Origin of the sequence: Mesorhizobium sp. M1050 (genome assembly GCF_040318715.1) — a bacterium.
Taxonomy (GTDB): domain Bacteria; phylum Pseudomonadota; class Alphaproteobacteria; order Rhizobiales; family Rhizobiaceae; genus Mesorhizobium.
In genome coordinates, this window is sequence record NZ_JAMYMV010000003.1 from 167765 (window position 1) to 211080 (window position 43316).

Sequence of the window (43316 nt, forward strand, 5' to 3'; positions counted from 1 at the left end):
TCGTCGCTTGTCGATTTTGACCAGAAGGTTAACAGCACGGTGCCACTCATGATTGGACGATCGGGAGCCACGAACCTGGCGCGCCCGGCGCAGCGTCTCGGGTACCTGACGGCGATGCTGGTCCTGGTTGCCAGGCCGCTCGTCTTTGGGATCGCCCTCTTGTTGGCTGGCCAGGCACAGGCGCAGGCGCCGGCGACCGTCCCGCCTGAAAGGGTCAAACAGCTGTTCGAGCTTCTCGACGATCCAACAGTGAAGGCCTGGGTGGCTGAACAACGAAATCAGGACGCCGGATCGACGGGCACGCCTGCCGAGGCAGGGGCTTCGCCGACCGACGCATCGTCCGGCGCCGTGGCCGCACCGGGCCAGATGAATACGATGGCATCCTCGACGCTCGATCGGGTCAGGCACCATATCGAACGAATCGTGCGAACCTTGCCCCTGCTGCCAGGCCAGTTCGCGCGCGTACGCGCAGAGACGATGCAGGACATGTCCAGCAAGGGGTCCGCAAGCGTATTTATGCTGATTGCGATGTTCATTGCTGCCGGCCTGGCGCTCACTTGGGCAACGTATAAAGTCACACGTCCATTTCGTCTTTGGATTATCGTGCAACCGAAGGATACGCCAATCGGGCGAGCCAAGAAGATTGGTGGTCGCGCGCTTTATTCCAGCATGCTGATTGTCTCTTTCGCACTGGGCAGCGCCGGCGCGTTTATGTTGTTCGACTGGCCGATGCTTATCCGCGAGATTGTATTGACATTCCTGATGGCGGCGGTCCTCACATGGGGTGTGCGCATGTACGTCATGGCCATGCTCGTCCCTTCCTTCATGAACGTCGAGAACGCCGTCGAGGTTCGGGGTTTGCCGATCACCAACGTAGTGGCGGACCATTGGTCCTATTGGCTGCCCCGGATCGTCGGCGTCTTCGCCTTTTTCGGCGCCGCGTTTATCCTGTTGCCGGGTCTCGGCATCGATCAGGACGGAATGATGGTCCTGTCACTGGGCGCCGATTTCGTGCTGCTGCTGCTGTTGCTGCTTGCCATCTGGCGTCGGCCAAGAACGCAGCGAGACGGTGTGCGCCACAGCGGTCACACGGAAGTGACATGGTTGTTGACTGCTTATTTCGTCGTCCTGTTCCTGCAGCGCGTAGCCGGGCTCTATGTATACTTCTGGTTTACCTTCGCCGCATTCTTCCTGCCTTTCGCAATCGTGCTGACACAGCGCGGGGTTAATTTCGTCCTGCGGCCGGGTTCGGAAGATGTCGGCCGGCCTACGATCCCGGCGGTGACGATCGCTGTCATCGATCGCGGAATCCGGATGATTTTGATCCTGGCGGCGGCTTACTTTCTCGCAGGTGTCTGGGGTCTGAACATGCAATCGATGCGCGACAGCGATACGACGACGATGTTCATTTTGCGAGGCTTGATCAATGTCGTGGTCATTGCCCTCGCAGCCGATTTCGGCTGGTCGATCATCAAGGCTTTGATCGAACGGAAGCTGGGCCTCGAAATACCGCACCCTGTGATCAGCGACGAGGACGTCCCGATCCTCGATCCACAGCAGGCGCGGCTGAACACGCTCTTGCCGATCCTCCAGAACATGCTGCTCGCATTGATCGTTGTGATGGCGGTGCTGATGATGCTCGCCTCTATGGGTATCCAGATCGGCCCGCTGATCGCTGGCGCTGGCGTCGTCGGCGTCGCGGTGGGCTTTGGTGCACAAACCGTCGTCAAGGACGTCATTTCAGGCGTGTTTTTTCTGCTCGATGATGCGTTTCGTGTCGGCGAATATATTTCCTCGGGCAATTACAAGGGTACTGTGGAAAGTTTTTCGCTGCGCTCGGTGAAGCTGCGCCACCATCGTGGTCCGCTGTTCACGATACCTTTCGGTGAACTCGGGGCGGTCCAGAACCAGAGCCGTGACTGGGTTATCGACAAGTTCAACATCACCGTTGGCTATGACACCGATATCGACTTCGCCCGCAAGCTGATCAAGCGCATCGGCCTCGAACTGGCGGAAGATCCCGAGTTCAAAAACTGGGTGCTCGACCCAATCAAGATGCAGGGCGTGCAGGAGTTCGGCGAATACGGCATCGTGTTGAGGGTCAAGGCCATGACCAGGCCGGGAGGCGCCTTCGGTATGAAACGCAAATTCTATGTGCGCCTGCGCCAAGTCTTCAAGGAACAGGGCATCGAGCTCCCATTCCCGACCGTCCACATCCAAGGGCTACAGACCCCACATGAGGCAGAGAATGCGCCATCGGAGGTCACACCCGAGTTGCAATTGGCCGTCGCGCAGTCGCACACCAATCGGCGCAGGAAAAAAGCCAGCACAACGGAGTAGGAAAACCGTGACACCTGCCGGCGGCTTTGCGCGCATCGCCCATGGCGGGGATCGTCTTCCATCTTCTACTTAAGCCGAAAAAGTAGCATAACGAGCCTCGACGAGCCCTGACTATACTCTGAAGGCTCGGCCGGCAGTATGTCGGAGGTCTGTTTGTGATCACGCGTCGCCTCATCTCCACGCTAGCAGGTGGCAAGAAACAATGGCCACGGCGCCGTCCGGACCGGCAGCGCTCTGCCCCAGGACCGCACCGATCGCTCGATGCCCATTTTGCACTGCCGCTTGCTGGTCGACGGCTATCGGTTCATCCTTGTGAATACCCTGGCCGTGAAGTGCGTAGCTAGATCACACCGTCACGGCCCCTAGCGAGGTCTTGTTCTATGGACTGCTCAGGCTGCGGTTTCGAGGTTGAGAGCGGTTACGCTTTTTGTCCGCGGTGTGGCAGGCGCCAGCCCGTGCTTTGCGCCAGTTGCGGCTATCCCTGCGCACCTGATTTCGAGTTCTGTCCGAAATGTGGAGCAAGCGTCGGTGCGTCCGCAAAAGCCGTCGAACGGCCTGCTCCGGCACCAAGCCAGAAAATTGTGCCGCCTTCTCGGACTCCGTCGCCGCTTGCGAACATCGAACGCGAAGAGGGGCTGCATCCCGTCTCTGACGCCGATCGCCGGACGGTAACGGTCCTGTTCGCCGACCTTTGCGGCTTCACGACACTCAGCGAGCAACTCGACCCCGAGGTCATGCAAGCGCTGCAGAACGAACTGTTCAAGGAATTGACCGCGGCCGTCCGAAACTTTGGTGGCTTCGTCGACAAATTCATCGGCGATGCACTGCTCGCTTTGTTCGGTGCGCCGGTCGCGCACGAGGACGATCCGGAGCGTGCGCTTCGCGCCGCTCTCGACATGATCGCCCGGACGGCGCGGTTGGGCGAAGGCACCTCCCACTCCGGCTCGCCTCTGTTGCTCCACATCGGCATTAACACGGGTCCTGTTGTTACTGGCGGATTGGGCATCGGCACCGCCAAATCCTATTCGGTTACCGGCGACACGGTGAATACGGCGCAACGCCTGCAATCGCTCGCTGCGCCGGGTGAGGTGCTGGTAGGCGAGCTCACTCACAGGCTGACCCGGCATGCCTTCTCTTACGAGCCGCTGGGTGATGTCGTGCTTCGCGGCAAGGCTGGCAGTGTGCTCGTCCATCGACTCGATGCGCCGCTAGCGGCGCCGCGTGCAGCGCGTGGGCTCGAGGCGCTCGGCCTCAGCGCGCCGATAATAGGTCGTGGTGCGGAGCTCAATAGAATGCTGGCGAGCCTTGACCAGGCGTGTGGCGGCTCGGCCCAACTTGTCCGCCTTGTCGGAGAAGCCGGTATCGGGAAATCGCGGCTGGTGAAGGAGTTCGTCGCCCGCGTCGGCGATGAGGATCGTTTTCGCAACGTCACTGTGCGGCAGGCCACCTGCTCACCGCTGGGCGAACAATCATTTGGCGCCTTGGGCGCGGTGGTGCGCAGCGCTGCCGGGATGATGCAAAACGACAATGGGGACGAAATGCGGGAGAAGCTCGCAGCCTTGCTTACAGATCTCGGCCTGCAGGGCGAGGAGGCAAAGCGGTTGATGCCTCTGCTCTACCATGTGCTTGGCCTTGGCGACCCCGATGCCACGTTGCAGCATGTCGAGCCCGAGCAGTTGCGACGGCAAATTCTCTACGCAGTCCGCACGATCATCGAACGGCGACTTGCGCTGTCACCGCTCTTGATTGTCGTCGAAGACCTGCACTGGGCCGACGCCGTGTCGCTTGAGGCGCTACGTTTCGTGATGGACAGGTTGGAACGCACGCGGTTGATGTTGCTGGTCACCCATCGTCCGGCGCCGGACACCGGCCAGCTCGACTCAAGTCGGGTCAGTCACACAGCGCTGAGACTTTCGCCACTTAACAGTAATGACGGCCGCAGCCTGTTGGCGGCGCTTTTCGGCGAGAGCTGGGTAAACTCTGCAGGCGGGCTTCTCGAGCAAATCCTCGAGCGCGCGGGCGGCAACCCCCTTTTTCTGGAGGAGATCGTTCGCGGCCTTATCGATCGCGGTGTACTGATGCGCGAGGGCCAGCGATGGCGGACCGTGGCAGGCGAAGTCGCAACCGGCATTCCCGCCACTATCCAGGCAATGTTGCTTGCTCGCGTCGACCGGCTGCCCCAAGAGGTGCGCCGATTGGCCCAAGAAGCCGCGGTAATCGGCCCGCGCTTCGATGCCACACTTCTGAAAACCGTGACAGCCGACCCCGGCCGGCTAGAAGCCGCCTGCGAAATGCTATGCGATGCGGAAATCATCGAGGAAGTTGCCGGATCAGGCTCGGTCTCGTCGCAAAGCTACCGCTTTACGCAAACGTTGCTGCAAGACGTGATCTACCAGAATCTGCTCCTGCAACGCCGCACCGACATTCACGGGCGGGTCGGTGCTGCCTTGGAGCAAATGTGCGGCGACAAGCCGGAACGACTCGAGGATTTGACAGTGCTCGGTCATCATTTCGCACAGAGCGCCGAACGGGAGAAGGGCGCGCATTACCTGCAAGCAGCGGGCGATCGCGCTCGAATGATATACGCCAACGATGACGCCCTTCGTCTCTACGAGCGAGCACTGACTGCGTTGGGCGCGGTCGGGCAAACACCGCTCAAACTGGCAATTCAAGAGCGCATTGCCGATTTGAGCGGCCCGGCAGGCCACCGCGAGATCGCGCACAGCCACTACGACACGGTGTTGCAGGCATACCGCGAGTCAGGCGATCGTGTCGCTTCGGCGCGAGTTTTGCGCAAGATCGGCCGGCTGCTCTGGGACGTCGGCAAGCGGGACCACGCAGAATCCCGCTATGCTGAAGCGGCAGCGCTCCTCGATGGCGCGGATGCCCCGGTTGAGCAGGCGCATCTCTGGCAAGAACGTGGCCGACAGGCATTCCGTAGCGGAGATCATGCTCTCGCGGCAAAATGGGCAGACGCAGCGCTGGATTGCGTAGGCACTCTGACGACGGAACATGTCTCCGAGGTGGGGCGTGGTGCCACTCTTGTGACCGCCGAGGCACTCAATACCAAGGCTGTGGCGTTGGCTCGTCTTGGGCGAAACCGTGAAGCCGTGCGCCAGGTTGAGCGTAGCATTGAATTGGCCGAAGCCGCCGGTCTGCTGGGCGCGGCCTGCCGCGGCTACACCAATCTCGGCGTGCTTTACACGACCATTGATCCGGCACGGGCGATGGAGGTCTGTCGGCGCGGTCTTGAAGTGGCGCGCCACATTGGTGATTTGGGCTTCCAGGCGCGCCTCCTCGCCAATTTGGCGGTCGCTTGTTGTACCTTCACGGATCGCTGTCCAACGGAGGGCGTGCCTGCTGCCGAGAAGGCCATCGAGATCGACCGGGCACTCGACCAGCGCGAGCACCTGCCGGTGCCGTTGATCGTGCTTGGGCAGATCCACCAGTGCAACGGCCGTCCGGAGCTGGCGGTTGGCTTGTTCAACGAAGCACTGGAGGTAGCCCGCGAAACGGCCGAACCCCAACTGCTGTTTCCGTGCTATGATGGTCTTGCAACGCTTAATCTCGACCTCGACAATCTGGCCGAGGCCGAACGCTACTTTTCCTTGGCGCAGGGTGTATGCGCCCAGCACGGGCTCGACCCGGAGACGCTTGTGGTGCTGCCTTTTCTCGATTAGCCGGGGTTGGAGGTTGAAATGTCCGCGCGCAGTGACTTGGTACCGCTTCAACCGGGCGACCGGGCGCCAAACGTGGTACTCGACGCCATTTCCCAGGAAGGCAAGATCGCGCTTGACGACTTTCGCGGACATAAACCGGTCCTGGTTGGCCTGTTTCGAGGTCTGCATTGTGCGTTTTGCCGGCGCCATATCGCCGCCCAGGCGCGGCTTGATCCGGAGCTGCGTGAAAAGGGCGTGCAGAGCCTGACGGTGGTCAACACGCCGATCGAACGGGCGCGTCTCTATTTCCGCTACCACCCGATGCCAAATCTGCTTGCGGCGTCCGACCCTGAACGCGCTTCACATCGTGCTTTTGGACTGCCCAATCTCGAATTCACCGAAAACGAGACGAACTGGCCGTACAAGGTCTCGATGGCAATGGCGAAGGATATGCGGGTCGACTTACCAGGCGAGTTGCCCGGTCCCATGGATCCTTTTGCGGCCAGCGAATTCCTCGGCAAGAAGGACAATTACGAAGTGACCGAAGCCGACGAGCAGATGATGGCAACGGGACACGGACAATTGATAGGTCAATTCCTGCTGGACCGGCAGGGGATCGTCCGGTGGAGCTTCACGGAGGTTCCAGAGGGTGGGCGATACATGTTTGGAGCTCCAAACCCGCAGGAGTTGATGTCAGCAGTGTCCCAAGTCGCCCAATAGAGACCCTTGCAGGAGTAACGATAGCCGCACTCCTTAGCCTGCCAAGCCGTCGGTCGGTGACAGAGAAGGGTGCCGCGAACGTCGTGGTTGGGTCCACTTTTCAATAACTACAAGAGAGCGCAGGAGTTCGGCGGCAAGCTCAGAGCTCGACAGACCGTCGATCGCGCGATGCGTGCCGAACTGCAGCACAGCTCTGTCAAGATCGGGGCGAATTAGAGCCAGGCGAAAAAGCCTTGAAGACGGGCCTTAAGGCAAGCGCTCATAGAATTTCAATGAAGCTATAGGTTAGTCGCAATTCATATCGACCTCATTTCATATAACGTATCACTACTCATTTCGGCGTAGATTGGCGTGTGGTCAATTGGATTTGCCGGCTATTTCCGTTGTCAAAAATAGGTACCAAGAGCGAACTCAATCGTAGGTTGTGCACTGCCCAAAAGACGAACAAGGGACGCACGAATCGGATTGCGCCAAGGGATTCCGGCTTGCAGACCTGGTATTTGTCTGACATGATTTCGCGTTTTCAAGTTTTGTTCTGGTCAATGGGGCGTCTGGATGGCTAAGGAATCTTCGAATGCCGCTTCTTCGGCAAATAAAGTGGACGGAAACCTGATCGGTAATGCAGAGGGAAACGGGCTGAACTTCGTGGTGGGCCAGGCTCGCGAGGGCGGGGCCTCGGGCGACGCTGTAGGTGTCGACAAGATACGCGATCTGCTGTTCGGCAACCAGATGCAGGACTATGACCGCCGCTTTTCCAAGCTTGAAGAACGGGTCTTGCAGCGCTTCAAGGATGTCGAATCGGAAGCCAAGCGCAATCTCGAAATGTACGAGTCAAATGCAAAGAAGCAGGTCGATTCGCTTGCGGGGCAATTGCGGAACGAAAAAGATTCACGAGCCGATGCCGACAAGGAGATTGACCGGAATCTTCGCGAGCAAAACCAGGCACTTGAAAAGCAGGTGCGCGCGTTGTCGGACCAATTGAGCGAGCTTGAGCGCGACGTTGCGGACCGGATAAATCGAAACGATCATTTGCTGCGTGAGGAAATCAAGCAGAAGAATGAAGGCGTTCAGTTGCTGATAGAGAAAATGTTTGCTGACCTCAGCAACGTCAAGACCGACCGAAATCTTCTGGCTGGCCTGTTTGTCGAGGTTGCAAAATGTCTGAATCAGGACCCGGTCGGCAGCAAGAGCAACTCGGACCGTAGCTGGAAAGTGAGTTGATGGGACCTTGACGTCAACCGTCGACCCGATCACCCTTCCGCAAAGAACAGCCTCGAACGATACAGAGATTGATCGCGAGGCTCTGGCTCGCCTTTTGATCGAAATTGCCCGGAATGTTGATCCGGACTACCGCGCGCGTTTCGACGGAGTTCCAACCGCCGATCCTCGCATGGAAACGCTGCGCCAATTGCTGGTCAGCCGCGAAATTTCAGAGCTTTCACGAGTTACCCATCTGCTAGACGAACCGGAGCAGCTCGCGGCAGCCGTGGGCGACGTTCTTTCAAATGCGGCCGCACGAGCGCCTCATGCGCAACTCGGCGAGGCCCTTGCGCCAGCTGTTGAAAGGGCTGTGCAACGGTCAATCCAGAAGAGCCCGCGCACGCTGACGGATATATTATACCCAGTGTTTCTGCCGGCAATTCGCAAGTCGATCGGGGAAAAGATCGACCAGACCTTTCAGTCGCTGAATGAAACTTTGAGACATATCTTTACCTGGCATGGGCTCAAGTGGAGATTTGAATCGTGGAGAACTGGAGCTAGCTTCTCAGAAGTTGTTCTGAAACATTCTCTTATCTATCGTGTGGAGCATGTCTTTCTTATTAACCGGAATTCCGGTCTTTTGATAGCGCATGTAACTGCCGATAATGCAACTAGCGAAGATCCTCAACTCATTTCTTCGATGCTCAGTGCAATTCAAGATTTTGTGAAAGATTCGTTTAACGAGAAAGAGCAGAGCGGCCTGGACACAATTCGTTTTGGCGACCTTCGTCTCTGGTCGGAAGTTGGACCGTTTGCGACCCTGGTTTCGGTGATCCGAGGAAATCCGCCAGAGGAATTGCATGAAATCGTTCGCGATGTATTGCTTCGCATCCATGATGAATGCTCGCAGGCTTTAGAGCAGTTTGACGGCGACAGTTCGCAGTTGGCCGGCATAGAAGCGCAGTTGCAGACCTGCGTTGAACTGAAGCAGGAGGAATCAAACCAGGGATTTCCGTGGCTGGTGGTGGCTGCAGCCCTACTGATTTTGATTCCGGCAGGCGGTTGGTTCTTTCTTTCCTGGCAATCCGGGCAGCGCTGGCAGGCCTATGTGTCGCGACTGGAGACCCAGCCTGGCATCATCGTTGCAGAACAAAAGATACGCGGCGGCCAATTCTATATTGCCGGCCTGAGAGACCCGCTTGGCGCCGACCCGCAGTCGCTGTTGTCTGGAACGCAGGTCGATCCCGCCCGCGTTCATTCACAGTGGCAATTGTATCAGAGCCTTGAGCCGGAGTTCGTGTTGAAGCGGCTGACGGCGTCGCTGACCCCGCCCGATACAGTACGACTTTCGATCGTCAATGATCGCATCGTTGCCGAGGGTGAGGCTCCCGACACCTGGATAGATCGGGCGCGCGCAGCCGCCCGCCAGCTTTCGGCAGGCGGACCGGAATTCGACATCTCCAAGGTTCGTGATGTGAGCCCCGAAGCACGCGCCGCGGAGCACTGGCAGGCCTATGTGTCGCGACTGGGGACCCAGCCGGGCATCATCGTTGCAGAACAAAAGATACGCGACGGCCAATTCTATATCGCCGGCCTGAGAGACCCGCTTGGCGCCGACCCGCAGTCGCTGTTGTCTGGAACGCAGGTCGATCCCGCCCGCGTTCATTCACAGTGGCAATTGTATCAGAGCCTTGAGCCGGAGTTCGTGTTGAAGCGGCTGACAGCGTCGCTGTATCCGCCGGATACAGTACGACTTTCGATCGTCAACGATCGCATCGTTGCCGAGGGTGAGGCTCCCGACACGTGGATAGATCGGGCGCGCGCAGCCGCCCGCCAGCTTTCGGCAGGCGGACCGGAATTCGACATCTCCAAGGTTCGTGATGTGAGCCCCGAAGCACGCGCGGCGGAGCACTGGCAATATTATGTGTCGCGACTTGAGGCCCAACCGGGGATCATCGTCGCCCAACAAACGGCGAGGGGCGGACATTTCTACATTTCCGGCCTGAGAGACCCGCTTGCCGCCGACCCGCAAGCTCTGCTGTCCGGAACGGAGGTTGATCCTGACCGCGTTCATTCACACTGGCAATTCTATCAGAGCCTCGATCCGAAGTTCGTGGTGAAGCGGCTGACGGCGTCGCTGACCCCGCCGAAATCGGTCCAGCTTTCGATCATCCAGGGTCGCATCGTTGTCGTGGGTGAGGCTCCTGCCGCCTGGATCAACCGGGCGCAGGCCGCCGCCGAACAACTTTCGGCGGACGGAGTGGTTCTGGATGTCTCGCAGCTGCATGAGCTGGACCTTGCAGAACTCAATCATTTGAGAGAGGCGATCCAGACGACCGATATATTCTTCTCTTCCGGCAAAGTTGTGCCGGGACCAGAGCAGATTCCGGTTCTCGACAGATTGGCGGGTCAAATAAAGGAATTCGCCCAAGATGCCCGCAAGTCAGGCGTAACAGCGCGGTTCATGTTGACCGGCCATTCGGACGCCACGGGCCGTGAGACGGCCAACGCGTCGATCAGCGCCGCCCGCGCCGAGACAGTTCGTGCGCTTCTCAACAAGCGCGGCGTCGCTCCGGAACTACTGCTGGTTCGGGGCGCGGGCACCTTTGAACCGGCGGTGCCTGAAAATAGTCAAACCGGTAGCTCCACCAATCGCCGGGTTTCGGTTACGGTAAACCTGGATTAGGGCGGAGCCCAAGATGTTGCAAAAAAAGATCTGTATGTTGGGCGGGTTCTCTGTCGGAAAGACCAGCCTGGTTCGCAGGTTTGTGCAAAGCATCTTTTCAGAAACCTACTTGACCACGGTAGGAGTGAAAATCGACAAGAAGAGTGTCGCACTCCCGGACAAAACAGTGGATCTGATCTTGTGGGACTTGGCCGGCGAAGACGATATCGGCTCATTCCGCGTCAGCCATGTGCGGGGTGCGACAGGGCTCGTGCTTGTCGTCGACGGAACCCGCGCCGCTACTCTTGCCGCCGCGCTCACGCTGCGCGAGCGGGTCGAGGCCGAATTCGGTGCTATGCCGTTTGTATTGCTGTTCAACAAATCCGATCTGGCCGATCAGTGGGTAATACCGGATAGTGAGATAAATGGACTGAGGCAACGTGGATGGCAAATCTATCTAACAAGTGCGCTTTCGGGTGAGCACGTCGATGATGCGTTCCTTCAACTTGCTTCGATGGTCACCAAATAGACCATGCGTAGATTGCCACGAGAAGTCGGAGATTGGATTTACAATTTCTTCTATAACGAGCACTCTATCGCATATGTCAAAATTGACGCTCAGCTTTGCATAGCCGCGAAGGGCGGTAACGTTGAACATTACGGGCTCTTATCCGTTCGCATCGGTAGGCCTGTTACCGATCAGCTTCAATTCATGGAAGGTTTGCTGCCTTTCCCGGAACTTCCATATCATATGGCTATGATCGAACTGCCCAGCGGGCGCGTCGCGGACCTTCATCTTTTTGCCGACGACGACTGCGTGTGGCTGCTCTTTCTTGACGCCACTGCCGAACGCGACAACAAGCAGCGGCTTCAACAGAAGGCTTATGAAATGACGCTCCTGCAAGAGAGGGAGCGTCAACTCAACGAGAAATTACAATCGACAAACGAGGCGTTGAGGAAGAGCCAGGAGGGATTGTCGCGTGAATACCAGCGCGCCGAATCCCTGCTCCTTAACATTCTTCCGGCGTCGATCGCGGAGCGGTTGAAGGCACACAAAAAAATTGCGGACAACCACGCGGAGGTAAGTGTGCTTTTTGCCGACATCGTCGGTTTTACGGAAAGAGCGCGGAGCGTCGGAGCGGTAACGACGCTCGCTATCTTAAATTACTTCTTTAAGGCGGCGGATCGGCTCTCGGAACGACACGGCTGCGAAAAGATCAAGACAATCGGCGATTGTGTGTTGGTTGTCGCTGGCTTGCCCACCGCGCGATCCGATCATGCACAAGCCCTTGCGCACTACGCGCTTGAACTGCGGAGGGCGGTCAAGCGCGAACGCTTCGCGGGAGAACCGATAAGACTGAGAATTGGAATTCACTCAGGACCGATCGTCGCTGGCGTCATAGGCAAAAGGCGGTTCGCCTACGACCTGTGGGGCGAGACGGTTAACCTCGCCTCACGCATTCAAACGTCTGCGGAGCCCGATGAAATCCGTATTTCCGATGCAACTCGCCAACTGCTCGGACCAAAATTTGCTTGCGACCCGCTCGAGGAAACGGAATTGCGTGGTACAGGTCGTGTCCGAATGTGGCGGCTCGGTTAGTAATTGACGGCAGTTGCGTTTCCGACGAACCGCATGATTGTTCATCAACCGTCAATCCGCAATGCCTGCTTTCCGTAGGCCATCTTGCCAGTGCTCCACGTCGTCCTGACGGCGATATGGAGAGCCCCGCTTGTAATCACTTAGAGTGAAACCAGGCTTGCGCTCAAGGCACCTGCCCCAAGCCAATATTGCCTCGTCAATGCGTCCGAGCTGTCCCAAACAGGCAGCCAGATTTGCGAACCCACGATCATAGTTGTCATTGTCCCAACGGCGGAACGAATCCAGCGAAGCCTCGTATTCACCGAGCAGATAGTAACCTCCAGCTTCGACAGAAAACCAAGCCTACAGCATTTCCCTGGGATCTGAGTTAATATTGCGGATGAGGGACCCGATTTCCGCCTTGGGAGGGCTGTGTGGACATTGCCGCTTGGTTGCGAGGCCTCGGCCTCCAGCAATACGAGCAGGCATTTCGCGACAACGCGATCGACGCGGAAGTCCTGCCGGAGCTGACTGATGCCGACCTCGAGAAGCTCGGCATGCTTCTCGGTCATCGCAAAAGATTCCGCAAAGCGGTTGTGGGGTTGGGGCGGTCGTCAAGCCAACCCGACGCGAGCACCGATGACATCGCGGCTCAGAGCCGCACCCGGGACCTAAGCGCGGAGCGTCGACAGCTGACCGTCATGTTCGTGGATCTCGTCGGCTCGACGGCTCTGGCGACGCGTCTGGATCCCGAGGACCTGCGTGAGACCATCGGAGCGTATCACCGCTGCGTCGCCGATACGGTCGCCCACTTCGGCGGCTTTGTCGCCAAGTATATGGGCGACGGAGTCTTGGTGTATTTCGGCTACCCGCAGGCGCACGAGAACGCCGCCGAGCAGGCGGTGCGCGCTGGCCTTGCTCTCGTTGATGCCGTCAGGCGACTCCCAGAGCCCGAGCCATTGCGGGTTCGTATCGGCATCGGCACCGGACAGGTCGTGGTTGGCGATCTGGTCACCGCCGGCGAAGGGCAAGAGCGCGGCGTCGTGGGCGAGACGCCGAACCTCGCCGCCCGCCTGCAAGCTCTTGCCGAACCCGACGCGGTCGTGATCGGGCCGCAAACGCGGCAGCTGGTCGGCGATCTTTTCGAATATCGCGATCTTGGCGCCGTCGAGGTGAAAGGCTTTCCGGAGCCGATCCATTCCTATCAGGTGTTTCGTGAGAGCGCTGTCGAAAGCCGGTTCGAGGCGCTGCATGGGACGGCGCCCACGCCGCTGGTCGGGCGTGATGAGGAGGTCGACCTGCTGCAGCGCCACTGGCATCGCGCGAAAAGTGGTGAAGGTCGTGTGGTGCTGCTCTCAGGTGAGCCCGGCATCGGAAAGTCGCGCCTCACCGTCGCCTTGCAGGAGCGGATCCAGAATGAGCCACACACCCGCTTGCGCTATTTCTGTTCGCCGCACCTTCAAGACAGCGCGCTCCACCCGACCATTGCGCAGCTAGAACGCGCCGCCGGGTTGGAGCGCAACGACCCGCCTGAGAGGAAGCTGGATAAGGTTGCGGCCCTGCTTGCCCCGACCTCGCCGGAGGACGTGGCGCTGCTGGCCGAGCTGCTGTCGTTGCCGACCGAAGGTCGCTTCCCGCCTCTCCAACTGACGCCCCAGCGTAAGAAAGAGAAAACCTTTGAGGCGCTGCTCCGGCAGCTCGAAGACCTGACGCGGCAAGGCCCGGTGCTGATGCTTTACGAGGACGTGCACTGGATTGATCCTAGCTCACGCGAGCTGCTCGACCTTCTCATCGAGCGCATGTCGCGGCTGCCGGTGCTGCTGGTCGTCACCTTTCGCCCGGAATTTCAAGCGCCATGGACCGGGCAGGCACATGTCAGACTGCTTGCCCTCAGCCGGCTGGACCGTCGCGACGGCGCCGCGCTGGTCCAACGGGTCGTCGGCAATGGAGAGCTGCCGAGCGATGTTGTCGCCGAGATCATTGAACGCACGGATGGGGTGCCACTGTTCGTCGAGGAGCTAACCAAGGCGGTGTTGGAGAGCGGCAACGCCAGGACAGTGCTCTCAAGAGCTGCTGCGACGGCGTTGAACGTCCCCGCCACACTGCATGCCTCATTGATGGCGCGGCTCGATCGCCTCGGCTCAACCGTTAAGGAGGTCGCACAGGTCGGCGCGGTTCTCGGTCGGGAGTTCTCCTACGAATTGCTGGCAGCGGTCGCACAGCGGAACGCGGTTGAGCTCGATGGCGCTCTCGATCAGCTCGTCGGTGCCGGTCTGGTGTTCTGCCGCGGGACGCCGCCACTGGCCACTTACCTCTTCAAGCATGCGCTCGTTCAGGACGCAGCGTATGGCACGCTGCTGCGCGGTAAGCGTCAGGAGCTACATAAGCGTGTCGCAGACGTGTTGGAGGAAAAGTGGACCGAAATCACTGAAGCGCAACCCGAGCTCCTCGCGCACCACCTTCAAGAAGCTGGGGATTGGGCGGGCGCGCTCGATCACTGGGAAAAGGCGGGAAGGGCCGCCGTGGCCAGAGCTGCCACCCGGGAAGCCGTGTCGCACTTTGCCAGCGCTATTGATTGCAGCACGAGACTTGGCGATATGTCCAGCGGCGCCGAACGGATGACACATCTCCACCTTGCGATGGCCAATGCCTTGATGCAGGCTGAAGGGTATCGTTCTGCGCGCCTTGGGAAGACGCTTGAGGATGCACGACTTGCCGCCGCGAACACCGCATCGGTCCAATTGCAATGTGACGTTGCGCTTTCACTCGCTCCATTTTTTTATGCCACCGGGCGCAATCACGATTACCTGACCCTGGCCGAAGAGCAGCTCGCAAACGGTGCCGATCTCCTTCCAACGGCCTATCTGAGTGGTCTTTGGACAACAAAGGGGATCGCTCATTCCAACCGGGGAGAAGAGCCGCTGGCAGTGGAGGCCTTGCGCAAGGCCCTAGATCTGATTGATCGGGTTGACCCAAGTCGTCGCATTTCGTTCGCCGGTGCAGATCAACGTGTATCTGCCCAGGCATATTTTAGCGAATCGCTGATCATATTGGGTTTCTTTGATGCTGCAGTTGAAGAGAAAGAGCGCCTGATGCAAAATTTTGACCAGCTCGATAAGCCCTTCGACCTCGCGTGGCATCTTCTCGTGCAGTGCCAATTGTGCGCGCTACTCGGCCAATACGAAGAATTACTCGATAACGCTACGAAGATCGTCGAGATTTGCGAACGGCATGGCTACACGGCGCGTCGAAGCAGTGGCCTCAGGTGGCGTGGCCATGCCCGCTCGCATCTAGGTGACATGGATGCCGGCATCGATGACGTCCGGGAGAGTGTGGTTCTTTGGCGTGGGCAGGGCGTCGTATTTCATACCCCTGAGAAAACATGCGAACTTTGTGGTCTTCTCCTGCGGGCCGGTCGCATCGAAGACGCATCGCAAATGCTTGATGATGTCGATACCCTCGTTTTCGATACGGACGAAGCGAGCTACCTGGCAGAATGCATTCGCCTTCGTGGCCAAATCGCCGCGGGCAGAGATGACCTGACAGGTGCCGCGCACCTATTCGAAACAGCAATTGCCACCGCCCGTCGGCAGCAAGCGAGACTCTTCGAGCTTCGCGCCGTAACCCAGCTGGCACCAGTTCTGGCACGTCAAGGTCGTGTCCATGAGGCCGCGACGCGTCTGCAAGCGGTGGTCCACACATTTAACACTAGGTACCCAATCGTCGACCTCATCGCGGCACAAAGGGCGCTGGACGTCCTTTGCCATTGAGGTCGCACAATCTGCGGCGGTTCCGACAACGTAGTTTACGTCGATTTGATGCACGCTTGCTGGAAAAGGAGGCCGGCATGGATGGGCAAGCCGCCGAAGCTGAAAAGTTCTTGGAGGATGAAACGCCCGCCGCCGCCATCATGGACATCAGGTTGTTTCGCAGCCGCGAAAAACATTGACGGCCCGCAACGTCATAGCCCGCTAGGTTTAAGATCCGTATGTTGTGATCCATGAGATCTGATTCCCTTGCGGTAGTCCCGCCAGCCCAGAATGAGGCGGACTACCTTAACTTCATGGGTCCAATGACTGAGTACCCGCGCCTTGCCTACGGCACGAAAGTCGTCCGCAAGGCAGGCGACCGGCTGGCAAAACCTATTCAGTTCGGACAAGACATCACTGTCGGCCAGTACGTGGACACACTCGAAATCTTCTCAATCGCCAATAGCTGGCGCGACTCGCACTTTCTGCCGATGCGGAGCGTTCGGTTCTCTGTCGGTCACCACATGAGGGCCCTGCGACTGAAGGGCGACATGGCATCCCGCCCGAAGCGTATCGCATCCATTCGTCGGAAGCTTCGCGAGTCCACCACCAATTTGGACACCATGAACGACATCGGCGGTTGCCGAGCGATCATGGCCGACATCAAAGGTGTTCGCTCGCTTCTCGCATCGATGCGAGACAAGTTCCCCCATGATATCCACTCTCGGGAATTCAACTATATCGATGAGCCGAAGCCGGACGGCTATCGAAGTCACCACATTGTTTTCAAGTACCGACCCAGAGATGCCGACACTGAGGCTTTCGAGGGACGACGCATCGAATTGCAAGTTCGGACCAGACTTCAGCACTCATGGGCAACTGCAGTTGAGGCTGTCGGGCTGTTCCGGGGCCAAGATCTGAAGCACGGAAAGGGCGATCAGGACTGGCTACGCCTTTTCGAGCTTATGTCGGCGGAATTCGCGCACGTTGAGCAGTGCCCCGTCCATATCGGTGTTCCGGATCACAATGACCGGGTGCGGGAATTGCGGGATATCAATAAGCGTATAGGTGCGACCAGCATACTAGAAGGCATCAAGAATCTTACCCATTATTCAGAAAACTTTGTACAGCCAACGGAAAAATCTCGATACTATTTGCTCCAATATGGCAAAGATCATAGCGTGACCACCCAACCATTCTGGACGCTTATGCTAGGTGCGCGGACATTGGAAGAGATAGAGCTAAAAATCGAGCTAAGGAGCAATGGTGAAAAGGCTGTCTTGGTCGAGGTAGAGAAGGTCGAAAAGCTTGGTGAAATGTATCCGAATTACTTCGGAGACGTTTCCTTATTTGTTCGCAATCTGAAATCCATCTGCACGGGAATTCGGTTATCTAATACAGTATAGTCTATCGAGCTGGCGAAAACTCGTTGGCCTCGAAAACATGGTGATGCACGCGGCCGGTGAACATCTTGAGCAGCTCTCCGGTCACGTTGCGGCTCTGAAATCTGACATCGGATTGAAGCGCCCGGCTGCAGGTGTCCATGTCGGGATAGCGAATGGCAAGCGCCATGGCATAGACGGGAGCGCCGTCGTCCCGCGCGGTGCCGTCCAGGACGCGCACCTCTTCCGCCCCAGGAAATTGCGTCCACAGCGGCACCAGCCTTTCCCTGACGAAGCGCCGGAATTCGCTCTCGCGTCCGGGGTGGATTTCGCCTTCGAACAGGGCGTACCGAATGATCATGGCGAGGCTTTCCTGATTTTCTGCGCTTGGGATGGGCGCCGGCCGGCAAGGGCAGGCGCGGCGCAATTCGTGGATTTGTGGTACGAATGCGATGCGGGCGCATCGCGTGTTACGCCCGCATCGCCTGGCTCCTATTTACCCCAGATCTTCTTGTATGCGTCGCGGTAGCCATTGCCGGGGTCGAACGCATTGGTCGGGCCGCCGTCAAACTCGACATTGTCGGCCGTCACGACATGCAGCGGCGACAGATAGCCCGACCATTTTTCGCCAGCGATGGCGCGGTTCAATTCGTCGACCAACTGCCAGCCCTGCAAGTTGAGCGGTTCGGCGACCGTCACCTTCTGGAACTGGCTGGCGCGAATGCGCTGATAGGCCGACTCCGAACCATCGCCGGCGGCGACATTGATCGGCGCGTCGGTTCCGGCTTTGCCGGCGGCGGCTAGCGAGGGTCCCATGAAGTCGAAATAAAGGTCGTTGATCGCCAACGAATGCGTCCAGGCATCGCCGTATTTCTGCAGCAGCGAGGTGGTCAGCTGCGGCATGCGCTGAGAGGTCTCGGCGATCGGCGTGTCGACATATTCGAGCACCTTGCCGCCCAACCGCTCGATCTCCGCCTTCATCTTGTCGGCTTTGGCGATGGCGATGGCGTAGGTCGAATCGGTGAAGATAACCACGCCAGGCTTGCCCTTGGCATCGGCGTAGGCCCAGTCGGCCGCGGCCGTGGAGACTTGCATGGCATCCGTCGACACGTTGGCGAACACGCCGCTTTTCTCGTCGGGCCCGATCACCGGTCCGGCATGCCAGGAGACCAACGGGATACCTGCGGCCTTGGCTTGTTCCAGCGCCGGCGCCTGCTCGACCGCGTCAAAACCGTTGATGACGATGCCATTCGGCTTCAACGCCATGGCCTGGCCGAAGGCAGCGGTGCGGCCGCCGATCGAGCCGGCGCCGTCAATCACCTTGACCTCCCAGCCGATCGCCTTGGCCGCTTCCTCGACGCCGTTGGTGACGCCCAGGATGCCGCCGTTCTTGAGGTCGCCGGCGAGCACGACGATCGTCTTGCCTTGCTGCGCCTTCGGACCGGTGGTCGGGCCATCCCAGGCAGTGACCTTCTGCGCATATTTCTGGACGACCGCCATGGCGTCGGCCATCGCGTCCGCCCGAGCATGGCCGGCCAACAGGACCGGAGCAGCGATCGCGATCGCCATCAAGGCGACGGATGATTTCAGGAATGTTCTGCGTTGCATGTTGGTACCTCCCTTGGTTTCAAGAATTGCATGGTCTTTCAAAACTCGGCTTTCGATTGGAGTTGGCGACATGTCACCGGCTGATGTCGCCCGCCACCGGACCAACGCCGGCCGGATGTGCGTTGACGTAGATGGCGTAGAGGGATGTCTGCGCGGTGATGTAGAGACGGTTGCGCTTGGGACCGCCGAAACAGACATTGGAAACGAGCTCGGGAACCAGGATACGGCCGATCAGGGTTCCGTCCGGTGCATGGACGCGCACCGAGTCGGCGCTGGAGGCCCAGATGTTGCCGTCGCGATCGACGCGAAAACCATCGAAGAGGCCTGCCCCGCATTCGGCGAAGGTATCGCCTGCACGCGCCGACCGGCCATCGGCGGCAAGGTCATAGGCCTTGATTGCGCGCGGCAGGCCGGGCGCGTGGCTGGCGCCGCTGTCCGAGACATAGAGGATCGTCTCGTCGGGCGAGAAAGCCAGGCCGTTAGGCTGCACCATATCGGTGATAACGGCCGTCACCACACCCGAAAGCTCGTCGAACCGGTAGACATGGGATCCGCCGATCTCCGCCCTGGCGATCTTCCCCTCGTAGTGGCTTTCGATGCCGTAGACCGGATCTGTGAACCAGATCGTCCCATCGGATTTGACCACCACGTCATTGGGCGAATTGAACCGCTTGCCTGCAACGGTTTCGACAAGCGTCTGCCAACTCCCGTCATGCTCGAGCCGGGAGATACGGCGCCCGCCATGCTCGCAAGCAACGACGCGGCCTTCGCGGTCGAGTGTATGGCCGTTCTGGTAGTTGCAAGGGGTTTCGAAGACACTGACCGAGCCGTCGCTTTCGTCGTAGCGCAACAACCGGTCGTTGGGGATGTCCGACCACAGCAAATGCTTTGCCGCGGGAACATAGACCGGCCCCTCGGCCCAGCGGCTGCCGGTCCACAGCCGTTCGAGCTTGGCATGCCCGATCGTCAGTTTTCGGAAGCGATCGTCCAGAATCTCGCAGTCGCTCATGCCATTATTCCCGGATGGGTTCGGCTGGTCACTTCGAGGCCTGCACTACGGTCTTGGTCCTGGCCCTGTGAGCGGCGCCGCGCTTGCGCTGGGCGTAGCCGGCAATGCCTATGGCGACGAGCAGCGTCACGCCGTTGAACAATGGCTCGACGAAGAACGAGCCGCCGAACTGCTGGATGCCGGAAATGCCGACGGCCAGGATGACGACGCCGGTCATCGTACCCCAAACATTGACACGCCCGGGCTTGATGGTTGTCGAGCCGAGAAAGGCGCCGACGAGAGCCGGCAGCAGATATTCCAGCCCGACGCTGGCTTGGCCAATGCGCAGCTTGGAGGCGAGCAGCACGCCAGTCAGCGCCGTCAGGAACCCCGACGAGATGAAGGCACCAATGACGAAGCGACGCACCGGAATGCCGTTCAGCGCCGCGGCCTTCGGATTGGCGCCGATGGCATAGACATAGCGGCCGATCGGCAGATATTCGAGGATGATCCACAGTGCCACGGCGATGCCAAGCACGTAGAGGCCGGTGATCGGCAGCCCGAACACCATCGTGCCGTTGAGCGCGTAGAAGCCGTTGGGCAACACGCCGACAACCTGCCGTCCGCCAGTGTGCCAAAGCGCCAAGGAATAGAGAACGGTGCCGGTGCCGAGCGTGGCGATGAAGGAGTCGATGCGGGCGACTTCGACCAGCAGGCCGTTGAGGAAGCCGGTCGCGGCGCCGAGAAGCAGCACGATCATCACTGCCAGCGGCCACGGAATGCCGAACATAGTCTGCAAGCTGATGGCCAGGATGTGCCACAGCACAATTCCGTAGCCGACGGTGAGGTCAATTCGGCCCGATGCCATCGGGATCATCGCCGCCAGCGACAACAGCGCGATGATCGCCTTGTCGGAGATGATCGAGCGCAGGTTAAGCAGCGTCGGGAACGTGTTCGGCAGCAGGATCGAAAACAACAGGATCAGCAACACCGTCAGGATGACCAGCCCGTAGACCGGCAGCAGCCGGACGACCTTCTGCCCCATGGACAAACCCGCCATCTCGCCGCGGGTCGGTTCGAGTGCGCTGGATTCGATCGATTGCATGAGTTCGCTCCCAGAAAGATCAGGCGGCTTCGGAAGCCGATGCCGCGGTGATCACGGCGGATGTGGTGAGGTCTTTGCCAGTGAGTTCGCGAACGATCTGCCCACGCGAAAACACCAAAGCGCGATGGCAGATGTGGGCGATCTCCTCGAAATCGGTCGACACCACGACGACGGCGAGGCCGGCTTCAAGCGCGCGTCCGATCAGCCGGTAGATCTCGGCCTTGGCGCCGACATCGACGCCGGCGGTCGGGTCTTCGGCGATCAGCAGTTTTCGGTCGGTGTGCAGCCAACGGCCGACAATCACCTTCTGCTGGTTGCCGCCTGACAGTGCCTCGATCGGCAGATTCGGGTCGTTGGGGCGCAGCCCGACCGACCCGCCAATCGCCTGCGCCAGCGCAGCCTCTTTATGAGGCGCGAGGAAGGAAAACAGGCCGCGCTTGCCGGCGCCGGGATTGAGGAAACTGTTCTCGCGGATCGACAAGGATCCAGCGATTGACTCTTCGGTCCTGTCGCGCGCGATCAGGCCGATGCCGGACGACATCGCCGCGATCGGGCTGGACAGGTCCGGCACAGCCCCGCGGATCGTCACCGTGCCGGAAAAGGCCTGGCAGCCAAACAGCGCCCGGCCAACCAGTTCCTGCCCGGCGCCGCGCAGGCCGACCAGGCCGAGCAACTCACCCTTGCGCACGTCGAAAGACACCGGGCCGGCACCGGCGCAGACCAGGTCGCGCACGGCGCAGATCGTCTCGCCGGCCCGCGTTTGAGCCTTGCTGAAAACCTGGCTGACCGGGCGGCCGACGATCATCTCGACCAGTTCGTCCGGTTTTGTGTCGGCGACCTTCTTCTCGCCCACCAGCCTGCCGTCGCGCAGCACGGCGACGCGATCGGCGATGCGGAAAATTTCATCGAGGCGATGCGAGACATAGATCATGCCGACGCCGCGCTGCTTGAGCGGACGGATGGCGTCGAACAGCCGCTCGACCTCGTCGGCGGGAAGGCTGGCGGTCGGCTCGTCGAGCACCAGCACATCGGCCTCGGTAGCCAAGGCGCGAGCGATGGCGACCAGCGATTTTTCGGTGCGCGTCAGATCCTGGACCCGCGTCGTCGGATCGAAATCGCAGCCGACGAGCTTCAGCGCCTCATGTGCCCTCTCCTCGGTCGATCGCCAGTCGATCAGGCCAGAGCGAAGCGAAAAGCCTTGGGCGAGGCCGACATTTTCTCCAACCGTCATCCATTCGATGAGACCGAGATCCTGGTGAATGAAGGCGACGGACTGGCGCTGGTTCGGGCGCGGCGGGCGATGGTGGTAGGGCTCGCCGCGAAACAGGATTTGGCCGCCATCCGGCCGGTAGATGCCGGCGAGCGTCTTGATCAGCGTCGACTTGCCGGCGCCATTCTCGCCGAGCAGCGCCAGGATCTCGCCCTTGTGCAGATCGAGCGACACGTCGGAGAGCGCGCGGGTGCCGCCGAACTCCTTGGTGATCGACTTGAACTCGATCAGTTTTTCCTCAGTCAAAAGCGTTCCTCCCGAGATCGCCAAATGATGTTATCGATAACATTTCTGAGCGTCAAGCGACAAATCTGGGCTCGCCGCTTAGCTGGTCTTGCCGTCGAGCAGGCGCATCATCTCAGCCGAATCCCTTGGCCCCAGTCCAGCCGCGCAGAGCAGGCGGTGGATCTCGACCACCTGCCCGGTCATCGGCATCGGCGTCTTGGTTTTCAGCGCGAAGGCCTGCAGCGAATCCAGATCCTTCAGCATATTGTCGATGCGGCCGGTCGGCGAAAAATCGCGGGCAGCGAATTTTGCCATGAACTCCTGCATGATGCTGGAATCAGCCCGCCCGCCCTTGAGTGCCGCGGGAATTGCCTTCGGGTCTACGCCGCCGGCTTCGGCAATCTTCACGGCTTCGGCGACAGCCTGGAACAGTACGGCGCAGAACAGCTGGTTGATCAGCTTGGTCGTCTGCCCTGCCCCACTCGGGCCCATGAGAGTGTAGTTGGTGCAGAGGTGCCGCATCACCGTGCGCGCCTGTTCGAAGTCTTCAGTCTCGCCACCCGCCATGACGGTCAGCCTGCCGGCCAGCGCGCCGGGAACGCCGCCCGAAAGCGGACAATCGAGCCATTTCATGCCGGTCTCGGCAGAGAGCTTCTTCGCCATCTCAGCGGTGTCGGCCGGGTCGATCGACGACATGTCGATCAGCAGCTTGTCGGGCGATGCCGCAGTCGCGACACCGGCATCGCCGAACACCACCGAACGCACGATATCGGCATGGTTGAGACTGAGAATGACGAAGTCGTTCGCTCGCGTTGCCTCGGCGACCGACGCGGCGGCAGCCGCACCCTTTGCAGTCAGCGCTGCAACCTTGACCTTGTCCAGATCGAACACCGTCACGGCTAGCCCAGTCTCGATCAGGCGGGTGGCGATCGCTGACCCCATGATGCCGGCGCCGACAACGGCGACTTTTGTTGGTTGCGTCATTTCAACGTGCCTCTTTCCTTCATCCTGGCAGGGTCGACCCCAAGTGCACCCAGGCCCTGCAACACTCTATCGGCAATCGTGTCGACAGGCGCGTCGATGTCCACTGTGACCACCAGCGGTTCGTCGCCTGGATGCTCCAGTGTGGCGAACTGGCTGTCGAGCAGCGCCGGTGGAAAGAAGTGGCCGCGGCGCTCGGCGAGCCTGGCTTGCAGCAGCGAGCGCGACCCCTCCAGGAATACGAAAAACAGCGACTCGCCCGCCGCATCGCGAAGCCTGTCGCGATAGGATTTCTTCAACGCGGAACAGCTGACGACTAGCCCGCGACCCTCCTCACGAGCCTGGCGCAAGGCTGCGCCGACCAGATCCAGCCAAGGCCAGCGATCGCCGTCTGCAAGCGGTATGCCCGCCGACATCTTTTCGACATTGCTGCGCGGATGCAGCGTATCGCCTTCAACGAAGGCAAGGCCAAGCCGTGCGGCGATCTCGACGCCAACTTTGGTCTTGCCGCAGCCGCTGACACCCATCACGACGATGAGCGCGGGTTCAAAGGCAGGTCGTGATGCCACCGTCGACATAGAGCGTGTGTCCATTGACAAAGGATGAGGCCGGTCCGGCCAGAAAGATCGCCGCGCCGACCAGTTCGCCGACATCGCCCCATCGGCCCGCCGGTGTGCGGTTGGTCAGCCAGGCTGAAAATTCGGGATTGTCGACCAGCGCCTGGTTGAGCGGCGTCTTGAAGTAGCCCGGCGCGATGGAATTGATCTGCAAGCCATGCTTCGCCCAATCGGCACACATGCCGCGCGTCAGGTTGCGCACAGCGCCTTTCGTGGCCGTATAGGGCGCGATGTTGGTCCGTGCCAGTTCGCTCTGCACCGAGGCGATGTTGATGATCTTGCCGCGCCGCCGCGGGATCATGTGCCGCGCCACCGCTTGTCCCACGAAGAACACGCTGGAGATGTTGGTGCGCAAGAGTTCCTCCCATTTGTCGGCGGGGAAATCCTCGAGCGGCTTTCGGAACTGCATGCCGGCATTGTTGATAAGGATATCGATGGCGCCGATCGTCGCCTCGATCTCCGCGACGCCGTTCGCCACCGCTGCATGATCGGTGACGTCGAAGACGGCGCTATGGACCTTGTGTCCCTTCGCTGTCAGTGCATCCGCAGCCGTTTTTATTTTTTCGGCGCTGCGCCCGTTGAGCACGATTTCGGCGCCGTGCTGCGCCAACCCCTCGGCCAGCGCCAGGCCGATCCCTTGCCCCGAGCCGGTGACCAGCGCCTTCATGCCGGTCAAATCAAACAACGAACTGCCCAAACGCTCCTCCTGAGCAATGTTTCCTGAAGCGGCCGCGATTTCCAACCTACCTGCCGCCAGTCCCTATTGACATGAATGTTATCGATAACATAGTCAATTGGAAAAATGCACAGGAGATGACGCCGTGACCGACATTTTGATGACAGGTCCCTATCCGGATTGGGACATGGGAGATCTTGAAGCGAAATATCGCGTCCACAAGCTTTGGCAGTCCGAGGACAAGGACGCGCTGCTCTCAAGCCACGCCGGCGCGATCCGCGCCATAGCTACGCGTGGCGAGCTTGGCGCAAGTGCTGCGCTGATGGCGAAGCTGCCGCAGCTTGAAATCGTTTCCTGCTACGGCGTGGGCACCGACGCCATCGACCTTGCCTATGCCCGGGCGAACGGCATTCGTGTCACCAATACACCTGATGTTCTAACCGAGGACGTAGCCGATATCGGCATCGGGCTGCTGCTCGCCGTGGCGCGAAAAATCCCGCAGGCCGACGCCTACGTACGCGATGGAAGCTGGCGCAAGGGCAATATGGGGCTGGTCACGCGTGTTTGTGGAAAAAGGCTGGGCATTGTCGGCATGGGCCGCGTCGGTGCGGCGGTGGCGAAGCGCGCCGCTGCATTCGACTGCACGATTTCTTATTTCGACAACCGCAAGCGCGACGATCTTCCCTATACGTTCGTCGGCGATCTGCTCGAACTGGCGAGCGATAGCGAATTTCTAATCGTAACGCTCGCCGGCGGCGAAAGCACGAAACACATGATTAATGCGTCGATCCTGGCAGCGCTCGGAGCAGACGGTATCGTCATAAACATTTCGCGCGGCAGCACGATCGACGAGACCGCGTTGCTCGCGGCCCTGGAATCCAGTGCCATAAAGGGTGCCGGGCTCGACGTGTTCTGGAACGAGCCAACCATCGACGAGCGCTTCCTGAAGCTTGCCAACGTCGTGCTGCAACCGCACCACGCCAGCGGCACGGTGGAGACCCGCAAGGCCATGGGTCAGCTCGTTCGCGACAATCTCGCGGCCCATTTCGGCGGACAGACCTTGTTGACACCGGTCGTCTGAGAAGGGATCACATCATGAAGTCGATCGTCATCCACGCCGCAAAAGACCTGCGGATCGAGGAGACCGATCCGGGCTCCGCTGGCGCCGGCCAGGTCGAGATCGCGGTCGAAGCTGGCGGCATCTGCGGCTCGGACCTGCACTACTATAACCATGGTGGCTTCGGCGCTACTCGCCTGCGCGAACCGATGATCCTCGGCCACGAGGTCGCCGGCACGGTGAGGGCCATCGACGGTGGCGTTTCCGCGCTGGCCATCGGCGACCGCGTCGCGATCTCGCCTAGCCGACCCTGCAATGCCTGTCGCTACTGCCTGCAAGGCATGCAGAACCAATGCCTCAACATGCGCTTTTATGGCAGCGCCATGCCGATGCCGCACATCCAGGGCGCCTTCCGCCAGCGCCTGGTCGCCGAGGCGTGGCAGTGCCACAGAATAGCCGACCACATCTCCATCAACGAAGCCGCGTTTGCCGAGCCCTTCGCGGTTACTCTGCATGCCATGAACCGCGCCGGCTCGCTGCTCGGCAAGCGGGTTCTGGTCACCGGCTGCGGGCCGATCGGCGCCCTTTGCATCCTCGCCGCACGAGCCCACGGTGCGCGCGAAATCGTCGCCACCGATGTCATGGAGGGCGTGCTGGCGAAGGCGCTGGAGATCGGCGCCGATCGCACCATCAACGTCGCGACAAACAGCGAAAAGCTCGCCGCCTACAATGTCGACAAGGGTAGTTTCGACATCATGTTCGAGGCCTCCGGCAATGAACGCGCGGTGCGTGCAGGGCTTGATGTCCTGAAGCCGCGCGGCGTGCTCGTGCAGCTCGGTCTCGGCGGCGATCTGTCGATCCCGCAGAACCTCATCGTCGCGAAAGAGATCGAGATGCGGGGCACTTTCCGTTTCCACGAGGAATTTGCGCTCGCCGTCGACCTGATCAATCGCCGCCGGGTGGATGTCAAACCGCTACTGACGGGCATCTATCCTCTCGACGAGGCGGTCGCGGCTTTCGACATCGCCGGTGACCGAAACAAATCCATGAAGGTTCAGATCGCGTTCTGAAGATCCTTCGGTTGCGCTGGAGGCACATCGCCTTAAATCACGTCGGCGCCAACCGCCGCCAGCGCAGCGTGTGCCACATCGAAATCCTGCTCGCCGGTTCCCGAACCGACGCCGATGCCGCCCGCAAGGCGTCCGCCGAAGCGGATCGGCAAGCCCCCAGGCAAATTGGTCACGCCGCCCTGCGAAGCGATACCGGCTGAGAGCGCCGCTTCGAACGCCATGCCGCCAGTAGCGGCGTTTATTGACGCTGCGGTGCGCGCCTTCGCCTGCGCCGTACGCATGCTGAGGAACCGCGCGCCATCCATGCGCAGGCTGGCGAGGACTTCGCCGCTCGCATCGACAACCACGAGACATTGCGGCACGCCCATCGTGACGGCGCGCGCTGCTCCGGCTGCAACGGCTTTCAAAGCACCGTCATGCGTGAGGGTGATGGTCTCGCGAAACATCGCTATTGGGCTGCCCTTCGCTGCGTTTGAATCCATGCAGGAACTCAGGTGCTTTCGCGCTCGACGACGCGATAGCCGGTGAGCACGATTTCTTGGCCGTGTCGTTTCTCGTCGCCTCGGATCACCTGGATCAATCTGCGGGCGGCCTGTTGCCCGATCCCGTAGCAGTCGACATTCACGGTGGTGATGCCGGGATGGCAAAAGGCGGCTACCTCGTAGTCGCCGAAGCCGGCAATGGCGATGTCCTGCGGGATCCGCATGCCCCGGCGCTTGCATTCCATCAGTGCGCCGAAGGCCGAAAGATCCGAAACGCAGAGTACGGCTTGCGTGTCCGGCCAACGCTCCAGCATGCTGACGACGGCCTGGCCGCCCTGCTCGATGGATATCGGCGGCACGCCAAAGGAAACGAGGCGCCCGGTCGGCAGGCCGAGCTCCTCAATGGCTCTGACAAAACCTTCGCGCCGCTGGCTGCCGCGCGTGTCGCGCGAGGTCGTGCCACCGATGTAACCGAATTTTCGGTAACCCTTCCTGGCGAGCGTCTTGACGAGAAGCCCCATCGCCTCCTCGTTGGAGAAACCAACCACTTGATCGATCGGCTTTACCGGCAACTCCCAGGTTTCGACTACTGGAATGCCGGCGCTTTTCAAAAGGCGGCGGGCGCGATCCGTGTGAGCGCCGCCGGTCAAGATGATGCCTTCCGGCCGCCGGCGGAGCATCGCTTCGATCAGCTTTTCCTCCTTCTCGACCGTATAGTCGGTGTAGCCGAGCAGAAGCTGGAGCCCCGTGCTCTCCAGTTCATCCGTAATGCCGCGCGCCGTGTCGGCGAAGTTGGAGTTGTTGAGTGACGGAACCATCGCGGCAACAAATCCAGTCTTGCGCGAGGACAGGCTGCCGGCCGACTGGTCAAGCACATAGCCGAGGTCGTTGACCGCGACCATGATCTTTTCCCGCGTCGCCTTGGAAACGCGACCGCCTTCCTTCAGGGCCCGCGAAACCGTCATGGTCGACACGCCCGCCCGCAGCGCCACGTCGACCATCGTCGGAGCGTAGCTCTCGCTCGGTTTCGATGAGGCTGCCTTGGCCATCAGCGCTCTCTACCGGCCGGCCGCACCGGCCTAACAGAGGTAAGCGCCAGACACTCAGTCACGGGGTTTGTCTGGCGTCCGGCCGCGTTCATGCACCACCTCTCAGAATCGGATCGACTTCGATATGTTATCGATATCACCGCGAGCTGGCAACAACCAGGTCGTGTCCGCCTTGGGTTTCGGTCTCTGGAGATTTCCCCGCCAATTCCAGACTGCCTTTCACGCGACTTTCAAAGCACGAAGCGTGGACATCGATCCAGAATGGCTCTGGTTTCCCACTCGCTTTAGGCACAGCTTTGCGCCACAATCTCGGCCAGACCGGCTTCGCGGCTTCCTGAAAGCAGACCTACCGGCGATGCCGCTGGAGCTCGCATCCCATGGAAACCTACCGCCCGCGCCGCTCGGTGCTCTATATCCCGGCCTCCAACGACAGGGCGCTGGCGAAGATCGCGCAGCTGTCCTGCGACGCCATCATCATCGACCTGGAGGACGCAGTCGCTCCGGCCGACAAGATCGCCGCTCGCGGGAAACTGGCCGCGATTTTCGCCGGCCATGCCGACAGGCATTGCGAGATGATCGTGCGCATCAATGCGGTGGCCAGCGAGTGGGGCGCCGACGACCTGCTGGCCGCCGCAAGCTGCGAGCCTGACGGCATTCTGCTGCCCAAGGTCGACACGCCGCGCGACCTGCTCGAGGCCGGCGATGTGCTCGACGACAACTTCGCCCCCGACAGCGTGAAACTATGGGCCATGATCGAAACGCCCAAGGCCATGCTCAACATCGGCACCATTGCCGAACTTGGCCGCGATCCCGCCGCTCGGCTGGCTTGTTTCGTTGCCGGAACGAACGATCTGGTCAAGGACACCGGCGTGCTGGCGACGCCGGACCGGCGCTACCTCGTGCCATGGCTGATGCAGATGGTGCTGGCCGCGCGGGCCGGCGGCATCGACATGATCGACGGCGTTTCCAACGATTTTCGCGATCTCGACGCTTTTGCCCGTGAATGCACGGAGTCGGCGGCCATGGGATTCGACGGCAAGAGCATCATCCATCCGGCCCAGATAGAAGCCGCGAACCGCGCCTTCGCGCCGTCTAAGGAAGCGGTGGCGGAGGCGCGCTTGATCAAAGATACCTTCGCCCTTGCCGAGAATGCCAGCAAAAGCGTGATTGCGCTGAACGGCAAGATGGTCGAGCGGCTGCACCTGGCGCAGGCCGAAAAACTGCTGGCAAAGGCGGCCGCCACCGGCGCATGATATCGGCTCTATGCTTGCGGGCTGTGGTACTCACGACAGGACTGAAAATGAAGCTCTACCGCTTTCTGACTGGCCCGGACGATGCCAGCTTCTGCCACAAGGTCACGGCCGCCCTGAACAAGGGCTGGCACCTGTTCGGCTCGCCGACCTATGCCTACGACAAGAAAGCCAAAGCGATGTGCTGCGGCCAGGCCGTGGTCAAGGATATCGACGGACAGGAATACGGGCCGGACACCAAGCTCAGCGACTGGTAGTCGGCGCTCGCATCCACAGCCACCCGGCCAGCCAGGCGATCGCTGCCGCAAGCGTCATCAAGCCCAGGTCAAGCGCCAACTCCGGCACGAACGCCCGGAGCGCGATAGGCACCGCGCCAATGATATAGAGGGCGAGTGGAATGCGCGGCACGCCTCTTGCAACGACAAGAGAGGTTACAAACGCGAGCGTCCCGAGCAGAAAAAGAACTGAACTGACGACCAGAGCCAGTCCGAGAGGACCGGCGCGCAGCTCGATGATGGTCGCCAGAGGAAGTTTCGAAAATACGAGATTGATCACCACTTCCACACCTACCAAACTTGCCAATGCAACGAAGTTGATAACGAACGCGATGGTACCGAACAGGCCCGCACGCCGGCCAAACGCAAGAAACAGGCCTACGACAAGACCAAGCGCCAATATCTCGGCGACTGGCGCGAGAAGTTGCGTCAGATCGGTGGTTGCGATGAGCGCACTGCGTTTAGCCGCGTTGACCAGAAGAATAAGCGCGCTTCCCACCCCGGCGACGGAGGCAAGCCGATAAAGCTTGGCGCTGTGCGCAGCCGCGCTCAACTGGACACTCGCGGAATTCTCCTCGTGCTGGGGTTCTTCGGCTGGCCTCTGAAGCGAAATGAGCGATTGCAGACGGCGCGGTTCGGCGGTTCTGGCGAACATGTTCGTCTCCTCATATGGGAAAACGGCAGCCGCGAAGACCGCAGGCCTGTTCCGATCCCAGTTGTAATCACTGATTACATGCTCTTGCCTGCGTTGTAAACGCTGATTACATTAATCGCGGATCGTGCTACAGACGCGTGAAGCAGCTCTACGGAACGAAGGAAAAGGGATGGCAAAAGCCAAGGCGCCTCGCCGCACCAGCTACCACCATGGCAATTTGCGGGACGCGCTGATCGATGCTGCAATTCAACTTGTCGAGGAAGGCGGCCCTTACCATGTGAGCGTGCGCGAAGCCGCAAAGCGGGCCGGCGTTTCCCCCGGCGCCCCCTTCCGGCATTTTCAATCGAAAACAGCGCTGCTGACCGCGGTAGCCGAACAGGCCATGAGCAGGCTGGCAGAGGCCGTGGCCGATGCACTTTCAGAAGTCGACAGCGCAGATCCCATCGTGGCCTTCGAAGCAATCGGACAAGGCTATCTGGAATGGGCGATCGCCAATCCCACGCATTTCCAGGTCATCAGTTCCCGAACGCTGATTGATTTCGACGGGTCGGACAGTCTTCGCGGACAGAATGAGGCCATTCGCCGGAAGATGATCGACCTGCTGACCCAAGCACAACAACAGGGTAAGCTGGCTGCGAACGCAGACTTCGATCATCTGGTTCTTGCCGCTCGTGCATTTGTCTATGGCTTGGCACGAATGGTGGTTGATGGTCATTTTTCGCAGTGGCATCCGTCCGAGCCGCCATCGCTCGCCCTGCGGAAGGCGCTGCATCTTTTCATCAGCCGGATGACCAACCTCTCTGAAGCGAAATCTTAGAAGCCTTTGCCGCCGCTGAGTTCTGGATCGACTTGAGTGGAGTGGACATTTCACGCGGCTAGGAACCAGTTACTCGGCCGCCTCTTCGATCTTCTCCATGTCGTCATCGGACAGCCCAAAATGATGGCCGATCTCGTGGATCAGCACGTGGGTGACGATGTCGCCCAGCGTTTCCTCGTTCTCGGACCAGTAGTCGAGGATGGCGCGGCGGTAGAGCGTGATGCGGTTCGGGCCTTCGCCGGTCTGCGGATTCCAGCGCTCGGCGATGCCGCGTCCTTCGAACAGGCCGAGCAGGTCGAAGGGCGTCTCCAGCGACAGATCGTCCATGATCTCGTCGGTCGGGAATTCGGCGATCTGGATGACGATCTCGCCGGTCAGCTTGCGAAAATCCTCCGGCAGATGGGCATAGGCCTCCAGCGCCAGGAACTCCATTTCGTCCATCGAGGGCGAGAGTTCGTCGTGCCAGGTGCGGGTCTTGTAGATGCGGGCCATGCTTTGTCCTTTGATCCGGGCATATAGGCTTTCGCACCGGAATCGGCAAATGAACGGGCTGATGCGCCTGCACCATCAGGTGGAGAGGAATAAATTCCCCATGACTCCGCTTGACTCTTCCGGCACCCTCTGGAATCTATAGGGAACATAACAGGAACAATTGTGAGTGGAAGCTGACCGTCATGGCGATGACCGCCGTGGCGCGGGAAACTGTTTTTGCCCTGCGCCGCCAGATCGCGAAAATCGAGGGAACGCTGCCCGAGCGCCTGCAGGCGCCGGCCGCAGCGACCCCTGATGCTGACGCCAAAACCGATGTCACGCCCAATACCGATCTCACAATCGTCCGACGTGGCATTGCCGCGGCTTTGCCGGATGCGTACCTGCCCACCGGCGTCGAGCGTCTCGATGCCGCCCTGAGCGGCGGCCTGCCGAAGGCAGCCCTGAGCGAAATCCATGGCACGCAAACCCGCGATGCCGGGGCCGTCGCCGGCTTCGCCCTGTCGCTCACCAGCCTGATCCTCAAGCAGGCGCAAGGGCTGCCGGTGCTGTGGATCGGCACCACGGAAATCTTCCGCGAAGCCGGCTTTCCCTACGCCAGGGGGCTTCATGCCTCGTTCGGCATCCAGCCGGAACAATTGCTGTTTTCCGAGGCGCCAAAACTCGTCGATGCGCTGTGGGTCGCCGAGGAGGCGGCCCGGATGACGGCGCTCGCCGCCGTCATCCTGGAAATTCGCGGCAATCCGCAGCGGCTGGACCTGACCGCGACGCGCCGGCTGCATGCGCGGGCGCAAGGTGCCGGCCGGCCGGTGTTCCTGCTGCGGCAGGCGGCAGAGCCCGAACCGACGGCGGCCCCCGTCCGTCTCATCGTAGCGTCGGCGCCGGCGGTACCGCGCGACACCATCGCCGGGCCGCTCGCCGGCTCGATCGGCCACCCGGCCTTCACCCTCACCATCGGCAAGAGCCGCACGGCCCTGCCTGGACAATTCACACTGGAGTGGAACCCCGATGAACGCGCATTCGACGAAAGAGCGGGCGACGATAGAAGGGGCGAAGAGAGAGGCCGGACAAAGAATCCTGTCCCTCTGGTTTCCCTATCTGGCGGTGGAACGGATCCTGCGGCAGCGTCTGGGGCGGTCCTGGCGTTCCCGGCCGTCGGATCACCTGCCGCCGTCTCGCCCACCGCTCGTGATCAGCCATCGCGACCGCAACGCGCAACGCATCTCGGCCCTCGACGAGCGGGCTGAGGCGCTGCACCTGAAGCGCGACATGGGCATTGCCGATGCGCGCGCCATGCATCCGTCGATCGACATCGTCGAGGCCGATCCGGAGGCCGACCGCCGCCTGCTCGAAGGCCTTGCCGACTGGTGCGACCGCTACACCCCGCTGGTGGCGCTGGACGGGGCGGACGGCCTGTTTCTCGACGTCACCGGCTGCACCCATCTGTTCGGCGGCGAACGCGCCATGCTGGACAATATCCTGTCGCGCTTCTTCCATCAGGGGTTTGACGTCCGCGCCGGGCTTGCCGCGACACCGGGTGCGGCCTGGGCGGCGGCACGGTTTGCCGGCGACCGCATCGTCGATGGCGGCGAGGAGGAAGCGCTGCTCGCACCCCTGCCGCTGGCCGCGCTGCGCATCGAGCCGGCGACCCGCGCCAGCCTGGAAAGCGTCGGCCTGCGCACGGCGGGCGCCGTCATGGCGGCACCGCGCGCGCCGCTCGCCCGCCGCTTCGGCGCCTTGCTGCTCTTGCGCCTCGACCAGGCGCTTGGCCGTCTCGACGAGGCGGTGTCGCCGCGCCTTCCCGTCGCGCCGCTTTCGGTCGAACGCCATCTGGCCGAGCCCGTCACCCTGACCGAGGACATTGAACGTCTGGTGGGCATGCTGGCGACGACCTTGAAAATCGACCTCGAGCGCCGCGGCGAGGGCGCCAGGGCGCTGGCGCTGCTGCTCTTTCGCGTCGACGGCGCCGTCAGCCGCATCGCCATCGGCACCTCGCGGCCGATGCGCGAGCCCCGGCTGATCCAGAAATTGTTCCACGAGCGGCTGGCGGCGCTCGAACAGGATATCGATGCCGGCTATGGCTTCGATCTGGTGCGGCTTTCGGTGCTGACATCAGCCGTTTTCGACATGCAGCAGGCCGACCTTGCCGGCGAGGTGATCGACGACGGCGCCGATATCGCGCTGTTTGCCGACCGCATCCGCGCCCGGCTCGGCGATGGCGCGGTCCTGCAGCCGGTTGCCGTCGAAAGCCATCTGCCGGAGCGCGCCGTCGCCACGATCCCCTTCACCGAAGCGCCGCGCCGGACCACGCCGCCGAAGAGGCCGGACAGGCTGCAGGCGCCGAAAACCATCTTCCCGCCGGAACGGCCGATCCGGCTGTTCCGCTCGCCCGAACCCATCGATGTGCCGGCCACCGAAATGCCGGAGGGACCGCCACTGAACTTCCGCTGGCGGCGCGCGCTCTACCGAGTGACGCGAGCCGAGGGGCCGGAGCGCATCGCGGCGGAATGGTGGCGCGAGACGCCAGGCGACGAAGCGGCATCGACACGCGACTATTTCCGCATCGAGGATGCCGACGGCCGCCGCTACTGGCTCTACCGTCAAGGCCTTTACGGCGGCGCCTCGCAGGTCCCGCCGCGCTGGTTCCTGCATGGTGTCTTCGCATGAACGCGCTGACCGTCATTCCCTATGCCGAGTTCGGCATCCAGTCGAATTTCTCCTTCCTGCGCGGCGCTTCCAAGCCGGAGGAACTGGTGGTCGCCGCCAAGCTTTTGGGCTTTTCCGCGATCGGGCTTGCCGACCGCAACACGGTGGCTGGCGTGGTGCGCGCCTGGCAGCAGGCCAAAGTGGAAAAGCTTTCCTACCACCCCGGCTGCCGGCTGGTTTTTGGCGACGGCACGCCGGATATTCTCGCCTATCCCAGGGACCGCAAGGGCTGGGGTCATCTCTGCCGCATGCTCACCCAAGCCAACCTGCGCGATGAAAACGAAAAGGGCGCCACCCTTCTCCAGCGCAGCGACCTGCTCGAATGGGGCGATCTGATGTCGCTAGCGGTCCTGCCCGATCTGACGGCGGGGGCGCAAGACCGTCTCGCCTTGCTTCGTGATCTCAAGCATCGTTTCGGCCGGAACCTGCGGCTTGGCGTTTCGCCCGACTATGCCGGCAATGACCGTTTCCGGATCGAGCAGGCAGCGGCGTTTGCCGAGAGCGCCGGCATCCCGCTGATGGCGACCAACGACGTTCTCTACCACACGGCCGAACGGCGCCCGCTGCAGGACGTGCTGACCGCGATCCGCCTCAACACACCCGTCTCCGAGGTCGGGCTGCAACTGGCCGCCAATGCCGAACGCCACCTGAAGCCGCCAATGGAGATGGCGCGCCTGTTCCGCAGGCATCCGCAGGCACTGGCCGAAACCTTGCGGTTTGCGCAGGAGCTGACTTTTTCGTTGAGCGATCTCCAGTACAACTACCCCGACGAACCGACGGAATCGGGTCTCGGGCCGCAGGCCGAGCTGGAACGGCTGGCGCGGGAGGGGGCTGCCGAGCGTTATCCCGCAGGCGTGCCCGCTTCGGTGACCAAGCGCATCGCGGAAGAGCTCGCTCTGATCGAGCGCCTCAACTACGCCCGCTATTTCCTGACCGTCTATGACATCGTCAAGTTTGCCCGCAGCCAGGACATTCTCTGCCAGGGACGCGGCTCGGCCGCCAATTCGATCGTCTGCTTCTGCATCGGCATCACAGAAGTCGGGCCGGACAGGATCGACACGCTTTTCGAGCGCTTCATCTCCGAGGAGAGGAACGAGCCGCCGGATATCGACGTCGATTTCGAGCATGAGCGACGCGAAGAGGTCATGCAGTACATCTATACGAAGTATAGCACCAAGCGCACGGCATTGGCCGCCGCCGTCATCAGCTACCGCGGCCGTTCGGCGCTGCGCGAAGTGTCCAAGGCGATGGGCCTGTCGGAGGATGTCAGGGCGTCGCTGTCCGGCTCGATCTGGGGCTGGTCGACCTCGGAACTCGGCGAAAAGGAAGCCCGCGCCGGCGGCCTCGATCGCGCCGATCCGGTGTCGCGGCATGTGTTGGAACGCGCCAACGAGATCATGGGGTTTCCCCGCCACCTGTCGCAGCATGTCGGCGGCTTCGTCATCACCAGGGACCGGCTCGACGAGATCGTGCCCATCGTCAAGACGGCGATGGACGAGCGCAAGATGGTCGAATGGGACAAGGACGATCTCGACGCGGTGAAGATCCTGAAAGTGGACGTGCTGGCGCTCGGCATGCTGACCTGCCTGAAGCGCGCCTTCACCTTGCTGGAGGAGCACTATCCCAATGCACGAGATAGATATGGCCGGCCCTATGTGCTGGCCACGCTGCCGCCCGAGAACAGGAATGTCTACGACATGATCTGCCGCGCCGACACGCTCGGCGTCTTCCAGATTGAATCCCGTGCCCAGATGTCGATGCTGCCGCGCCTCAGACCGCGCGAATTCTATGATCTTGTCATCGAGGTGGCGATCGTGCGGCCCGGGCCGATCCAGGGCGACATGGTGCACCCCTATCTGCGCCGTCGACAGGGCAAGGAGAAGGCCGAGTATCAGAAGGCGGAATTGAAGGAGATTCTCGGCAAGACGCTAGGCGTACCGCTGTTCCAGGAACAGGCGATGAAAATCGCCATCGTCGCCGGCGGTTTCCGGCCGGGCGAGGCCGATGAACTGCGCCGCGCCATGGCCACCTTCAAACGCACCGGCACGATCGGCAATTATCGCCGGCGCATGATCGACGGCATGGTTGGCAAGGGATACACCAAGGACTTCGCCGAGCGCTGCTTCAAGCAGATCGAGGGCTTTGGCGAATACGGCTTTCCCGAAAGCCACGCCGCCTCCTTCGCGCTGCTGGTCTATGCCTCCTGCTGGTTCAAGACCTTCTATCCCGACGTGTTCTGCGCCGCGATCCTGAATTCGCAGCCGATGGGATTTTACCAGCCGGCCCAGCTGGTGCGCGACGCGCGCGACCATGGCGTCGACATCCGCGACGTCGACGTCAACTTCTCGGTCTGGGACTGCACGCTGGAGAAAGCGCCTTTCGATCCGGCCCGCATGCTTGCGCGCCATGCCGAGATGCGCGGCGTCATCGAGACGGATCATGCGCTGCGGCTCGGATTCCGCCAGATCAAAGGCCTTTCCAAGGAGCGCATGGAGCTGTTCGTCGACCGGCGCGGCGACGGCTACGTGTCCGTCAGGGACGTCTGGCTGCGCTCCGGCTTGGATGTCGGCGAGATCGAGAGGCTGGCGCAGGCCGACGCCTTCCGTTCGCTTGGCCTCGATCGTCGCGAAGCCTTGTGGGCGGTGCGGGCGCTCGACGGCAAGAGCGCCGCCGAAAGGCTGCCGCTGTTCGACCAACCGGCACTCCGCCTGCGCGACCTGGAGCCCGAGACGAAGCTGCCGAGAATGCCGCTCGGCGAGCATGTCATCCACGACTACCGCTCGCTCGGCCTGTCGCTGAAGGCGCATCCGGTCGCCTTCCTGCGCGAGCGCCTCGACCGCGCCGGCGTCACGCCCAATGCGAACCTGCCTTGCGTGCGCGACGGCCGGCGTGTCTCCGTTGCCGGCCTCGTGCTGGTGCGGCAGCGCCCCGGCAAGGGCAATGCGATCTTCCTGACGCTCGAAGACGACAAGGCCGTCGCCAACATCATTTTCTGGCAAAGAACCTTCGACCGCTACCGGCCGATTGTGATGGGCGCGCGGTTCATTCGGGTCACCGGGAAATTGCAGTCGGAATCGGGTGTGGTCCACATCGTCGCAGAAAAGGTCGAGGACCTGACGCCTTGGCTAACCGTGCTTCTGGAGAAAGTCAGCGAAGCCGCACCGGCAGTCGCCGGTCCTCAGGAACGCACGGCCAGAAGTCCGGATCGCGACAGTCGACCCACAATCCGGAGCGCACCGATCCGACAGGATCTTGCGGCATTATCGGGAGAGGCGGAACAAGTGATGCCCAAAGGGCGTAATTTTCAGTAGTGGCAAAAACGATGTCAGCGGGACAGCACCCCCTCTGTCCTGCCGGACATCTCCCCCGCAAGGGGGGAGATCGGCAGTTCGTGCGTGCCGCCAGCCTTCAGACGTTGGAGATTGGCGAAAGCCGAAGAACGCGTAATCTCCCTCCTTGCGGGGGAGATGGCCGGCAGGCCAGAGGGGGGTGCTGGCCCGCCAGCCACGGAAATTTCTGCGCTCCAGCGGCGCTCGAATTCACGAAGGCCCGCCAAGGCGCGGCGGCGGAGGGGCCAGCACATCCTCCACGGACAGCGTCCGCGCTTCCGAGGGCAGCATGATCGGAATGCCGTCACGCACCGGATAAGCGAGCTTGGCGACCCGCGAGACCAGCTCACCACGCTCCGGATCCCAGGTCAGCGGCCCCTTGGTCAGCGGGCAGGCCAGCAGCTCCAGCAGCTTGGGGTCGACATTGACCTTCTTCCCGTCACGTCCAACCGCCGCCATAAGATTCTCTTTCCAGCCAGTTGCGGCCTAAGATGTGTTGAGTCAGGTCAGGCCGACCCGAAAACGGCTGATACCGAGACCCGGAGCGGAGCGTACTTTGGGTACGTGAGCACCGGAAGTGCAGGAAGCCTCCGTTTGCAGGCCGGCCTCACCTGAATATCGGCACATCCTACTGCAGGCTCGAACCAAAGTCCTCATTCTCGCGCGCCAGCGCCATTTCGGTGATGGCGATCAGCGTTTCGGCTCGGGTCTTCAGGTCGGCTGCTTCGAGCAGCGCCTGTTTCTCGGCCGGCCCGTAGGGCGCCATCATCGACAGCGCGTTGACGAGCATGGCGTTTTCGGCCCGGCTGACGCTTTCCCAGTCGGCTTCCAGGTCGTTGGCCTGCAGATAGGCGCGAAATGCCTTGAGCAGCGATGGCCGGTCGATCTCGTCGGCCGCCTGATCCTCATCGAGATCGGCCAGGAAGGGCGCCAGCTTGGCCTGGCGAAACGGCGTCTTGACCGTCAATTCGCTTGCAATGCGGAACCGGCACACGCCCTGCAGCGAAACCAGATAGCGGCCGTCACCGGTCTCGGAAAACGCAATGATGCGCCCGGCGCAGCCGACATTGCAGAGCTCCGGCTCGCCGTCGGCACGCAGCGCACCATCGAGCCTGGGCTGGATGACGCCGATGAGCCGCGAGCCGGTGATGGCCTCGTCCACCATCTGCAGGTAGCGCGGCTCGAAGATGTTGAGCGGCATGCGGCCTCCCGGCAGCAAAAGCGCACCCTCGAGCGGAAAGATCGGGATCGTCGACGGCAAATGCTTGGCGAGCCGGTAATGCGCGTTTCCCGCTTGCACCTCATTCCTCCGATCGCTTCTTCACGAAGCGCATGCATTAATCTGGCGCGCTGATCGCCGACGCCAAGCCCGTGCGGCAAAACAACACCAAGGTCAGGAAAACAGCAGTGCCGACAATTTGCGCCGCGCCGCCAGCGTCGCCTCGTCGGTCATGCCCCAGGCCTCGAACAGTTGCAGCAATTGCGTCCTGGCGCCGTCCTCGTTCCAGGTCCGGTCGGCCTTGATGATGGCCAGCAGATTGTCGGCCGCCGCGGTGCGGTCGCCATTGGCGTTCTGAATCATGGCCAGATCGAAGCGCGCCTGATGATCCCCAGGATTCTCCGCCAGGCGCCGCTCGAACTCGGCCGGATTGCCAAGGGCCGCCGCTTGCGCGGCAACCGCCATCTTGGCACGCAGGGCGGCCAGCGGCGGCGCATCCTTCTTGCCTTCCGGCGCTGTTGCCAAAAGTGCCTCGGCGCCTTGCACGTCGCCGGCCTCGAACAAAAGCTCGCCCAGGCCGCCGATCGCCTCGACGGTCTCCGGCGCCTGCGCCAGGATGGCATCATAGATGTCGGCCGCGGTCTGCATGTCGCCGGCGTCGCGCGCTTCCGCAGCCGCGGCCAGCGCCTCGGCCACCGGCGGCGCGCCATCGCCCTTGCCGCCGACCTTGGTGATGAATTCGGCGATCTGGCTCTCGGGGATGGCGCCCATGAAGCCGTCGACCGGCTGGCCGTCCTTGAAGGCGATGACCGCAGGAATCGACTGGATGCCGAGCTGGCCGGCGATCGACGGATGATCGTCGATGTTCATCTTGACCAGCTTGACCTTGCCACCGGCGGCCTTGACAGCCTTTTCCAGCTGCGGCGTAAGTTGCTTGCAGGGCCCGCACCAGGGCGCCCAGAAATCGACCAGCACCGGCTGGCGGCGCGATTCCTGGATGACGTCGGCGGCAAAGGCGGCGGTCGTCGTGTCCTTGATGACATTGGCAGGGGCAGTGGGCGCTTCGCCAAGCGCGACCTTCGCCGGAGCCGGCGCGGTGCCGCCATACTGCACCGATGTCGTGTACTGACCGCCATTGCCGCCGAAGGGGCCGCCAAACGGATTGTTGTCGCTCATCTCTTTAACCCCTTCCGTAGCGGGGCCGGCTGGCAGCCGGCGCCATATCCTTCAGATCATCGGTTTCAAGCCACCATGTGGCGATCACGCTGAGACTTTCAAGATAGCAGCATCGTGCCCGGTTGCCTCGACGAATCTGATCAGGTCCCCTGCGGCGATTGACGTCGTCGCCTCATTGGTCAGCGGATGCGCGTTGATCACCGCATGCTCCATCAAATCCTTGTCGAGCACGAGCTTGACCCTGTTTGCGGTATCGTTGATGACGCCAAAGACCGTGACAGCGCCCGGCGTGACGCCAAGCAGCTCCATAAGCATCTCCGGCCTGCCGAAGGAGACGCGGCTGGCGGCGCCAATCACCTGGTGGATCTGCTTCAGGTCGACAACGGCATCCTCGCCGACGGTGACCAGGAAGAAATTGTCCTTCTTGTCCTTCAGGAACAGGTTTTTCGTGTGCCCGCCGACGATTTCGCCGCGCAGCGCCTGTGAATCGGCGACCGTGTAGAGAGGCGGATGGCGTTTCGTCGACGTGATGATCCCGAGTTCGGCAAGAAAGGCCATCAGGTCGGCTTCGGTCTTCGGCATCGGTTTGTCTTCGCCCGGTTTCTCAGCCATGCCGTTTACGGCCAATGGGGCGGCCGACACAAGACCGTCATGCGACATCACCGTGAGCGGCACCGCCCTTCGCGGTGGCGCCCCCGCCGCCTGCCGCTCGCACGCCCGCCACCGCGCCGGTGGCTTGCCGGCATCGCCCGCCGTGTCACAAAAAAGCCTGCGATTTCCCTGTTGCAATCGCCGCGCTCTTCAGCCATATAAGCCCGGCTTGCGGCCAAGACGCCGTGTGAGCGGGTGTAGCTCAGGGGTAGAGCACAACCTTGCCAAGGTTGGGGTCGAGCGTTCGAATCGCTTCACCCGCTCCAAATCTTCTTTAGATTTGAAAAGCAAAAAGGGCCCGGGTAACCGGGCCTTTTTGCTATCTGGGTCCGGGGGAGAGGCGCGAGGGTATCGCCTTTCGACTTGCAATTGCGATCCCGATCGCCGGCGACCAGCCTATCCGAACGCAAGCATGAGGACTCCTTAGGGCCTCTATACATTTCGAGCCGCTGGATGCACCGTGGATTTTCCCCAATTCCAGGCATCGAATCGAGGGCCGCGCCGGCTGGGATGCCCGCGCTCCGCTTCTGCCGAGCGGCTGAATTTCGCCTTGCCGGTGTCGATCTGGAACGGCGTCTTTACGCCTGGCGTGTCTCGAGCGTGGACGCAAGGACCGCCAGACAATCGCAAGAGCCGGGCTTCCGGATTGAGCGGCAAATCACGGAGCGACGCACGAACTGCTGGCGTGCGCCCAACGTTCGACGTATGATTGCCGCTCAATTTCGGGAGGAAAGAGCCATGGACGCAGTGCCTCAATGGCGCCTCGCGGGCGATTGGTTCGACATCTGCAGCTGCGACATCCCTTGCCCGTGCGAGTTCGCCCAGCGACCAACCGGCAATCACTGCCAGGGCGTGCTCGCCTGGCATGTGCGCGAGGGTCAGTATGGCGACGTGAAGCTCGACGGCCTGACGCTGGTGGCGCTCGGCGAGTTCGAAGGCAATCTATGGGCCGGCGAGGCAAAAGCCGTGATGGGCATGTACCTCGACGAGAAGGCGAATGAGTCGCAGCGCGAAGCCCTGCAGGTAATCTTCGGCGGCCACGCCGGCGGCTGGCCGGCGGGCTTTGCCGCCAATGTCGGCGAGATGCGTGGCATGGAGTTTGTGCCAATCACTTTCGAGGTGGCAGGCGACCTCGCCAGCTGGCGAGTCGAAATTCCTGGCCTCGTCGTCGGTCGCGCGGAAGCGCTTTCCGGTCCTACGACACCGCCCGGCAAGCGGGTGCAGACAATCAACCCGCCGGGCTCGGAGGTCGGCCCAGGCCAGGTTGCCACCTGGGGGCGTTCTGTCGAGGTAAGCACCAAAGGCTTCGGGCTGGACTGGACGGGCACGGCCCGCTCGAGCAAGCACATTCCGTTCGACTGGTCCGGCCCGAACTAGGGCGTGCCGATGCCCGGCGCGTTCCCCAGGAAAACGTGGCGGCTCGGGAATTTGCGTGGCATTCCGCTCGGCCTTCTCGCGTCGCTCGTCGTACTGACGGCGGCGGCATGGGCGCTCACCCTCTACCAGACCTTCAGCATGGACATGCCCATGGGCATTGCGGTGCGCGGCGGGATGGAGGGTATGGAAGGCATGGCCGGCATGGCGATGGCCGGAATTGCGGCCGACGGCTGGTCACTCGCCGGCGTCGCCGCCTTTCTCGCAGTATGGACCGTGATGATGGCGGCTATGATGCTGCCGGCCGCGGCGCCCATGATCTTTATGTTCGCGGCGGCGCAAGCCAGGCGCGGATGGCAGGTGGCCATTCCGACCTGGATTTTCGTCGCGGGCTACCTTCTCGTCTGGGCGGCAGCGGGCCTTCTCGTGTATGTCCTGGTCCAGTTCGGCAGCGAGTTCGCGACAAGCCTCGATCCGCCCCAGCGGTCGAAATGGGCGCCGCTCGCGCTGGGTGCCACGCTTGGCGTCGCCGGCCTCTACCAGTTCACGACCCTCAAGCGCATTTGCCTCAGCCATTGCCGCTCGCCGCTCGCTTTCGTTGCCCAGCACTGGCGCGACGGGCGGGTTGGCGCGCTTGAGATGGGGCTGCGCCACGGGCTGTATTGCTTCGGTTGCTGCTGGGCGCTGTTCGCCATACTGGTCGCAGCCGGCGTCATGAGCCTCGCCTGGATGCTGCTTTTGACACTGATCGTCTTCGTCGAGAAGCTGATGCAGCGTGGCCGACGCTTCGAAGCTGCTTTGGGCATTGCGCTAATTGCCCTCGGGATCGCCGTATCGTACGGGGTGATCGAGATGCCTTGGACAAGCGGCTAGAGCGGAATGAATTGAGGCTGAATCGGCGTGGGATTCCCTTAGGCGTGCAAATCTGATTCAACCTTCATGCTGGGCAAGGA

The 43316-nt window shown here is 61.5% G+C and carries 35 protein-coding genes and 1 tRNA gene (1 of these 36 cut by a window edge); 20 read left to right on the top strand and 16 right to left on the bottom strand.

Annotated elements, in window-relative coordinates:
• From NKH57_RS03165 to NKH57_RS03205, 9 genes are all read left to right on the top strand, one after another.
• Positions 1 to 2340, top strand: the 3' portion of a protein-coding gene (locus tag NKH57_RS03165) for a mechanosensitive ion channel family protein (RefSeq protein ID WP_352941630.1). 3 nt of this gene lie to the left of the window's left edge; only the last 2340 of its 2343 coding nucleotides appear in the window; its start codon lies off the left edge, out of view; its stop codon occupies positions 2338 to 2340.
• Positions 2341 to 2720: 380 nt separating this feature from the next.
• The gene (locus NKH57_RS03170) at positions 2721 to 6020 is read left to right on the top strand and encodes an ATP-binding protein (RefSeq protein ID WP_352941633.1); all 3300 of its coding nucleotides are present in this window, start codon (positions 2721 to 2723) and stop codon (positions 6018 to 6020) included.
• A gap of 18 nt (positions 6021 to 6038) precedes the next feature.
• Positions 6039 to 6719, top strand: coding sequence for a redoxin domain-containing protein (locus NKH57_RS03175; protein ID WP_023762157.1), 681 nt, complete (start codon positions 6039 to 6041; stop codon positions 6717 to 6719).
• 555 nt (positions 6720 to 7274) lie between these two features.
• Complete coding sequence (locus tag NKH57_RS03180; protein WP_352832852.1) at positions 7275 to 7940, top strand: hypothetical protein; 666 nt, start codon at positions 7275 to 7277, stop codon at positions 7938 to 7940.
• A gap of 7 nt (positions 7941 to 7947) precedes the next feature.
• On the top strand, positions 7948 to 10605 hold the full coding sequence (locus NKH57_RS03185; RefSeq protein ID WP_352941636.1) for an OmpA family protein: 2658 nt from the start codon (positions 7948 to 7950) through the stop codon (positions 10603 to 10605).
• A gap of 13 nt (positions 10606 to 10618) precedes the next feature.
• Positions 10619 to 11113, top strand: coding sequence for a Rab family GTPase (locus tag NKH57_RS03190; RefSeq protein ID WP_352605663.1), 495 nt, complete (start codon positions 10619 to 10621; stop codon positions 11111 to 11113).
• A gap of 222 nt (positions 11114 to 11335) precedes the next feature.
• The gene (locus tag NKH57_RS03195; protein ID WP_352941639.1) at positions 11336 to 12184 is read left to right on the top strand and encodes an adenylate/guanylate cyclase domain-containing protein; all 849 of its coding nucleotides are present in this window, start codon (positions 11336 to 11338) and stop codon (positions 12182 to 12184) included.
• A gap of 413 nt (positions 12185 to 12597) precedes the next feature.
• A complete protein-coding gene (locus NKH57_RS03200; protein WP_352941642.1) occupies positions 12598 to 15933 on the top strand; it encodes an AAA family ATPase in 3336 nt (1111 codons plus the stop codon).
• 302 nt (positions 15934 to 16235) lie between these two features.
• The gene (locus NKH57_RS03205; RefSeq protein WP_352941645.1) at positions 16236 to 17318 is read left to right on the top strand and encodes a RelA/SpoT domain-containing protein; all 1083 of its coding nucleotides are present in this window, start codon (positions 16236 to 16238) and stop codon (positions 17316 to 17318) included.
• A 1-nt stretch (position 17319) separates the two neighbouring features.
• Here the strand turns inward: NKH57_RS03205 and NKH57_RS03210 are convergent, their stop codons facing one another.
• The 8 genes from NKH57_RS03210 to NKH57_RS03245 form a co-directional block, all read right to left on the bottom strand.
• Positions 17320 to 17655 carry a hypothetical protein gene (locus NKH57_RS03210; RefSeq protein ID WP_352941648.1) on the bottom strand — a complete coding sequence of 112 codons (336 nt, stop codon included), beginning with the start codon at positions 17653 to 17655 and terminating at the stop codon, positions 17320 to 17322.
• Positions 17656 to 17786: 131 nt separating this feature from the next.
• Positions 17787 to 18902, bottom strand: coding sequence for an ABC transporter substrate-binding protein (locus NKH57_RS03215; RefSeq protein ID WP_352941651.1), 1116 nt, complete (start codon positions 18900 to 18902; stop codon positions 17787 to 17789).
• A 73-nt stretch (positions 18903 to 18975) separates the two neighbouring features.
• Positions 18976 to 19911, bottom strand: coding sequence for an SMP-30/gluconolactonase/LRE family protein (locus NKH57_RS03220; protein ID WP_352941654.1), 936 nt, complete (start codon positions 19909 to 19911; stop codon positions 18976 to 18978).
• A 28-nt stretch (positions 19912 to 19939) separates the two neighbouring features.
• Positions 19940 to 20995: an ABC transporter permease gene (locus NKH57_RS03225; RefSeq protein WP_352941656.1), complete on the bottom strand. Its 1056-nt coding sequence runs from the start codon at positions 20993 to 20995 to the stop codon at positions 19940 to 19942.
• A 19-nt stretch (positions 20996 to 21014) separates the two neighbouring features.
• Complete coding sequence (locus NKH57_RS03230) at positions 21015 to 22511, bottom strand: sugar ABC transporter ATP-binding protein (protein ID WP_352941658.1); 1497 nt, start codon at positions 22509 to 22511, stop codon at positions 21015 to 21017.
• 78 nt (positions 22512 to 22589) lie between these two features.
• On the bottom strand, positions 22590 to 23474 hold the full coding sequence (locus tag NKH57_RS03235) for an NAD(P)-dependent oxidoreductase (RefSeq protein ID WP_352941661.1): 885 nt from the start codon (positions 23472 to 23474) through the stop codon (positions 22590 to 22592).
• Positions 23471 to 24049 (bottom strand): gluconokinase, encoded by a 579-nt coding sequence (locus NKH57_RS03240; RefSeq protein ID WP_023763036.1) that lies wholly within the window; start codon positions 24047 to 24049, stop codon positions 23471 to 23473. The genes NKH57_RS03235 and NKH57_RS03240 overlap by 4 nt, the downstream gene beginning before the upstream one ends.
• Positions 24018 to 24755, bottom strand: coding sequence for an SDR family oxidoreductase (locus NKH57_RS03245; protein WP_352941698.1), 738 nt, complete (start codon positions 24753 to 24755; stop codon positions 24018 to 24020). The genes NKH57_RS03240 and NKH57_RS03245 overlap by 32 nt, the downstream gene beginning before the upstream one ends.
• A gap of 169 nt (positions 24756 to 24924) precedes the next feature.
• Here NKH57_RS03245 and NKH57_RS03250 point away from each other — a divergent pair, with 169 nt between their 5' ends.
• Both NKH57_RS03250 and NKH57_RS03255 read left to right on the top strand, forming a co-directional pair.
• On the top strand, positions 24925 to 25845 hold the full coding sequence (locus NKH57_RS03250; protein WP_352941700.1) for a 2-hydroxyacid dehydrogenase: 921 nt from the start codon (positions 24925 to 24927) through the stop codon (positions 25843 to 25845).
• A gap of 14 nt (positions 25846 to 25859) precedes the next feature.
• Entirely contained in the window at positions 25860 to 26891 is a 1032-nt protein-coding gene (locus NKH57_RS03255; protein WP_352941664.1) for an L-idonate 5-dehydrogenase, read from the top strand.
• 32 nt (positions 26892 to 26923) lie between these two features.
• Here NKH57_RS03255 and NKH57_RS03260 read toward each other — a convergent pair whose 3' ends face one another.
• Together NKH57_RS03260 and NKH57_RS03265 are read right to left on the bottom strand one after the other, a co-directional pair.
• Positions 26924 to 27373: a GlcG/HbpS family heme-binding protein gene (locus NKH57_RS03260; RefSeq protein WP_502898137.1), complete on the bottom strand. Its 450-nt coding sequence runs from the start codon at positions 27371 to 27373 to the stop codon at positions 26924 to 26926.
• A gap of 8 nt (positions 27374 to 27381) precedes the next feature.
• Positions 27382 to 28422, bottom strand: a complete 1041-nt coding sequence (locus NKH57_RS03265) for a LacI family DNA-binding transcriptional regulator (RefSeq protein WP_023763031.1) — start codon at positions 28420 to 28422, stop codon at positions 27382 to 27384.
• A 377-nt stretch (positions 28423 to 28799) separates the two neighbouring features.
• Here NKH57_RS03265 and NKH57_RS03270 point away from each other — a divergent pair, with 377 nt between their 5' ends.
• Positions 28800 to 29675 carry an HpcH/HpaI aldolase/citrate lyase family protein gene (locus NKH57_RS03270; protein WP_352941667.1) on the top strand — a complete coding sequence of 292 codons (876 nt, stop codon included), beginning with the start codon at positions 28800 to 28802 and terminating at the stop codon, positions 29673 to 29675.
• A 47-nt stretch (positions 29676 to 29722) separates the two neighbouring features.
• Positions 29723 to 29929 (top strand): DUF1737 domain-containing protein, encoded by a 207-nt coding sequence (locus NKH57_RS03275; protein WP_352730713.1) that lies wholly within the window; start codon positions 29723 to 29725, stop codon positions 29927 to 29929.
• On the opposite strand, the gene NKH57_RS03280 is transcribed toward NKH57_RS03275, so the two are convergent.
• Positions 29916 to 30602 carry a hypothetical protein gene (locus tag NKH57_RS03280; RefSeq protein WP_352941669.1) on the bottom strand — a complete coding sequence of 229 codons (687 nt, stop codon included), beginning with the start codon at positions 30600 to 30602 and terminating at the stop codon, positions 29916 to 29918. The genes NKH57_RS03275 and NKH57_RS03280 overlap by 14 nt on opposite strands.
• A 169-nt stretch (positions 30603 to 30771) precedes the next feature.
• Here NKH57_RS03280 and NKH57_RS03285 point away from each other — a divergent pair, with 169 nt between their 5' ends.
• Positions 30772 to 31419 (top strand): TetR/AcrR family transcriptional regulator, encoded by a 648-nt coding sequence (locus tag NKH57_RS03285; protein WP_352941672.1) that lies wholly within the window; start codon positions 30772 to 30774, stop codon positions 31417 to 31419.
• A gap of 69 nt (positions 31420 to 31488) precedes the next feature.
• Here NKH57_RS03285 and NKH57_RS03290 read toward each other — a convergent pair whose 3' ends face one another.
• Complete coding sequence (locus NKH57_RS03290) at positions 31489 to 31911, bottom strand: metallopeptidase family protein (protein ID WP_023763026.1); 423 nt, start codon at positions 31909 to 31911, stop codon at positions 31489 to 31491.
• Positions 31912 to 32093: 182 nt separating this feature from the next.
• Between NKH57_RS03290 and NKH57_RS03295 the strand changes: the two genes are divergently transcribed.
• From NKH57_RS03295 to NKH57_RS03305, 3 genes are read left to right on the top strand one after another with little or no spacing between them, the layout of a single operon-like run.
• Complete coding sequence (locus NKH57_RS03295; protein ID WP_352941676.1) at positions 32094 to 33155, top strand: ImuA family protein; 1062 nt, start codon at positions 32094 to 32096, stop codon at positions 33153 to 33155.
• A complete protein-coding gene (locus tag NKH57_RS03300; RefSeq protein WP_352941678.1) occupies positions 33097 to 34575 on the top strand; it encodes a DUF6504 family protein in 1479 nt (492 codons plus the stop codon). Before NKH57_RS03295 ends, NKH57_RS03300 begins: the two co-directional genes overlap by 59 nt.
• Entirely contained in the window at positions 34572 to 37925 is a 3354-nt protein-coding gene (locus NKH57_RS03305; protein ID WP_352941680.1) for an error-prone DNA polymerase, read from the top strand. Before NKH57_RS03300 ends, NKH57_RS03305 begins: the two co-directional genes overlap by 4 nt.
• Positions 37926 to 38153: 228 nt before the next feature.
• On the opposite strand, the gene NKH57_RS03310 is transcribed toward NKH57_RS03305, so the two are convergent.
• The 4 genes from NKH57_RS03310 to NKH57_RS03325 all read right to left on the bottom strand — a co-directional run bounded on the left by NKH57_RS03310 (position 38154) and on the right by NKH57_RS03325 (position 40920).
• Positions 38154 to 38402, bottom strand: coding sequence for a Trm112 family protein (locus NKH57_RS03310; RefSeq protein ID WP_352730724.1), 249 nt, complete (start codon positions 38400 to 38402; stop codon positions 38154 to 38156).
• 169 nt (positions 38403 to 38571) lie between these two features.
• Positions 38572 to 39243: an LON peptidase substrate-binding domain-containing protein gene (locus NKH57_RS03315; RefSeq protein WP_352605698.1), complete on the bottom strand. Its 672-nt coding sequence runs from the start codon at positions 39241 to 39243 to the stop codon at positions 38572 to 38574.
• A gap of 93 nt (positions 39244 to 39336) precedes the next feature.
• On the bottom strand, positions 39337 to 40338 hold the full coding sequence (gene trxA, locus NKH57_RS03320) for a thioredoxin (RefSeq protein ID WP_352730726.1): 1002 nt from the start codon (positions 40336 to 40338) through the stop codon (positions 39337 to 39339).
• Between the two features lie 84 nt (positions 40339 to 40422).
• Positions 40423 to 40920 (bottom strand): prolyl-tRNA synthetase associated domain-containing protein, encoded by a 498-nt coding sequence (locus tag NKH57_RS03325; RefSeq protein ID WP_352941704.1) that lies wholly within the window; start codon positions 40918 to 40920, stop codon positions 40423 to 40425.
• Positions 40921 to 41180: 260 nt separating this feature from the next.
• On the opposite strand from NKH57_RS03325, the gene NKH57_RS03330 reads away from it, so the two are divergent.
• The 3 genes from NKH57_RS03330 to NKH57_RS03340 all read left to right on the top strand — a co-directional run bounded on the left by NKH57_RS03330 (position 41181) and on the right by NKH57_RS03340 (position 43236).
• Positions 41181 to 41255 (top strand) — tRNA-Gly (locus tag NKH57_RS03330).
• Between the two features lie 472 nt (positions 41256 to 41727).
• Positions 41728 to 42366 carry a DUF1326 domain-containing protein gene (locus NKH57_RS03335; RefSeq protein WP_023763068.1) on the top strand — a complete coding sequence of 213 codons (639 nt, stop codon included), beginning with the start codon at positions 41728 to 41730 and terminating at the stop codon, positions 42364 to 42366.
• 9 nt (positions 42367 to 42375) lie between these two features.
• Complete coding sequence (locus tag NKH57_RS03340; RefSeq protein ID WP_352941683.1) at positions 42376 to 43236, top strand: DUF2182 domain-containing protein; 861 nt, start codon at positions 42376 to 42378, stop codon at positions 43234 to 43236.
• Positions 43237 to 43316: the final 80 nt, after the last annotated feature.

Excerpts from the sequence above, each read along its gene's own strand:
- NKH57_RS03170 (WP_352941633.1), top strand. The coding sequence starts at position 2,721 with ATGGACTGCTCAGGCTGCGGTTTCGAGGTTGAGAGCGGTTACGCTTTT.
- NKH57_RS03175 (WP_023762157.1), top strand. The coding sequence starts at position 6,039 with ATGTCCGCGCGCAGTGACTTGGTACCGCTTCAACCGGGCGACCGGGCG.
- NKH57_RS03180 (WP_352832852.1), top strand. The coding sequence starts at position 7,275 with ATGGCTAAGGAATCTTCGAATGCCGCTTCTTCGGCAAATAAAGTGGAC.
- NKH57_RS03190 (WP_352605663.1), top strand. The coding sequence starts at position 10,619 with ATGTTGCAAAAAAAGATCTGTATGTTGGGCGGGTTCTCTGTCGGAAAG.
- NKH57_RS03195 (WP_352941639.1), top strand. The coding sequence starts at position 11,336 with ATGGCTATGATCGAACTGCCCAGCGGGCGCGTCGCGGACCTTCATCTT.
- NKH57_RS03205 (WP_352941645.1), top strand. The coding sequence starts at position 16,236 with ATGACTGAGTACCCGCGCCTTGCCTACGGCACGAAAGTCGTCCGCAAG.
- NKH57_RS03210 (WP_352941648.1), bottom strand. The coding sequence starts at position 17,655 with ATGATCATTCGGTACGCCCTGTTCGAAGGCGAAATCCACCCCGGACGC.
- NKH57_RS03215 (WP_352941651.1), bottom strand. The coding sequence starts at position 18,902 with ATGCAACGCAGAACATTCCTGAAATCATCCGTCGCCTTGATGGCGATC.
- NKH57_RS03220 (WP_352941654.1), bottom strand. The coding sequence starts at position 19,911 with ATGAGCGACTGCGAGATTCTGGACGATCGCTTCCGAAAACTGACGATC.
- NKH57_RS03225 (WP_352941656.1), bottom strand. The coding sequence starts at position 20,995 with ATGCAATCGATCGAATCCAGCGCACTCGAACCGACCCGCGGCGAGATG.
- NKH57_RS03235 (WP_352941661.1), bottom strand. The coding sequence starts at position 23,474 with ATGACGCAACCAACAAAAGTCGCCGTTGTCGGCGCCGGCATCATGGGG.
- NKH57_RS03240 (WP_023763036.1), bottom strand. The coding sequence starts at position 24,049 with ATGTCGACGGTGGCATCACGACCTGCCTTTGAACCCGCGCTCATCGTC.
- NKH57_RS03245 (WP_352941698.1), bottom strand. The coding sequence starts at position 24,755 with ATGAAGGCGCTGGTCACCGGCTCGGGGCAAGGGATCGGCCTGGCGCTG.
- NKH57_RS03250 (WP_352941700.1), top strand. The coding sequence starts at position 24,925 with ATGACAGGTCCCTATCCGGATTGGGACATGGGAGATCTTGAAGCGAAA.
- NKH57_RS03255 (WP_352941664.1), top strand. The coding sequence starts at position 25,860 with ATGAAGTCGATCGTCATCCACGCCGCAAAAGACCTGCGGATCGAGGAG.
- NKH57_RS03260 (WP_502898137.1), bottom strand. The coding sequence starts at position 27,373 with ATGGATTCAAACGCAGCGAAGGGCAGCCCAATAGCGATGTTTCGCGAG.
- NKH57_RS03265 (WP_023763031.1), bottom strand. The coding sequence starts at position 28,422 with ATGGCCAAGGCAGCCTCATCGAAACCGAGCGAGAGCTACGCTCCGACG.
- NKH57_RS03270 (WP_352941667.1), top strand. The coding sequence starts at position 28,800 with ATGGAAACCTACCGCCCGCGCCGCTCGGTGCTCTATATCCCGGCCTCC.
- NKH57_RS03275 (WP_352730713.1), top strand. The coding sequence starts at position 29,723 with ATGAAGCTCTACCGCTTTCTGACTGGCCCGGACGATGCCAGCTTCTGC.
- NKH57_RS03280 (WP_352941669.1), bottom strand. The coding sequence starts at position 30,602 with ATGTTCGCCAGAACCGCCGAACCGCGCCGTCTGCAATCGCTCATTTCG.
- NKH57_RS03285 (WP_352941672.1), top strand. The coding sequence starts at position 30,772 with ATGGCAAAAGCCAAGGCGCCTCGCCGCACCAGCTACCACCATGGCAAT.
- NKH57_RS03290 (WP_023763026.1), bottom strand. The coding sequence starts at position 31,911 with ATGGCCCGCATCTACAAGACCCGCACCTGGCACGACGAACTCTCGCCC.
- NKH57_RS03295 (WP_352941676.1), top strand. The coding sequence starts at position 32,094 with ATGGCGATGACCGCCGTGGCGCGGGAAACTGTTTTTGCCCTGCGCCGC.
- NKH57_RS03305 (WP_352941680.1), top strand. The coding sequence starts at position 34,572 with ATGAACGCGCTGACCGTCATTCCCTATGCCGAGTTCGGCATCCAGTCG.
- NKH57_RS03310 (WP_352730724.1), bottom strand. The coding sequence starts at position 38,402 with ATGGCGGCGGTTGGACGTGACGGGAAGAAGGTCAATGTCGACCCCAAG.
- trxA (WP_352730726.1), bottom strand. The coding sequence starts at position 40,338 with ATGAGCGACAACAATCCGTTTGGCGGCCCCTTCGGCGGCAATGGCGGT.
- NKH57_RS03325 (WP_352941704.1), bottom strand. The coding sequence starts at position 40,920 with ATGCCGAAGACCGAAGCCGACCTGATGGCCTTTCTTGCCGAACTCGGG.
- NKH57_RS03335 (WP_023763068.1), top strand. The coding sequence starts at position 41,728 with ATGGACGCAGTGCCTCAATGGCGCCTCGCGGGCGATTGGTTCGACATC.
- NKH57_RS03340 (WP_352941683.1), top strand. The coding sequence starts at position 42,376 with ATGCCCGGCGCGTTCCCCAGGAAAACGTGGCGGCTCGGGAATTTGCGT.